The organism is uncultured Salinicola sp. (assembly GCF_937921195.1).
In the GTDB taxonomy this organism is placed as follows: domain Bacteria; phylum Pseudomonadota; class Gammaproteobacteria; order Pseudomonadales; family Halomonadaceae; genus Salinicola.
In genome coordinates, this window is record NZ_CALFQK010000106.1 from 109,600 (window position 1) to 166,777 (window position 57,178).

The 57,178-nt window shown below is 61.3% G+C and carries 53 protein-coding genes (2 of these 53 running past the window's edge); 8 read left to right on the forward strand and 45 right to left on the reverse strand.

Annotated elements, in window-relative coordinates:
* The 4 genes from Q0602_RS11490 to Q0602_RS11505 form a co-directional block, all read left to right on the forward strand.
* Positions 1-89 carry the 3' end of a hypothetical protein gene (locus Q0602_RS11490; RefSeq protein ID WP_298843180.1) on the forward strand. 1,366 nt of this gene lie to the left of the window's left edge, so the window shows 89 of its 1,455 coding nt (coding positions 1,367-1,455); its start codon lies off the left edge, out of view; the stop codon is at positions 87-89.
* Positions 90-170: 81 nt separating this feature from the next.
* Positions 171-1,346, forward strand: a complete 1,176-nt coding sequence (locus Q0602_RS11495; RefSeq protein ID WP_298843183.1) for a type II secretion system F family protein — start codon at positions 171-173, stop codon at positions 1,344-1,346.
* Positions 1,346-3,085 (forward strand): single-stranded-DNA-specific exonuclease RecJ, encoded by a 1,740-nt coding sequence (gene recJ, locus Q0602_RS11500; protein WP_298843188.1) that lies wholly within the window; start codon positions 1,346-1,348, stop codon positions 3,083-3,085. Before Q0602_RS11495 ends, recJ begins: the two co-directional genes overlap by 1 nt.
* Positions 3,063-3,911 carry an energy transducer TonB gene (locus Q0602_RS11505; RefSeq protein WP_298843190.1) on the forward strand — a complete coding sequence of 283 codons (849 nt, stop codon included), beginning with the start codon at positions 3,063-3,065 and terminating at the stop codon, positions 3,909-3,911. The genes recJ and Q0602_RS11505 overlap by 23 nt, the downstream gene beginning before the upstream one ends.
* Before the next feature lie 97 nt (positions 3,912-4,008).
* Here the strand turns inward: Q0602_RS11505 and Q0602_RS11510 are convergent, their stop codons facing one another.
* The 19 genes from Q0602_RS11510 to Q0602_RS11600 form a co-directional block, all read right to left on the reverse strand.
* Entirely contained in the window at positions 4,009-4,545 is a 537-nt protein-coding gene (locus Q0602_RS11510; protein WP_298843192.1) for a single-stranded DNA-binding protein, read from the reverse strand.
* A gap of 144 nt (positions 4,546-4,689) precedes the next feature.
* Positions 4,690-5,421, reverse strand: a complete 732-nt coding sequence (locus tag Q0602_RS11515; RefSeq protein WP_298843194.1) for a DsbA family protein — start codon at positions 5,419-5,421, stop codon at positions 4,690-4,692.
* A gap of 54 nt (positions 5,422-5,475) precedes the next feature.
* A complete protein-coding gene (locus tag Q0602_RS11520) occupies positions 5,476-6,174 on the reverse strand; it encodes a hypothetical protein (RefSeq protein ID WP_298843196.1) in 699 nt (232 codons plus the stop codon).
* A complete protein-coding gene (dnaQ, locus tag Q0602_RS11525; RefSeq protein ID WP_298843197.1) occupies positions 6,174-10,091 on the reverse strand; it encodes a DNA polymerase III subunit epsilon in 3,918 nt (1,305 codons plus the stop codon). Before dnaQ ends, Q0602_RS11520 begins: the two co-directional genes overlap by 1 nt.
* Positions 10,092-10,118: 27 nt before the next feature.
* Positions 10,119-11,498 (reverse strand): DNA cytosine methyltransferase, encoded by a 1,380-nt coding sequence (locus Q0602_RS11530; RefSeq protein WP_298843199.1) that lies wholly within the window; start codon positions 11,496-11,498, stop codon positions 10,119-10,121.
* Between the two features lie 9 nt (positions 11,499-11,507).
* Entirely contained in the window at positions 11,508-11,813 is a 306-nt protein-coding gene (locus Q0602_RS11535) for a hypothetical protein (protein ID WP_298843202.1), read from the reverse strand.
* 12 nt (positions 11,814-11,825) lie between these two features.
* The gene (locus Q0602_RS11540; RefSeq protein ID WP_298843205.1) at positions 11,826-12,188 is read right to left on the reverse strand and encodes a hypothetical protein; all 363 of its coding nucleotides are present in this window, start codon (positions 12,186-12,188) and stop codon (positions 11,826-11,828) included.
* 49 nt (positions 12,189-12,237) lie between these two features.
* Entirely contained in the window at positions 12,238-12,570 is a 333-nt protein-coding gene (locus Q0602_RS11545; protein WP_298843208.1) for a hypothetical protein, read from the reverse strand.
* Complete coding sequence (locus Q0602_RS11550; RefSeq protein ID WP_298843211.1) at positions 12,567-12,965, reverse strand: hypothetical protein; 399 nt, start codon at positions 12,963-12,965, stop codon at positions 12,567-12,569. The genes Q0602_RS11545 and Q0602_RS11550 overlap by 4 nt, the downstream gene beginning before the upstream one ends.
* Entirely contained in the window at positions 12,962-15,355 is a 2,394-nt protein-coding gene (locus Q0602_RS11555; protein WP_298843214.1) for a hypothetical protein, read from the reverse strand. The genes Q0602_RS11550 and Q0602_RS11555 overlap by 4 nt, the downstream gene beginning before the upstream one ends.
* 51 nt (positions 15,356-15,406) lie before the next feature.
* The gene (locus Q0602_RS11560) at positions 15,407-16,930 is read right to left on the reverse strand and encodes a MoxR family ATPase (protein ID WP_298843216.1); all 1,524 of its coding nucleotides are present in this window, start codon (positions 16,928-16,930) and stop codon (positions 15,407-15,409) included.
* Positions 16,931-17,020: 90 nt separating this feature from the next.
* Complete coding sequence (locus tag Q0602_RS11565) at positions 17,021-17,311, reverse strand: hypothetical protein (RefSeq protein ID WP_298843219.1); 291 nt, start codon at positions 17,309-17,311, stop codon at positions 17,021-17,023.
* The gene (locus Q0602_RS11570) at positions 17,308-17,682 is read right to left on the reverse strand and encodes a hypothetical protein (RefSeq protein WP_298843222.1); all 375 of its coding nucleotides are present in this window, start codon (positions 17,680-17,682) and stop codon (positions 17,308-17,310) included. The genes Q0602_RS11565 and Q0602_RS11570 overlap by 4 nt, the downstream gene beginning before the upstream one ends.
* Positions 17,679-19,238: a DEAD/DEAH box helicase gene (locus Q0602_RS11575; protein WP_298843225.1), complete on the reverse strand. Its 1,560-nt coding sequence runs from the start codon at positions 19,236-19,238 to the stop codon at positions 17,679-17,681. The genes Q0602_RS11570 and Q0602_RS11575 overlap by 4 nt, the downstream gene beginning before the upstream one ends.
* A gap of 90 nt (positions 19,239-19,328) precedes the next feature.
* A complete protein-coding gene (locus tag Q0602_RS11580; RefSeq protein ID WP_298843228.1) occupies positions 19,329-22,985 on the reverse strand; it encodes a strawberry notch-like NTP hydrolase domain-containing protein in 3,657 nt (1,218 codons plus the stop codon).
* 115 nt (positions 22,986-23,100) lie between these two features.
* Positions 23,101-24,918, reverse strand: a complete 1,818-nt coding sequence (locus tag Q0602_RS11585; RefSeq protein ID WP_298843231.1) for a ParB/RepB/Spo0J family partition protein — start codon at positions 24,916-24,918, stop codon at positions 23,101-23,103.
* A gap of 96 nt (positions 24,919-25,014) precedes the next feature.
* Complete coding sequence (locus Q0602_RS11590; RefSeq protein ID WP_298843234.1) at positions 25,015-25,449, reverse strand: hypothetical protein; 435 nt, start codon at positions 25,447-25,449, stop codon at positions 25,015-25,017.
* Between the two features lie 27 nt (positions 25,450-25,476).
* Positions 25,477-26,850 (reverse strand): hypothetical protein, encoded by a 1,374-nt coding sequence (locus Q0602_RS11595; RefSeq protein ID WP_298843237.1) that lies wholly within the window; start codon positions 26,848-26,850, stop codon positions 25,477-25,479.
* A gap of 104 nt (positions 26,851-26,954) precedes the next feature.
* Positions 26,955-27,635: a hypothetical protein gene (locus Q0602_RS11600; protein WP_298843239.1), complete on the reverse strand. Its 681-nt coding sequence runs from the start codon at positions 27,633-27,635 to the stop codon at positions 26,955-26,957.
* A 63-nt stretch (positions 27,636-27,698) separates the two neighbouring features.
* On the opposite strand from Q0602_RS11600, the gene Q0602_RS11605 reads away from it, so the two are divergent.
* Positions 27,699-29,471 (forward strand): hypothetical protein, encoded by a 1,773-nt coding sequence (locus Q0602_RS11605; RefSeq protein ID WP_298843241.1) that lies wholly within the window; start codon positions 27,699-27,701, stop codon positions 29,469-29,471.
* Positions 29,472-29,473: 2 nt separating this feature from the next.
* Here Q0602_RS11605 and Q0602_RS11610 read toward each other — a convergent pair whose 3' ends face one another.
* The 14 genes from Q0602_RS11610 to Q0602_RS11675 all read right to left on the reverse strand — a co-directional run bounded on the left by Q0602_RS11610 (position 29,474) and on the right by Q0602_RS11675 (position 40,570).
* Positions 29,474-30,157: a hypothetical protein gene (locus Q0602_RS11610; RefSeq protein ID WP_298843243.1), complete on the reverse strand. Its 684-nt coding sequence runs from the start codon at positions 30,155-30,157 to the stop codon at positions 29,474-29,476.
* 40 nt (positions 30,158-30,197) lie between these two features.
* Entirely contained in the window at positions 30,198-31,217 is a 1,020-nt protein-coding gene (locus tag Q0602_RS11615) for a phosphoadenosine phosphosulfate reductase family protein (protein ID WP_298843246.1), read from the reverse strand.
* A 14-nt stretch (positions 31,218-31,231) separates the two neighbouring features.
* Positions 31,232-31,384 carry a hypothetical protein gene (locus tag Q0602_RS11620; protein ID WP_298843249.1) on the reverse strand — a complete coding sequence of 51 codons (153 nt, stop codon included), beginning with the start codon at positions 31,382-31,384 and terminating at the stop codon, positions 31,232-31,234.
* A 53-nt stretch (positions 31,385-31,437) separates the two neighbouring features.
* On the reverse strand, positions 31,438-32,004 hold the full coding sequence (locus tag Q0602_RS11625; protein WP_298843252.1) for a TerD family protein: 567 nt from the start codon (positions 32,002-32,004) through the stop codon (positions 31,438-31,440).
* 19 nt (positions 32,005-32,023) lie between these two features.
* Positions 32,024-32,467: a hypothetical protein gene (locus Q0602_RS11630; protein WP_298843254.1), complete on the reverse strand. Its 444-nt coding sequence runs from the start codon at positions 32,465-32,467 to the stop codon at positions 32,024-32,026.
* Positions 32,464-32,664, reverse strand: coding sequence for a hypothetical protein (locus Q0602_RS11635; protein ID WP_298843257.1), 201 nt, complete (start codon positions 32,662-32,664; stop codon positions 32,464-32,466). Before Q0602_RS11635 ends, Q0602_RS11630 begins: the two co-directional genes overlap by 4 nt.
* Positions 32,661-34,151 carry a UvrD-helicase domain-containing protein gene (locus Q0602_RS11640; protein WP_298843260.1) on the reverse strand — a complete coding sequence of 497 codons (1,491 nt, stop codon included), beginning with the start codon at positions 34,149-34,151 and terminating at the stop codon, positions 32,661-32,663. The genes Q0602_RS11635 and Q0602_RS11640 overlap by 4 nt, the downstream gene beginning before the upstream one ends.
* Positions 34,152-34,199: 48 nt before the next feature.
* A complete protein-coding gene (locus Q0602_RS11645) occupies positions 34,200-34,616 on the reverse strand; it encodes a nucleoside-diphosphate kinase (RefSeq protein WP_298843263.1) in 417 nt (138 codons plus the stop codon).
* 11 nt (positions 34,617-34,627) lie between these two features.
* A complete protein-coding gene (locus Q0602_RS11650; protein ID WP_298843266.1) occupies positions 34,628-35,221 on the reverse strand; it encodes a zinc ribbon domain-containing protein in 594 nt (197 codons plus the stop codon).
* Positions 35,218-35,643, reverse strand: a complete 426-nt coding sequence (locus Q0602_RS11655) for a hypothetical protein (protein WP_298843269.1) — start codon at positions 35,641-35,643, stop codon at positions 35,218-35,220. Before Q0602_RS11655 ends, Q0602_RS11650 begins: the two co-directional genes overlap by 4 nt.
* 33 nt (positions 35,644-35,676) lie before the next feature.
* Positions 35,677-36,627 carry a hypothetical protein gene (locus Q0602_RS11660; RefSeq protein ID WP_298843271.1) on the reverse strand — a complete coding sequence of 317 codons (951 nt, stop codon included), beginning with the start codon at positions 36,625-36,627 and terminating at the stop codon, positions 35,677-35,679.
* Positions 36,628-36,703: 76 nt separating this feature from the next.
* Complete coding sequence (locus Q0602_RS11665) at positions 36,704-37,468, reverse strand: hypothetical protein (RefSeq protein ID WP_298843274.1); 765 nt, start codon at positions 37,466-37,468, stop codon at positions 36,704-36,706.
* Between the two features lie 73 nt (positions 37,469-37,541).
* Positions 37,542-38,381: a lytic transglycosylase domain-containing protein gene (locus Q0602_RS11670; protein ID WP_298843277.1), complete on the reverse strand. Its 840-nt coding sequence runs from the start codon at positions 38,379-38,381 to the stop codon at positions 37,542-37,544.
* Positions 38,369-40,570, reverse strand: a complete 2,202-nt coding sequence (locus Q0602_RS11675; protein ID WP_298843280.1) for an AAA family ATPase — start codon at positions 40,568-40,570, stop codon at positions 38,369-38,371. Before Q0602_RS11675 ends, Q0602_RS11670 begins: the two co-directional genes overlap by 13 nt.
* 103 nt (positions 40,571-40,673) lie before the next feature.
* Here Q0602_RS11675 and Q0602_RS11680 point away from each other — a divergent pair, with 103 nt between their 5' ends.
* From Q0602_RS11680 to Q0602_RS11690, 3 genes are all read left to right on the forward strand, one after another.
* Complete coding sequence (locus Q0602_RS11680) at positions 40,674-41,189, forward strand: hypothetical protein (RefSeq protein WP_298843283.1); 516 nt, start codon at positions 40,674-40,676, stop codon at positions 41,187-41,189.
* A 38-nt stretch (positions 41,190-41,227) separates the two neighbouring features.
* On the forward strand, positions 41,228-41,569 hold the full coding sequence (locus Q0602_RS11685; RefSeq protein ID WP_298843285.1) for a hypothetical protein: 342 nt from the start codon (positions 41,228-41,230) through the stop codon (positions 41,567-41,569).
* 61 nt (positions 41,570-41,630) lie between these two features.
* The gene (locus tag Q0602_RS11690) at positions 41,631-42,896 is read left to right on the forward strand and encodes a type IV secretion system protein (protein ID WP_298843446.1); all 1,266 of its coding nucleotides are present in this window, start codon (positions 41,631-41,633) and stop codon (positions 42,894-42,896) included.
* 63 nt (positions 42,897-42,959) lie between these two features.
* Here Q0602_RS11690 and Q0602_RS11695 read toward each other — a convergent pair whose 3' ends face one another.
* The 12 genes from Q0602_RS11695 to Q0602_RS11750 all read right to left on the reverse strand — a co-directional run.
* Positions 42,960-44,969, reverse strand: a complete 2,010-nt coding sequence (locus Q0602_RS11695) for an ATP-dependent helicase (protein ID WP_298843287.1) — start codon at positions 44,967-44,969, stop codon at positions 42,960-42,962.
* 111 nt (positions 44,970-45,080) lie between these two features.
* On the reverse strand, positions 45,081-46,181 hold the full coding sequence (locus tag Q0602_RS11700) for a ribonucleotide-diphosphate reductase subunit beta (RefSeq protein WP_298843290.1): 1,101 nt from the start codon (positions 46,179-46,181) through the stop codon (positions 45,081-45,083).
* 11 nt (positions 46,182-46,192) lie between these two features.
* The gene (locus Q0602_RS11705) at positions 46,193-46,822 is read right to left on the reverse strand and encodes a hypothetical protein (RefSeq protein ID WP_298843292.1); all 630 of its coding nucleotides are present in this window, start codon (positions 46,820-46,822) and stop codon (positions 46,193-46,195) included.
* A gap of 80 nt (positions 46,823-46,902) precedes the next feature.
* Positions 46,903-48,888: a ribonucleoside-diphosphate reductase subunit alpha gene (locus Q0602_RS11710; protein ID WP_298843295.1), complete on the reverse strand. Its 1,986-nt coding sequence runs from the start codon at positions 48,886-48,888 to the stop codon at positions 46,903-46,905.
* Between the two features lie 16 nt (positions 48,889-48,904).
* Positions 48,905-49,141 carry a hypothetical protein gene (locus Q0602_RS11715; protein WP_298843298.1) on the reverse strand — a complete coding sequence of 79 codons (237 nt, stop codon included), beginning with the start codon at positions 49,139-49,141 and terminating at the stop codon, positions 48,905-48,907.
* The gene (locus Q0602_RS11720; RefSeq protein WP_298843301.1) at positions 49,138-49,572 is read right to left on the reverse strand and encodes a hypothetical protein; all 435 of its coding nucleotides are present in this window, start codon (positions 49,570-49,572) and stop codon (positions 49,138-49,140) included. Before Q0602_RS11720 ends, Q0602_RS11715 begins: the two co-directional genes overlap by 4 nt.
* A 92-nt stretch (positions 49,573-49,664) precedes the next feature.
* Positions 49,665-50,366 (reverse strand): hypothetical protein, encoded by a 702-nt coding sequence (locus Q0602_RS11725; RefSeq protein WP_298843305.1) that lies wholly within the window; start codon positions 50,364-50,366, stop codon positions 49,665-49,667.
* Positions 50,367-50,463: 97 nt separating this feature from the next.
* Complete coding sequence (locus tag Q0602_RS11730; RefSeq protein ID WP_298843308.1) at positions 50,464-53,994, reverse strand: hypothetical protein; 3,531 nt, start codon at positions 53,992-53,994, stop codon at positions 50,464-50,466.
* A 162-nt stretch (positions 53,995-54,156) separates the two neighbouring features.
* Positions 54,157-55,176 carry a CHC2 zinc finger domain-containing protein gene (locus tag Q0602_RS11735; RefSeq protein WP_298843311.1) on the reverse strand — a complete coding sequence of 340 codons (1,020 nt, stop codon included), beginning with the start codon at positions 55,174-55,176 and terminating at the stop codon, positions 54,157-54,159.
* Positions 55,177-55,194: 18 nt separating this feature from the next.
* Positions 55,195-55,353 (reverse strand): hypothetical protein, encoded by a 159-nt coding sequence (locus Q0602_RS11740; RefSeq protein WP_298843313.1) that lies wholly within the window; start codon positions 55,351-55,353, stop codon positions 55,195-55,197.
* A 27-nt stretch (positions 55,354-55,380) separates the two neighbouring features.
* Positions 55,381-56,502, reverse strand: a complete 1,122-nt coding sequence (locus Q0602_RS11745; RefSeq protein ID WP_298843316.1) for a Rad52/Rad22 family DNA repair protein — start codon at positions 56,500-56,502, stop codon at positions 55,381-55,383.
* Positions 56,503-56,583: 81 nt separating this feature from the next.
* Positions 56,584-57,178 carry the 3' portion of a hypothetical protein gene (locus Q0602_RS11750; protein ID WP_298843319.1) on the reverse strand. 257 nt of this gene lie beyond the right edge of the window, so 595 of the gene's 852 nt are visible here — the last part of the coding sequence; the start codon falls outside the window, past its right edge — the gene reads right to left on this strand; it ends in the stop codon at positions 56,584-56,586.

Below are 57,178 nucleotides of genomic sequence, written 5' to 3' on the forward strand. Positions count from 1 at the left end.
GCTTCATCTATGAGTGCACCAGAGTCGATGGCAGCAACTGCGACTACAATCCGGCATCGGTACATGCGGACCTCGTCCTGAGGCGGTGAGCCTTTCCGTTTTCCTCTCATCCATCCTATAAGATATCCGAGTGGCCCAATGTCGGGCCGCATCAATCCTAGGGACGGTAGATGGCAGCCACATCGACTTGGAATGTTCGCGTAAGGGTCGGCAACGAGGTCAGCGAGATAACGGTCGTCGGCCAGACGGAATCCGAGGCCCGGAAGGCTGCCGGTCGCATCGGGAACGTGATCTCTCTCGAGCGGGCGAAGAAGTCGGCATTCAATATGGGCATGAGCCGCTCGGAGCGGTTCATCTTCCTCATGCGCATGTCGACCATGATCTCCTCGAAGTTCCCGGTCTCCGAGGCGCTCCGGCTGATGATCTCCAGCTTCAGCGGGAAGATCAGGGAAGCCGCCCGCAACGCCCTGCCCCAGGTGGAGAGGGGCATCCCGCTGGGTGACGCCCTCGCCCGCGACGTGAAGAACTTCCCCGGTTCCGTGGGCCTGCTGATCAAGACGGGTTCTGCCGGTGGCAACACGGGCAAGGCCTTGAAGGACGCCGCGGAATTCGAGCGCCTGATCGGTGAGGCGTCGAAAGGCGCCACGATGGCGATCCTGCGCTCGTTCGCCTACATGTTCGTCGCCCTGGCTCTCCTGTTGGTGAACCAGTACAAGGTCGTGCCCGACATGTTCAACTCGCCGATCATGAAGATGGCGAAGGACGCCGACTTCACGTTCTGGAAGGAGATCGGCATCTACTTCATCTGGCTGCAGGGCGGGATCATCGTGTTCCTCGTCATGCTGGTCCTGCTTGCGACTCTCGGTCGTCGTATGGCGCCCGACAAGGTGGATGCGTTGATCCTCAAGATTCCCATCATGCGGGATATCGTCATCAGTCAGGACAACTTCATCGGGCTCTACCGCATGAGCCTCCTGGTGGAAGCGGGCGTCCCGATGAACGAGACCCTCCTGTCATGCTACGAGTCGACCAGGCCGGGGGCACTGAAGGAGGACTTCAAGCGAGCCTACACCGGCCTGAAGAAGGGCGACAAGTGGGCGAAATACATGAAGACGCTGCATCCGACGGATCGCGCCGCGCTGACGCTCATGCCGGACAATGACGAGCTGGCCAAGAACCTGAACCTGATGGCGGAACAGTCCAAGGCGCTCTATCTGGAGCGCCTGAAGATCGTGTCGCCGGTCATGGACATCGTCTCGGCTCTCATGATGTCTATAGCGGGCTTCATCATCCTGATCGTCACGACGATCCCGCAGTTGCAGCTGGTTTCGGAGATCATGGGCTGATGTCTATCGCTGAACTCGTTCCGTCCTGGCGCAGGGACAATCCCGAACTCAACGGCGCCCACATCATGGGGACGTCGCTGCGCGACAGGAAATACAGGCTCCGGGCACAGGAGGATGGTCTCGATGTGTCCGCAATCCTAAGAGGGCGGGGTATCGAGGATACCGAGGCCTTCCTGAAGGCGTCTCTGAAGGACCTCCCCGATCCCTCTACGCTGGTCGACATGGATCTGGCCTCGGCCAGGCTTGCGGACGCGATCGAACGCAAGGAGCGCATCCTCGTCTTCGGCGACTATGACGTGGACGGTGCGTGCTCTTCCGCGATCATGACCCGTTTCATCCGGATGGTGGGGCACGATTGTGCGGCGTATATCCCGGATCGCGCGGAAGACGGTTACGGACCGTCGAAACCGGCTTTCGAGAAGTGCCGCCCCGAGGACTACGACCTGGTGATCTTCGTCGACTGCGGGACCGCATCGAGGGAGATCCTCGATCCGCTGGAGCCCGATGTGATCGTGGTCGACCATCACAAGCAGCAGGGCGATCTGCCGTTCGTCCATGCATGCGTCAATCCCCACAGGGACGACGACGAGTCCGATCTGGGCATGATGTGCGCAGCGGGACTGGCGTTCCTGTTGGCGGTCGCGACCCGTCGGACGCTCAGGGCGCGTGGCTTCTTCGCGAACGGAGAACCCGATCTCCGGGCCCTGCTCGATCTTGCCGCGCTGGCGACCGTATCGGATGTGGTTCCGCTCGTGGGTGTCTCGAGGATTCTGGTGGCCTGCGGACTCGAGGTGATGAAGGCGGGGCCTTCGACGGGCGTTGCCGCGCTCATGGCCGTTGCCGGCGTCGAGGAACCGTCGGCCGGCAGGATAGGATTCGGTCTCGGGCCGAGGATCAATGCCGCGGGCCGTGTGGGCGGCGGATCGATGTCGGAGGAGGGGGCGCTGGGCTTCGAGCTCCTCGTATGCCCGGATCCCGGCAGGGCAGGCGAGATAGCCGCCAGGCTGAATGCGCTCAATGCCGAACGGCAGTCGGTCGAGAAGACCGTCTTGGAGCAGGCCATGGACCAGGCTGCCGAGCAGGCGGCGAGAGGCGCTCGCATCGTGTGCGTCGCATCGGAGGACTGGCATCAGGGCGTCATCGGCATCGTGGCCGGCCGGCTTCGTGAGAAGTTCGGGGTGCCGGCCATAGTGGGAGCGATCGTCGACGGGAAGGTCAAGGGATCGGGGAGATCGGTCCCGGGATTCGACCTTGGATCGGTGATCATCGAGGCGAACAGGAGGGGGATCCTCGAAGGAGGCGGTGGTCATGCGATGGCCTGCGGTCTCTCCTGCAAGCTCGATGGATGGCGGGATTTCGTTTCCTTCGCGAACGACAGGGCGATCTGGTCCGAGCAGGATGTGGCGGTGGACTGCCGCAAGGGTGCTCTCGATGTCTTCATCGAGGATATTGAGGCACTCGAGAGGATGGAACCGATGGGACAGGGCAATCCTGCTCCCGTGGTCGCATTCGACAGGTTCAAGGTGAAGATGGCGAAGACGTTCGGGAAGGGGCATGTCCGCCTCCTCACCGACAGGAGCGACATGGAGGCCATATTCTGGCGTGCGGAGGACGAAGGCCTGGTCGATGGCCTCATGGGCCTTCAGGGCCGTGAGGTGGTCGTCCTGGGCGTTCCGGGCATCAACGAATGGCAGGGACGCAGGAAGGTCTCGATCAATGCCTCAGACGTCATTTTCTGATATCCGCCTCAAGGCGAGGGATATCTTCTGGAGCACGGACCTGCGCAAGGGCCTCACCGGGTCGGTGGGTTTCCATATTGCGCTGACCGGGGCTGTTATCGCGTCGATGGCCGACTGGAGCCTTCCTCCGGACCCCCTGCCGGAGCCGGACCAGAAGCTGATCACGTTCGACATCGCAGGTCCGGAGACGGATGCGGAGGAGAAGGCCAGTATACCGGAGCTTGCACCCCCGGCGGTGGTCGAGGAGTCGACCGGTCCGGTGATCGACGCTCCGGTGGAGGAGATGGCCTTCATGGAAGGAGGCTCCGGTGTTGAGGACATGATCTGGACACCGGCTCCTCCGGGCGCAGAGGGTCGCGTATCCTCGGAAGCCTCCGAAGAGGCGCCGCCGGCGCCGAAGATCGAGTTCATCGAGCTGCCGGAGGACGGTGTCGAGCCGACGCTCGTTTCCTATGACATGGGCAAGTTCAGCGGAGCCCGGGCTCTGTCCGAGGCGGCGAGGCTGCAGGGCAGCGGAAGCCTGAAGATGCTGGTGGCCATCAGTGAGGAGGGCATCCCGCAGGGCTGCTCGGTAGCCACGACCAGTGGATCAAATGTCCTCGACGATCTGGGATGCAATCTGGTGATGACCTATCGCTATGAGCCGGGCAAGGACGGCAACGGGAAGCCGATCGTGACGACGGCATACGAGCTCCTGGAATGGGATACGGATAGAGCCGGCGATCGCGAGAGCGCGGCCTTCGGTCGGAAGACGCTCGATGAGGAAGAGCGGAAGGAACTCGAGAGCGAGACGCTGCGCGATTTCACGGACAGCACCGGACGCTGAACCTTTCGGGCTCACATCTTGACTGGCGGATGCAGGGTCAAAAAAAGGGGAGGCCGAAGCCTCCCCTTTTCCTTTCCGATGCCTTCTTCAGAGGCCGCTAGAACGGGATGTCGTCATCCATGTCATCGTAGTCACGACCGCCGCCGCGATTATCGTTGCCACGGTTGTCGTTGCGGTCATTGCGACGATCGTCGTCGTAGCCGCGACCGCCGCCGCGATTTCCGCCACGGTCGTCGTTGCGCGAGCCGCCACGATCATCACCGCGGCCGCCGCCGTCACGATCCGAACCGCCCGGACGATTGCCGAGCTGGAATTCACCGCCGTAGGGACGGATGACGATTTCGGTGACATTGCGCTTGATGCCGTCCTTGTCCTCGTAGGACCGGTGCTCGAGGGTCCCCTCGACGCTGACCTGCGTGCCCTTCTGGCAGTAGTCCTCGATGACGCTGATGAGACGATCCTGGAACACGACGACGTCGTGGAACTGGGTGGCGTCCTGCATCTGACCGTCCTTGTCACGGTAACGACGGTTGGTCGCTACCCCGAGACGAGCCAGCCGGCCATTGGCCGTGTCCTTGATTTCGGGGTCCCTCGTGAGGTTCCCGATGATATGTACCTTATTGATGCTGAGCATGTTCGCTGTCCTTTCGTAGATGGCCTTCGCATCCTTGGGGCATCAGTTCCAAGGATGTGAAATTGTTTTAGGATGAAAAGAAAAGGCGGGCAACCATTCGTGATGGTTAACCCGCCGAATTGGTTGTTTTTTTTTCGCCTTCGATCAGCCCAGATCGGCCTTGAGATCCTCGGCGGTGGTGGCGCCCGGGATGACCCTGGTCGGGGTCACGAACAGCGGAGTGCCGGTGACGTTGAGTTCGTCGGCGATCCGGTTGTTCTCGGCCAGACGCTTGGTGACGGCGTCTCCGGTCATGTCCGCCTTGACCTTGTTCCAGTTGAGGCCGAGCGCGGACGCTGCGGCCTGCAGACCGGCGTCGTTGGCCTCGACGGTGTTGGCGTAGAGATAGTCGTGTGCCTGCTTGAACTTGCCCTGCTCGCCGGCCGCCATGGCGAACCGCGCGAGGGTCTCGGACTGCGGACCGAGGATCGGGCGCATGACGACGACGACCCGCGCTTCGGGATTCTGGGAGACGAGCGTCTCGACCTCGTCATGGGCGCGCTTGCAGTAGCCGCAACGGTAGTCGAGGAACTCGATGAAGGTCGAGGACCCCTGCGGGTTACCGATCACGTATCCGGGATTGTCGGCCTTGGCGAGTTCGACGCGGACATTGCCGGCCATTTCGTTCATCTGGGCCTGCTGCTGGGCCTGAGCACGCTGCTGGGCGCGCTGCGCTGCCATGAGGACGAGTTCGGGACGCTGCTCGAGGGCTGCTTCCAGCTTGCTCATGAACTCGGGATCGACCTGGGTCGGGCTCTGAGCGTATGCAGCGTAACCGGCGCCCTGGAGAGGGATGCTGGCGGCCAGTGCGATGGCCAGGATCTTCTTGACGTTCATTGTAGTCCTTTCTGTGGTTGACTGCTTTTAGGATGTGTGACCGGTTTTGCAAAGTTACTCGGACAGGAATATCTCGCGGCTTTGCCCACGTATCATGAACGGAGGGTGTAGGAGGATCGAGGACCGCCTCGGCATGCACTTCTCGTTGATGGAATTGAGCGACATGATGTCGTTCGCATCCATCTCGAAGGAGTGGGCGTCGTCCTCTTCGATGATGTATGTCTCGTAGGACGGTGGATACCACGGCCGGGTGAATTCCATTCCGGGGCAGGTCGTCATGGCGGGGATCAGGTCGAGTTCGATCTTATTCCCCGTCCTTCTCGATATGAGGTCGACGAGCATCTGGACCTGGAATCTCCAGTGCGCGTATCCACCGGCGCACATCGCATCGCCCTGGGTCGCTATCGCGGAGAGGTAGGACTTCATGATCCTGGCGGGATCGATATTGTCCTTGAGCTCATCGAAGCTGAGATCCGTCCTGATGAAGGCCGCACTGTTGCTGTCGGACCACTTGACCTGCTCCCAGTCCTCGCAGTGCTCGTGCCGACCGTGGCTGATGTAGCCTATGCGGCGCGAGGTTTGCGCGGCGATGTTTCCGCACAGGCTTACGCTGAGCAGGATGGAGTATTCGTCGTTGTAGCTCTCGACGTAGTAGGAAGCGTCACGCTGGCTGGTCTGGGTCCTCTTCTTCGCGAAGGCGAGCTGGCTGGGATTGGGGAACATGGCATTGTCGATGAGCTGCTGCACCAACATCAGGCCATCTCCGTCGACTTCACGCCGCGGATGCCGTCGACTCGGCCGAGGAACTCGTCATCGATGTGGACCACGGGCGGTGTGGTCGTCCTGTTCTTGTGCTGTATGATCCTGATTCTCCCGGTCCCTTCGGGGCTCTGCGCTATGATGCGGCGCAATTCGTCCCTGTTGAATTCCTCGTCTGCCTCGATGACGAGGATCGGTTCTGCCTGGTCCTTGTCCTCCTCTCCGAGAACACGCTCGACGGCGTCGATGCGGAGCTTGCGACTGCCGCTACTGACGTATCCGCTGATCTGAACGACCACGACCGCTCCTTTCTGGAGAAGATGGGCGTCCGGAACGGATTCGTCGCATCCGGCCTCGAGTGCCGTCTGAGCATCGGATATCCGGACGTTCATCCATCCCTTGCCCTTGTTGATCTTCACTTCGTCGACCTGCCCGGCGATGCGCATGGGCATGAATTCGAGGAGCGGATCGGCCTCGGTTGCGCCGGTGATGGCCTCGGCCTCCATCCAGCGACGATAGGAATCGATCGGATGGGCGGTCAGGGTTATGCCGAGAGCCTCGCGTTCGAGTTGCAGGCATTCCCGCTCGTCGGGAACATCGAACCTGTCGGAGTCGCCCGAATCCCCGTTGTCTCCGGTATCGAACAGTCCGATCTGCCCGGCCCGCTTTGAACGAGCCTCCGATGCCAGTCCATCGTAGGTGTCCCGCATGCGGGCAATGATGAGCGGCCTCTCCTCCCTGGCGACGTCGTCGAGAGCGCCGGAAGCCGCCAGCGAGACGGCCTGTGCCCGGTTCATCTTGTCGTCTGCCTTCTCGATCAGCTCCTCGATGTCCTTGGGAGGACCATCCGCGAAGACGGTGGTGAGCCTGTCGACGGTGGCGCGGCCGATGCCCTTGATGGCATTGAGGGACCATCTGATCGTCCTGTCGTCCACCGGCAGGAAGTTGGTTCCATCGCTATCGATGACCGGCGGCAGGAGGACGATCCCGCGCTTGCGGGCCTCCTGAGCCAGCTTGACCAGCTGCTCGGTGTCGTCGGAGGCTCCGTCGAGTGCCGCAGCGTAGTATGCGGAAGGGTAGTGGTTCGCCAACCAGGCCGTGATGTAGGACAGGAGGGCGTATGCCGCTGCGTGGCTCCTGTTGAACCCATATCCGGCGAACTTGTCGATGATATCGAAGAGCGCGTTGGCCTGCTCCTTGCGGATTCCGTTGACCTCCTCGCAGCCCTTGATGAAGTTCGCCCGCTGGGCGTCCATCTCGGCCTGGATCTTCTTACCCATGGCGCGTCGCAGGAGATCGGCCTGACCCAGAGTGTATCCGGCCAGGACCTGAGCCGCCTGCATGACCTGCTCCTGATAGACGAGGATGCCGTAGGTGTCCTTGGCGACCTCGTCGAGAAGCGGATGCGGCGTCCCGAAGGGTTCGAGACCCTTCTTGCGACGTGCGTAGAGCGGAATGAACTCCATGGGTCCGGGGCGATAGAGGGCGACGATCGCGACGATGTCCTCGAACTTGTCGACACGTATCTCGCGGCAGGCGCGTGTGATGCCCCCGCTCTCCAACTGGAAGACGCCCATCGTCCTTCCCTGGCTCAGGGCCTTGAGGGTCTTCTCGTCCTCGAGGTTGAGGGAATACGGGTCGATCTCGATTCCCATCCGCAGGAGATTTACCCTGCAACGCTCGATCACGGTCAGTGTCTTGAGGCTGAGGAAGTCGAACTTCACAAGACCGGCCTTCTCGACCGGCTTCATGTCGTATTGGGTGACGGCCTGATCGGGATCCTTGGGGTCGAGCTCGAGCGCGGCGATCTCGTCGACTGGTCTGTCGGCGATGACGATGCCGGCTGCGTGCCTGGTCTTGTTGCGGACCAAGCCGTTCAGCATCAGACCCATGCGGAGTGCGTCCGCGCTCTCGGTCGTGGTGAGAAGATTGCGCACCTCCTCGGAATTGAGGATCTCCTCGGTTATGTCGCCCTTGTCGGGGAGCGCCTTGGCGATCTTGTCCATGAGTCCGTAGGGCTGACCGAGAATGCGCCCCACGTCCTTGACGGCGCCTCGACCCTGGAACGTGTTGTAGGAACCGATGGCGACCACACGGTCATGCCCGTATTTCTCGCGCACGTATCGGATCACCTCTTCTCGACGGTCTTCGCAGAAGTCGATGTCGAAGTCTGGGAGACTGACGCGATCGGGATTGATGAAGCGCTCGAAGAGCAGCTTCATCTCGATCGGATCGAGCTTCGTGATGCCGAGTGACCATGCCACGAGGGATCCGGCACCGGATCCGCGACCCGGTCCGACGGGAATGCCCTTGGACCTTGCCCACTCGATGAAGTCGGCGACGATCAGGAAGTAGCCAGAGAATCCCTGACCGGTGATGAGACCCATCTCGTATTCGTAGCGCTTCCAGTATTCCGCATGGCGTTCTTCGGGGACTCCGGTGAGGTGTCCTTCGAGGCCCTTCCGGGCCATGGAGTCGAGGGCATCCTCCTCGCTCTCTCCGTTGTCCGTGTCGAACCGCGGCAGCATGGGCTTCGCCTCACTCGGGAGATAGTCGCATTGCTGCGCGAGCCATCCGGCGTTGTTCACGGCATCGGGCATGTCCATGAAGAGACGCTCGTACCGCTTGACCTCGGGCATGTCCTCCTTCTGGGAGAACTCCGGCTGGTAGATGCCGCCCTTCCCGATCGTCGCCAGGACCTCGACCATCTCGTCCTTTCCGGTCGGCGCGCGAGCGATGATCGAGCCGATGACCGGGAGTTCGAGTTCGTGGGCGATCGCCGTCATCAGCGCCTCGATACGATCATCGCTCGAAGTGCCGGTGCGGGTCACTTCGAGAGCGAACCTGTCATGATAGAGCTTGGAGAGGAATCTGGCCGTGTTCAGTGCCGCCTCGTATCCCTTCTCACGATGTATCTCGGCAATCGCACCGTCGGTTCCTCCACCGGTGACGACGACTCCCTCTGCGTGCTCCCTCAGCTGGACCGATGTCAGGCCCTGCCCCTTGTTGGTGACGTTGCGCAGCGTGACGAGCCGCTGGATGTTCCGCCAGCCGGTCTCGTCCGCGGCATAGAATACGAGCGGCTTGCCTGGCGTGGTCGACAGATCCAGGCAGGCACCGACGATTCCCTTGATGGATGACGCCTTGCACGCCTCGGCGAATGCCATGGCACCGGCGGTCGTCCACTTGTCGGTGAGCGCGACACTGGCGTAGCCGTGCCGTGCCGCCTCGGAGGCCAGCGTCTTCGGCGTGAGGACCGATCCGAACAGTGTGTAGCTGGTCTCGCCGCGGACGAGATGTCGCCCGCTGACCCCGGGAACCCTCAGGAGAGGCTTGGCCTCGATATCTCCCGTGGCAGCGACCCTGACGGGCTCCTGCACCACGTCGACCATCATTTCGTTCTGCTGGACCAGGCGGCGATAGACTTCGCCCAGGATGATGGAGTCGACGATTGCTCCGTGCTTGTCACGCGCGGAGGTGTCGACCCCGAGCTTCTTGGCCACGACATCGAGCGTGTTCTTGCCACCGGGGAAGCGCTTCTTGGCCAGGTCGAGACCGTCTATGATCTCGTTATCGATGGGAGCCATATTGGCATCCTCGAGCTCGGCGTTGAGGAAGCCGAGATCGAACCCCGCATTGTAGATCACCAGAGGATGATCGCCGATGAAATCGAGGAAGTCGTCTGCGATGTCCGCGAATGCCGGAGCATCTTTCAGCATCTCGTTGGTGATGCCGTGGACCGCGATGGCCCCCGCCTGGACCTGCCTGTCGCCGGGATTGACATAGGTGTGATAGGTGCGCCCGGTGGCGCTCATGCCATCGTATTCAACCACGCCGATCTCGATCAGGCGGTCTCCCTGATCGACGTTGAGACCGGTGGTCTCTGTGTCGAGCATGTATGTCTTTGCCATGTTTTTCGCTTCCCGTATGCTAGCGGATCAGGCCGCTTTCGCGTATTCGATGTCGTCGTCGTACAGATTCGCTTCGAGTATTCGCTGCATGAACAGCGGCACGACGGCGTTTCCGATCATTTTCTTCTGTCTCGTCGCCGAGAGGGGCCGGCCGTTGACGATGATGTCCCGTTTCAGCTTGCTTGTATCGAATCCTGAAAGATTCCACAACTCGTCTACGGTGAGGAACCGGTAGCCGATGTCCACGATGACATGCGGCGCGCCCTTGATCTCGACGAGGGCGAACCGGTCACGCGTGGAGATGGTGCCTATCGGCTTGCGCATGTCGAGGAGCTGTCCTCCCCCGTCGCGATAGTATCCTGCGAGAAACGCGGAGATTCGGACCTCGGCATGATGCTGTCCGGAGGTGCAGATCGTGTTCGCCGGATTCCGGAGGTCGACTCCGGTGCTGTTGCGCCGGGCGATGTCCATGAAGGAGATCGTCACGAGGCTCTGCCCGGATGCCTTCGAGCAGATGGTCGAGACAGGTGCCGTGGCCGGTCTCCCCGCCAGGCCGCTGTGATTCTGAGCAAGGAAGGCCGCTACCCGTGATCCGTCGTCGAGCCCGTGTGACACGCGCGCTTCCTCGGGTGCCATGAACGGGTCGGGCTCGTTCAGGACGAACTTTTCCACTCCCTTCCTGATTCTCTCCATCGTCGCCTCCGCCAGGGGCTTCTTCCGCGTGAAGATAGACGGTGCGTCGACGGTCCAGTCGATGTGATCGGCTGCCTGCTTCCATGGGTGGGGCCGGCCCGGTCCGTGATCCTCTTCAGGCCATGCGACGGGACGACCATCTCGTCTGGCTATGACCATCAGTCTCTCACGAGCGGTATGGGCCCCGAGATCGGCTGCGTTGATGTCGCGATCCTCGATCTCGTATCCCAGCTCCCTGATCTGGCGGGTCCAGGAATCCCAGTATTCACCACTGCGCTTGCGATCGGGAAATCCGGACGGAAGCAGGGGTCCCCATGTTCGGAATTCGGGGACGTTCTCGCATGTGAAGATGACGGGACGCACCTGTCGTATCCATTCGAGGACCTTCCAGGCATGATCACGCAACTGCTTCTCAGCAGGAAGAGCGCGTCTGGAGCGTGAGAACTGGGTGCAGCTGGGAGATGCGTGGAGATGGAATACGTCACGTCCTGCGACGACCTCCTCTGGGTCGGCATCCTCGATGCTCTGCAGGAGATGCCTTGTTCGCGGATGGTTGACCCCGTGCAGGGCGAGAGCATAGGGATCGTGGTTGAGGGCTATGTCGATAGGCCGCCCGAGCGCCTTTTCCATCCCGATGGATGCACCGCCCCCGCCCGCGAAGAGATCGATGACGAGCCCCCTCCTGCGAAGGAGGGAATACTCCTGATCGTCCATTTCGATCTCCTATGGTGTTCTGGTTATGATGGTCCTGTGTCCGTGGCGTTCGATGTCGAAGCCATGCAGCGTATAGTATTCTTCGAGCCGTCTGTTCGGTGGCTCTATCGCGCCCTCGATGATGACGTCGTGCTCGGAACATATCTCCATGAGGCGCTCGAGCACCACTCCGCCTGCACCCGCGCGGCCGCCGGTGCGTTCGATGGAAGCGAGCCATATACTGGTCATGTCGTCGTCCTCGTCGACGACGACATCCATTTCGACACCGAGCGAATCGGCATCGCGGACCAGTTCGTCGATCGCGACGAACAGCATGGTGGCCTTGGCCTATTTCTGGTTGTTGCGCTTCTCGCTGATCGACAGCGAGAGGAAATCGGTCCCGGCGTTCTCACCGGTCTTGACCTGTCTCACCCATGCGGCGACACGGAGTTCCTTGCCCTTGACCGTGATCGGCCCCGTATAGGCGGGATGCCTGTCCTCGGTCTTGTATTCGTTGGGATACAGGGCGCCATTGACGCCCTCTCCGCTGATGCGGGTGTATTCCTTCTGGTTCTTGTCCGTCGCGGGCTCACCCGTGATGTCGAGCTTTCCGCCGGACTGGATGTTCCCGCTCATGGTCGGGGCGCCCGGTGCGTCGTAGAAGAGCACACCGGTGTTCTCGTTGGGCTTGTAGCTGCTGTTCTTGCTCATGGTGAGGTTATAGGATGAAGGGAGGCGTGACCCCAAAGGGGTTTTTCCCTCATCCCATGTATGTCCTTCTCGGTCTCATGGGCAGGAACACGCGATGGCGAGGGCTGGAGCCCGACTCCGACAGCATCTCCCCTTGGAGATCGAACCCCGCCACTTCGCATGCCTTTTCGACGAAGCGCCAATCCACTGTTATCTCGTATGGTTCCTGGAGCGGTATGCCGTCGAAGGCGGGAGACTGCTTGCGCACGCCCGCCGCGTCGGCTTGCAGGAGGACGCTCTTTTCCCCTTCTGCTCCCGAGACGATGATCCTTATGTGACAGAGGTCTCCCGCCTGATTGACGAGGGCCTGTGAGAGGTCGATCTCGACCCGATCGATCCTCATCCGAGCATGATCCTCTTCTTGCGCGGAGCACGAGGAACCTCGCCCTGCAGGCTGGCCTGCGCGAACTCCTCGGCCTGCGTCCTCGTATCGAAGCCGAACATCTGTTCGTCGCGCCATCGTATGTGACGATGCTGCTCACCGAGTTCGTTGCTGATCCATTCGATGAGAGACTCCTCGATCTTGGAGGCTGTCTCCGTGTCCATCACCTCACGGCGGTCGATGATGGTCTCCCGAGCGATGGCGGATTCGATGACTTCCATGTCATGAGCGAGGACCTTGGAGGTCGGAGCGTCATGGCGGATGACCAGGCCGATCTCGTGATCATCGCCCTCCACCCTGATGATCGTCTGCCAGCCCTTGGCTGTCTTGATCGTGCTATCGTGTATGATGTTCATGCGGCTTTCCTCATTCGTGGATTCATGGCCTGCTGGACGATGATGGCGAGAGCATTCGGGAGCTCGTCGATCTCGTCGATGACCTGATGATTCGCGCACCAGGCACCGATGGCCGCTCCGAGGCTGCCGATGCCGATGCCGAAGACGATGCATCCAGTCGCGACTGCTACGTCATGAGCCTCCTTGGCTCTGCCGGCGTCGCTGGCGGCTCCGTCGCTGATGATGATCATGATCTTCCGTGGCGCCTTGTGGGCCATCAGATGACGGTGGGCCTCGAGGATCGGAATGGACACCGGGGTACCGCCCATGGAAACCTGGTCCATGCTTCCCAGCGAGGCTGCTGCTGCCTGGCTGCGCTGTCCGAAGCGTCGATACTGGTAGATCGTCGGATTGCAGTCGCTCCCGGTGAAGCCGGTGATCTCGAGATCCGTGCCGGTGCCGGTGATCGCTGAATCGAGGACGATAGCTGCCTTCTGGCAGACCTCGATGGGATGACCCGACATCGATATCGAGTTGTCGACCAGTATGCTGACCGCGGTGTTAACGTCTCGCCTGGTGGACTTGTCGTGATAGATGTTGGGGGAGCTGTTCACGATGGGGACCAGACGCTTGAGATCGAGTTTTCCCTGCTCGAGATTACGTCGGGTCCGGGTGCGGTTCCGAGCGGCGAGAAGCCGTCGGACGACACCTGCGGTCCTGGCTCCCGGACTTCCGATCGTCCGCTTGAGTTCCGCATACCGCTGCTGCGAACGCTGGACCTGTTCGCGGGCGGTCCCTCCGATGTCGCCCTCGATGTCGACCTGGGCATTGTCGTTCTCGATGGCGATCGCCGCGAGCTGCTCGAGGATGTCCTCGAGGGTGAGATCGGATTCCTCGGCTTCGGCCTCCGCCTGTTCGGAGCTGGTCCGAGGAGCGGGGGCCTCGTTTCCGCCCCGGAGACTGCTCTGGCCCTTGTCCTCTTCTCCGTCGGAATCTTCGTCGGGACTCCCGATCTCACCTGTTTCTGCCGTCTGATCCTCGGCACTCTGCCCGGATGGCGATCCTGAATCGTCCGACTGATCCGACCCGCCGCCCCCTTCGGACTTGCCATCGGAGGGGCCGGCATCACCTTCGGATCCGCTTGATCCGCTATCCGTGCCGGAGGTATCGTCAGCTTCTTCGCCGGACTCGCCTCCTTCGGCCTGGTCCACGTCCGTGTCGCCGTTCGCGTCTCCATCGGATGACTGGGAGTCCTTACCGGCATCGCCTTCATCAGCTTCGGCATCGGTATCGGTGTCACCGTCGCCGTCGCCGTCGCTGCCGGTATGATCCTCGTCGCTCTCGACGCCGCCGTTGCCTTCCGAAGATTCGTCTTCGTCCGATGTCTCCTCGGAGGTCTCTCCGTGTTGGTTTCCGGTAGAATCGCGATCATTCTCTTCACCGGCGTCTTCCTTCTGGGAAGGCTCTGCGTCATCGGCCGCTTCTCCGGAAGCATCGTCCTTGCTGCCGGACGATGGGGACTTCTCTCCATCGTCTTCCGTCTCCTGACCGTCGTTCTGATCCTGGGAGGAGGATGGATCGCCCTGCTGCTTCTGCTGGCTGTTGTCGGACTTGCCGTCTCCGCCGTCCTGGTCGTCGTCCTGCTCGTCACTCTGGTTCTGTTCGAGTTCATCGAGCAGAGCCTCCGCCAGATCCAGAGCATCCTGCTTGCTCTCCACTCTGGAAAGACGGTCGGAAGTACCACGGAGCCATGCTTCGAGATCATCGTCGAGAAGTGTCAGCGCCTTGTCGTTGGCCTGGGTTGGGTAGCCGTTGAGGATGGCGCCGACCCAGGTGAGGCCGACCGCTCCGATACGGTATGGATTACCGGTCACGCCCGGCATGACGTTGCCGCTCTCGACCGCGAGCACGAAACGCTCTGCGGTATAATGGCGGGTGGCGCCGATGTAGATGGGAAATCCGGGAAATTCGCGACGGGTGATCTTCTCGATGCGATAGTCCTCGATGGCGTTCCACCATTCCTTCAGCTGGCGCTCCCGCTTGGTCGGCTTCGTGATGTCGGAGAATATCCGGGACATGATGTCGAAATCGGTCTCGAGCTGGTGACTGATCTCGTGGGCGGTGTATCCGAGAAGGATCTGGGCCTCCTCCCGGGTGAAGAGAAGCGCCTGGGGTATGGTCGGAAGGATCATCATACCTTCGGCCGTCGCGGCCCCGGTCCCGTAGAAGGTTGTCTTGATCTTCTTTCCCGTGATCCCGGCGATGAGGGCCTCGATGCGCATCCGCAGATCGTAGCCCGTGATGGCCTTCGCCCTCTGTGCCTCGGTCATGTCCTGCGGCCGGCTGCCGAAGGTCTCTGCACGCTTGAAGAGCTTCTTGCGGCTGTCCGTGGCCGTTGTCGCTTCAGTCATCTGGGTTTTCCTTCATCCATGTTCCCTGTCATTCCGTCCCGTCTGTCGGGATCAGGGCGTCCCTGCCGCAGCCGCAGGAGCGGAGGAAGTCGGGGTGAGCTTGGGCTCGATCGAGGTCATGTATCCTTCGATGGAATTCTGGTCCTGCTCGTTGGCACGACCAAGGATGACCTTGTCGATGGCCCTCCGCAGGCAATCCATCTTCTCTTCGACCTTGCTGGCCTTCATGATCTTGATCAGGTGGACGGCCATGTCGGCGGTCTCGAGCTGCTGGCGCATGGAGCAGGTCTGTGAGAGCGAGGACTGCTTGAACCCGTTCCGGATATGGTGCGCGAGCTTCGCGATGACCTTGGCCGTCCGGTCGTCGATGCCGTCGATCTTGGCCTTGAGCACGATGATGTCGTCCTCGGGATCCTGGTAGTCCATCTCGATCCAGAGGGAGAAGCGGTCACGGGTCGCTTCGCTCATCTCGTTGTCACCGCTATACATCCCGTCCTCGCTGCCCCGGCCCTTGGTGTTGGCTGTGGCGAAGACGCGGTTGTACTTGTGGAGATTGATGCGCCGACCGTCGTGCTCCATGAGAGCGAGATAGGTCTGCTCGTAGACACTGTGACAGGCGTACTGGATGCTGGGATCGGCACGGTCGATCTCGTCGAACATGATGAATCCAGGCTCCTCGAGCGCCATGGGAAGGATTCCGTACTGGAAGTAGCTCTCCGGCCCCGTCGGGGTCGAGCGGATCTTCTCCTGCCCGAACAGTTCGCTCCTGGTGATCTGGCCATCCATCGGAATGACGGTGACGGGAAAGCCGAGCCGTGCCCCGATCTGCTCGATGAGCTTGGTCTTGCCTGCGCCGTGCGGGCCGACGATCGCCGTGCTCTTCTTGCGGGCGATCGCGTAGAGGACCGTGGCGAGGCTCTCCTCCTCCATGTTGTAGGCCTTGTCGATCACGGGGATGCCGGGGTGCGGCCTGTCCCAGATGGCGACGGGAATCTCGAAGTCGAAGAGCTTGTTGTCTTTCTCGATGGCGGTGAAGACCTCGCTCACCTTCTTCATCTCGATGCTGAATCCGATCTTCGCATGCAGACGCTGGGCACGTTCCGCGTTCCCGGTAGGCGCACTACGTGTGGGGGTTAGCACGGCCTGGGGTGCATCCGGTCCTTCCGATGCGTCGCCGGTCTTCACCATGTCCGCCGCGACCGGAGCGGTCTGCTCGTTCGCATCGTTCACCGGAGCATCCGGTTCCGCGGGCTCTTCCTGTGTCGTATCGGCAGGCGCCTCGCCTGCATCGTTGGAGGCTTCCACGGGAAGAAACCGGTTCTGCATGGCCGCATCGACGAGCTGCCGTGAGATCGAGGTGGACTTGGCGGTCTTCGTCGCGGACTGGGAAACGAGTGTGGCGGCATCCGCCATGGACACGCCTTCACGGATGAGTTGGTCGACGATCATCTTCTCGGCGTCGTCGGTGACCCTGGCCATTCCGTCGATGTCGGTAGGCGAGATGCTGCCTTCGGTCATGAGGTCGTTGCACAGGTCGGACACCGCGGCGGAGAGATCGCTTTCGCTGTAGGACATGTCTTTTTCCTTTCCTAAAATGCATTCGAGGCGGCAGCCCGTCTCCAGGCGCCGCCTCGTCTATGGTCTTCTTCTTGGCTCTGTCCTGGCTCAGCCAGGCAGTGTGATGGCCCTTCTGACCTCTTCCACGCCCACGGTGGGATCGCAGGTGTCCTCGCCGGAAATGCCCATGAGCCAGGCCGGAAGAGGGATCTCCACACCGCCGACGACGGCGCGGACCTCACCGGGATTGGCGAAGGATTCGTCGTCGTAGTAGATCGTATTGCCGGGGAAGGCCGGAGGTTCGGTCTCCGCCCACACGATCTCGTCGTCCATCCAGAAGTCCTCCGGACCTTCATGTTCCGTGACTTCGCCGTTGGACGCGATCTTGATTGCCTTCATGCTGCCTGCCTCTTGTGTTGATGCTCGCGCAGAGCGTTTATCTGGGAATGGGCTTGTTCGCCACTGTCCGGAAGTTCTGTGTCGACATACTCGATGTCGATGCCGTCGAGTATGTCCATGCCTCTGTTGTCCGCGTGACTGTAGACCCGTCTGCCCTGGAGATGCGCGTGTATCGCATTGGTGACCTCATCCAGTGAAGGACCGGACAGGAGGTTGCCGTAGAGCGGATGGACCGGCGGTATGACGTAGCTGCCGCCAGCGGGGAGGGCTATGAGACTGGTTCTCAGGCGACCGTCGATCTCGACCGCTGCCAGATACGGATGCAGCTTTCCGTCTCCTCCGAGACGTGTGGAGAAACCTATCCTGTTCATCGTCCGATCCCCGTCGACTGCATCGCGGCGACGGGTGGCATGCGCATCATCTCGATGTTGCGGTTGACCGAGCTTCCGTTGCGTTTCCAGTCCTCGGCGATCAATCCGTCGACGCCGCCCTCACTGCTCATGATGCGTGCAAGGGAGCGCTCGCTCCTCCTGATGGCATCCTCGCTCCAGGCACGGAAGGCCTCTCGACTCGGTCGCCCCTTGCGCTCTCCTTCGATCTCGAGGAGCTGGATGCGCGAGCCCTTCCGATCCTTCAGGCTCTGCATGACGATATAGCCCTTGTCGCTGGGCGCTGCGTAGATCACCGTGTTCTCGATCGTAGCGGCATACGCCTTGCCTCCCTCGACTGGACGCCAGATGGCGCGAGCTTCCTCGGATTCGGGCGACAGGTCCATCGTCTGGCGACTGGTGCTCTCGATGTTCTTGGCGATGTTGTTGATGCTCGCCTGAGCGCCGATCTCTCCATGCATGTGCGTGGAGGCGCCCATATCGATGAGCAGCGTCTTCTCGTCCTTGTCCTCGCCGAAGGAGCGGGCGCCGCGTCCGACGATCTGCTTGTATTCCTTCAGACTCGTGGTGATCTTGCCATTGAAGAGGCCGCGGGCATCGATGTCGTAGCCTTCCGAGATCATGTCGACCGACACGAGGCCTTGGATTCGTCCTGCCTCGAAGTCCTCGAGCGCCCTGTCGTTCTCGGCGGACTTCTTCCCGGAGTGGATTGTCCGGACTTCGAGTCCCTGCTCTCCGACCTCCTTGGCGAAGGCCTCCGCCTCCTTGACGGTGTCGAAGAAGGAGAGACTCTGCCTGTCCGAGAGGTTCTTGGCATAGTGCCAGGCCTGCGTCTCGGCCCAGTTGTCCGGAAGGTTCTTCTTGATGGCGCCTCCGATGCCCTCGGCATCCGATCCGTGTCCCTTGCGCTGGCTCTCGGCGACCATTTCCTTGATGGTCTTTCCGTTCTTCAGGCGTTCGGGAGGTGTGGCAGTCACCGGCAGGTCGATGAGCTTAGCCTCGATGGCCTCCTCGAAGGTGATCACGTGCCTGTCGGCCTTCCTGAAGGCTTCATACATGCCATCCATCCCGTCCGGGAAGGTCGCGGACGCAGCGACCATCCTGATCTGCGGGTTCTGCCGTCGGAGTTCGTCGAGGAGTTTCGTGTAGTCGCTGTTGTCCTCGAGTGCATGATGCCCTTCGTCGACGACGACACGGTCGTACCTCGCCATCTCCTCGATGTGCAGGTTGGCGGTCTGGACAGTCGTTGAGACGATGTCCCCGCTCTGATCGAAGTTGCCCTCGACGCCGATGGAGATATCCAGTTCGCCGTCCGCCCAGCGCTTGAGGTTCTTGGACGCCTGACGCGCGAGGTTCTTGCGGTTGTTGAGGATTATCGTCCGCTCTTTCTTTCGGACGGCGTTCTCCGCCATCTTGCTGAACATGCGGCTCTTGCCGGTTCCGGTCGGAGCGTCGAGGGTGACGTCCCGTCCCGCCCCGAGGCTGGTCTCGGCATCGTCGATTATTCTGTCCTGGAGCCGTGTCGCTGCTGTGGTCATGTTCCTGTGGCCTTCCTCGTGCGAGCATGTGCATCGCCGTCTTTCAGGATGAATTGTCCCATCAAGACGGCGATGCTTCAAGTCTCTTTGCTAGAAGGGCTGGACCATGGCCGCCATCGCAGCGGTCGTGGGATTGGAGTTCCCGGCATTGAGGGTGCCGGTGAGCTCCAGATCGCTCCCGATGGCCAGGCGCTGGATGATGTCGATCGCATTCGACCGTTCGATGGAGAACTCGGCACCCAGCGGGGTGCTGACCTCCGAGACGCCCATCTCGTTCAGCATGCGGCGAACGCTGCCGGTCTGTTCCGCGTCGGGGACGTTGAGACGGTAGTTGGTGTCGCCTGCGGGCAGGTCGATCATCCAGCCGTTGTCCATCTTGAGTTCTGCCCCGTTCTCGATGCGCTTGAGCATCGATGCGATCTGCGGCGCGCTGTAGTTCGAGCGCATTCCCAGTTCTTGGAGCGTCTTCTTGATGTCGTACTTTCCGATGAGACGACCGACGATGACCTCGCCGGTCTTCGCTTTGCAGCGGGTCAGACCGATGCCGCTCTTGGGGAGCTTGTCCCAGTTGTAGAGCAGCGATCCGGAGAGCATGTGCAGTTCGGAGGTCTCCTCGATGTCCATGTTCTCGTATTCGAGCTCCCAGTAGCGACGGGCCTCCTCGATGTCGCCGACGAGCTTCCAGGGCTCGGACCGGATGGCCTCGACCCTGCGGGTGATGGTCCCGCCGGGGCTGGTCACGTCCACGATCACGCCGCCTTCGCGTGCGACGCCGAGGACGATCCTGCCGTTGACCTTGTGACGCATGAAGACCGCCTTGATGTTCTTCTTCTTGCGCGATGCGGCCATCAGCATCATCGCCCGCGAGAATTCGGTCTTCGTGATCTTGTCGTGACGCAGGAGACGATAGTAGTTCGTCCTCGAGCCATTGCCGTTCTCGATGCGGTTCTCGTCGATGATCTCGATCGACTCGGCCCGGATCGTCTCCATGCCCTGGTTGTAGCTGCCGTTCCGCATGGCCGAAGCGATGGCCTCTTCCGTGCGGTGACGCAGTTCGTCGACGAGCTGTCGCTGTTCGCCGTCGGTGAGGATGGCGAGCCGGCTGAGGACCATGTCGAACTTGCCCATGTCCTTGGGCTCAAGTCCCAGATCACGCTGTAGATCCGTCTCCTTGATCCCGTCGATCTCCTCCCGCTGCACGGCCGCGAGCAGGCTCTTCCATCCGCGTTCGGCATAGATGGTGTGGAGCGGGATACGCTGTTCGAAGATGGCGTTGCTCGTCGCATGCTGATGGCCACGGCTCAGTGCGCCCATCTTCTGGATCTTGGCGAGCGTCTTGCTGGCGTAGATGGTGTGCGCGGGAATGTCGCTCACCAGCATCTTGACGATCGGGGGCTCGATCTGTCCGGCGCGGTGGGTGCGACCGATGCCCTGCACAGCGCTTTCGGCTCGGCGCCCGAGTTCGAGGATGTAGTGCACACGCCGGGCCTTGTTACGGACCTCCGGCGAAGAATGATAGGAGAGGCCGGTGCCCCCGGCTCCGAGCGAGAAGAGGAGGATGCTCTTGCGTCCTTCCTGGAATGCGACCACGTCATCGCTCGCTGCCTTCCCGCTGCGTTCCTCGACATACCAGCCGACGTGTTTGCCCTTGTCCATGCGGGGCAGGACCCGGGCCGATCGTCCGGTCATCTCCGCCACGTTGTCGGCGCCGAATTCCAGGTAGATGCGATCGATGGCGTTCATGCTGAGAGCGACGTCGGCTGCCAGGCGGTATGCCTCGTCACGCAGCGCGATGGCCTCGGGCACCTCGAAGGGGTCGCCGTTGCCGTCCGTGTCGATGATCCAGTCCTTCCCGGATTTGACCCGGCGATGGATCGGGAAGTGGTTGGCGATGTAGTTCCTGAGTGCATCGTCACGATACTCCTCGATCGACATCTCCTTCTTGTCGCCGATGATCCGCATCATGCGGGCCTCGCCGGTCATGGAGATCTGGACGACGGGAGCGTTGCCCTGGGCCAGCTCTTCGTGGATATCGCGGATGAGCGTCTCGACGTTGAAGTTCGTCAACAGCGTCTCGACCGTGTTACGCTGCGCACGGATGAAGTCGTTGAAATTGCTGTTGTGCTTGATCTTGCCGCCCGTGCAGGCCTTCATGGCGGCGACGACCATGTTGGAATACAGGCGATAGGTCTTGACAGTCTGGTCGAAGCGTTCACGCTGACGGGGCGTCAGGCGATGTTCGAGTTCTTCGTATTCCACGCCTTCGAAGGAGAGGTTCCGCGAGCAGTAGCGACCCGCCGACTTGAGATCGATGCAGATCTGCTCGAGTGCGGCCTCGTCGAGATTGTGCATCTCGCTGATGAAGTGCGCGGTGCTCTCGAACGGGGCTCCTTCGCCCCACAGACCGAGCCGCACTGCGTAGCCCAGGTTGTAGACGTCGGTCGCCATGGTGGCGGAGGTGTAGATCACACCGGCCTTCGGGAGATCGAGCTGGAGATCGACGCCGGCCATGCCCTGCTGGCTCTGGTTGCGCCTGCCTGCTCCTTCCTTGTGCTCGTCCTCGACGGCGTTGCGCATGTTGTGGGCTTCATCGAAGACGAGGACGCCGTCCATGGTGTCGTTCTCGTTCGCCCATTCGAGCAGCGCACGATAGCGACGCGGATCCCGGAGGAGAGCGTAGGTCGTGACCATGATGCCGTTCCGACTGGGAAGCGGTTCGCTTGCGTGCCGTTCTCCCTGGAACAGAACGTTGCGAGGGTCGCCGCCGATCATCTGCCATCCTTCACCGACATGCTTGACGTGCTTCGCCCTTTCGACGACGACGATGTGCCGGGGCTTTCCACGCAGGGTCTGGTCCATGATCGCGGCACAGAATTCGTTGGTCTTGCCGACGCCGGTCCCGTCGCCGATGATGAAGCCGCCCTTCATGCGCGGACCGCGGGGCCCCATCGGGGAACCCGGAAGGAAGGCGGTGATGGCCTGAAGGCAGTAGGTGACGCATTCGAACTGCGCATCGGAAATGAACCCGCGTTCGATCGCCTCGACCGGAAGCATCGGCTTGTAGGCCGGATCTGGATAGGGAGTGGCGGCGAGTGTCGAAGGTTCGATGATCTGGGTCGGGTGCTTTTTCAGGCGTTCGCTGAAGACGGTGGTGGGACGCCACGGATCATGGACGGTGTCGAAGATCTCGATTTCGTCACCGTTCTGCGCGGCACGATAGTCCAGCTCGATATAGCGATGTCCGCCGCCCCGCGTGTTCAGGCGATCGACGGTCCGGCAGGCATCCGCGAAGTCGTCGGTCTCGTGTTCTCCCGTCATGGCACCGCCGATAACGCTGATGGTCTGACCGCGGAAGGTGATGTCGAAGCTCTCTCCGGTCGCCTGGCCGGCGTTGACCAGGACGCACTTGGGGGCCTTGTCATCGAGAGCCGAGGTCGAGCTCTTGGTGATGTCCAGTCCGCAGGCCCGCAGGAGATCATCGTGATCGCCGGGGCGCGCCGAACTGTCGATCTGGGCTGCCGCGCGAGCGGCCAGCATCATCGCCAGGGACAGTTCGTCATCGGGAAGCCTGCACAGCATCATGATGCGCTTGAGGTTCTTCTCGAGCGACGCCGCCTCGTTGAGGGGGCCGATGTATTTCCGGAAGAGGAACACGGCACGCTCGAAGACCGTGCGGCGGTCCTCGATGGCGATGTCGTCGATGGGCTTCTGGCTCTTGATGAGAGCGATCTGGTCGTCGAGATTCATGTCTCTTCCTTCTTTTTTCCGTTCTGAAACGAACTTGCCTAATCACTGGTCGAAACCTTCCAGCAGTGGACCCGCACGGCGATGCGGGTCCACTACCGTTGTGGTCCGGCCGTTGTCAGGCGGCCTTGGAGACCTCGTCGTCATCGGAGAAGATGGCGGCGCCATCCTCGTCTCCGTCCCCTTCGCAGAGGAAGTCGCCGCTCTCGCTCAGGGCGCCGGCGATGGTCTCGTACTGCTCACCGCCGAGCCCCTTGGGAGCCCAAGAGGTGAAGGCCCGACGTTCATCACCGCCGAGGCGTCCTCCCTCCTCGCGTGCGTCGACGGCGATTTCCGCCATGGTCTCGATGGCATCGCTCTTGCCCTTGCCGAGCTTGCCGGCGAGGCGGGGCGGCAGGACATCCCCTGCCAGGCCGCGAATGGACTTGACCGAGAGCGTGGAGAGGAAGGTCCTGTCCATGGTCCAGTGATCCGCGACGGTGGTCCCGGTGACCTCGAGAAGCGTCTCGTAGAGATCCGCGCCGCGCTTGATGTCGGTGGTGATCCGTCGTGCCAGTTCGCTCTGGTAGATGATCATGAGATCACCCTCGGAGAGCGAATAGAGACCGGAGAGGAGATCCGGATAGCTTCCGAGAGGATCGATGCCGGCGTTGCTCATGATGTCGTAGGAGAGCTTGGCCTTGTCCTCGATGGCACGACGCGCGATGCTGTCGTTGTCGAGATCCGTGAGGTCACCGAACGTCTTGCCTTCCAACGGACGTGCGGCCGAGCTTCCGACGAGGCCGGCGATGGTGACCGCGAGTGCCGCCTTGGGATCCTCGAGGAGCATCTTCTGGACGATGGCAGCGCGTTCCTTGTCGAGATGCTTGGTGGTCTTGCTTCCCTCGACATAGAGGTCCTCGTCCGACTCCTCGATGACCCGGGCCTGAAGGTCATCGTCGATGTCCGGTGAGTCTCCGAAGATGCCCTCGGCGGCTTCCGCATCATCCGCAGCGATCTCGTTGATGCGCTCTTCGTAACGCAGGGCCATGCCTTCATAGGTGACGATCTCCCCGCTCGCATGACGGACGAAGATCACTACCGCCTTTTCCTTGTCGGTCACGCCGTCGACGTATTTGTAGATGTCGAACTCCTTGTCGGACATGACCTGAACGTCCGACCAGCCCTCGACCTTGGCCTTCTCCACGGCGTCCGCGAGAGCCTTGTCCTGAAGAGGCATGAAGTCCTTGCGATGCATGTAGGATTCGTCGTTCTCGTCGAAGAGGTCTCGACGCACGGCGTCGGCCGCCGCAGCGCCCTTGTCGAACAGTGCGTAGCTCAGCGGCACGAGATCATCCTGCAGACGCGAACGGATTTCGTGTGCGGTGCGATAGCGACGCGGATCGGCCATGATCTCCTCGATGATGGAATCCTGCTCCTTCGGCGAGGCGATGGTCATGGCGCTTGCCCAGTCGAGATCACGATCGTTGTTCTTGACCAGTTCGCGTGCTCGCTCATCCAGCTTGGCGTAGGAGAGACGCCGCTCGACGATACGCTCACTGACACCGTAGGTATTGGCGATCTCGACGGGGTCCTTGCCCATCTCCACCATGCGGCTGAACGCCTCGTACTGGTGCATGGGGTGCATGGGGATGTTGATGTTCTCGCTGGTGGCGACTTCGAGCGCCTCGGCATCGTCCATCACACGGACGTGGACGAGGATCGGCTTGTCCTTGTCCCATTTCCCATCGGAGATGAGCTCTCCGATGGAGCGAAGCCGGTTGCGACCCGCGACGACCTCGGTCTTGTCACCGACCTCCCGGGCGATGAGGGGCATGATCTGTCCGGTGTGCGCGAGGCTGGCACGCATTTCCGACCGCTTCTCGAAGCTGGCGGGCGGACGTGGATTGCCGTCCCATTCGATGAGGTCGCTGAATTTGCGTTCGGTCGTGCTCATGTTCTTCTCCTTGGTGATGGTTGGCTGGTTTATGGAAACGAGAGAGGGCGGGGAAGCCATGCCTCCCCGCCCTCTGATGTCGTGATGGTGTTCTTGTCAGCGCGGGACGTCGGGCCCTATCATGACCCTGATCCCGGCCTTGCGCAGGATGGGCGCCAGTCTCTTGGAGCGGGCGGTGTCCGGCAGGACGGCCAGAGTGACATTCCCGCGCCCATCGACCTTGACCGCTCCGATGATCGCGCGCTCGGCATGTCGGTGGATCCTTTCTCCGGTGACTCCGACAGGCGAGAGGATGCGTGCAAGGGGGACGTTGTGGATCGTCTCCTCCTTGGGGTCGGTCATTCTCGCGTTTCTGATGAAATTCATGTCGTAGGGCGCCTTCTTCGGCTCCCAGCGGACCGTGTGGAGGATGTCCTCGTCGCATTGTCGCTGCGAGTCGGGGAGGACCTCATCCTTGGACTGATGTCTCAGCCCTATCAGGTATCCGAGGGCGATGCCGAGGAGCAGCGCCGTCACCGATGCAAGTATCATGACGGCCTTTTCCTTTCCCTGAGAGTATCACCTCTCTCCGATACGGATCCGGTTGCACTCCTCACCGCGCCGCTCGAGCATCGTGCAGAGACGTGTTGCCTCCGGAAGCTCCAGAACCCCGAATGCGAGAACCAGGCTCTGTCCGTCTCGACTGCGGATGACGGAAGGCTTGTATCGTCCGAGCTCCGGATTGCGCCGGATGAGCCCATCGGCTGCGGTCCGCAATGCGTAGCGCGTAGGGTACTCGCTGAGACGGATGGCCCATTCCCGTCGTCCTTCGGGCTGGAGATCGTCGACCTCTTCGGTCCTCTGTTCGATAATCCGCTTGGGCTCTTCGACCACCTCGATGACGGTGGGAGAGACCTGCACCGGGGGAATGGCGCGAGACCGGGGTGCTTCCTGCTGGGCCTGGGCGCCCGAACTCGTCAGAGCGACCGCTGCGGCGGCTGCGAGACCGACCTTCATGTCTTCGTTTTCCGTCCTGTTCCTGATTTCGTATTCGATGTCCTCGGGGAGACGGATGGGCGTGCGGTCGGTCGTGGTCGCACCGCGGTCCTCGTCCATGAAGGGAACGCCGTCGAGGAGGCGTATGTCGTGACCGGCCTGGTCGTTGTAGATCGAGATGGCCAGCTCCCAGGATATCTCCTCGTCGTCGGTCCGCTTCCGCGGGCTCTGGAGCATGTCCCTGATGTTCTTCTTGAAGGCGATGTCGATCTTGTTCGTGATCTGGCGGATGCGCTCCCGGGTGACTCCGTGGGTGTTTGCGACCGAGTCGGCGCTCTCTTCGCCCAGATTCCGTTGGATGAATATGTGGATGTCCCGCATGATCTGGAAGACGGGAGCGGAATCCAAGAAGCCACCCGTGACATAGGTGTTGATGCGCGGGATGGCGATTCGTGAGAGAGCGGAGTCGATGTTCCGCCGGAACATCGCAGAGTCGACGTTGTCCTCGATCTGCAGATAGCCCTCGGGATCGAGATTCATCACATTGCCGATCTCGTCCATTTCGCCCTCGGAATTGTCCTGGCAGGGCTTGTTCAGGTGGATCATCCTGACGTCGATGTTCTCGCAGACCTTGCGACGTTCGGGGAAGTGGTGGAGCTCGAGGCTGCGCATCTCAGCGCGTAGTTTCCAGTGAACGTGGGTCGAGAAGCTCGAGAGGCTGTGATCCCAGTCGTTGAGAGCGGTGTGGATGGCGATGAAGCCGTGCTGCTCGCCTTCGTCCATGATGTCCAGCATGCCCTTGTTGCGCAGCATCTTCCGCACCGTAGGCTTGAGGACCTCGAAAATGCGATAGACCAGGAGGTCCTCCTCCCTCTGTCGCCGGGCCGGCCGGAGATCGCTCGCCCTCAGTGCGAGCGCTTCACTTGCCAGTCCGTCGAGTGCCTTGAGCTGTGTCATTTGGTGCGAACCCCCGCATGGTTTTTATCGTCGGGGATCCTCATAGTTGCAGATTGGAAACCTTGGCAAGAAGAATTTTCAGGATGGTGGAACCTTTTCCACAATTAACGATTCTCAGATCTCTCCTTCCGGACCTTCATCATTCTCATCCCGGTCTTCACCGCGCCCGTGTACGCGGTCGCCAGAGCGACTAGCGCGACCATCGGGGTGAAGATGGTGGAAAGTATGTCGGAATCTCCGTCGATTACTCGCTGCAGGGGAGCGAAGAGAGCGAAGAGCGTGAGCGCCGAGAGAGTCGTCACGAAAGCGTATCGCTGGATCTCGACCTGGTCCTTCTCGGCCTCCGTAAGCGCATAGGGGGAGGGCCCCTCGCCGGTAACGAAGCGCCCGTTGTGCTCCCGTGACAGGTCGGCCACGTCCTCCTCCGAAACGACGATGCACCTAGGCCCTTCGGGTCCGATGGCTCGGAGCATCTTGTATTCCGAAGCGACCCCGCTCTGGAAGAGAAGCGTGCTTATCGCGAAGGTGGTGACGACGATGGCGGATACTATCGGCTCGATGTTCATCAGACCGCCGGCAACGATGCCGATGGCGATCCCGAGGAGCAGGATGAGCAGAGGGCGCCCCTTGAAGTGATACGGCGCCACGGGTTCGATGCGCGTCTGCGTCGTGAGATCGATGGCGTGTCTGCGCTGGACGAAGACCTGCTTCACGGTGACCGGTTCACGATATATGCCGTCAGCGCCCCTGGTCAGTGCGAGGGGACGACCGTCTTCGGTGATCAACCACAATTTTTCACACGTCATGCCATTTTCCCTACTGCCCTCTTCATCCTATAAGATGCTGCGATGGACATTGATCTAAACAAACCCGAAGTGGAGGTCGAGGGCCCGGCCGCGGATCCCGTTCGTCTTTCCTCCAACGCGTTGCGCGGTCGCATAAGGCAGCTGGTGTCCGGCTTCATGATGAAGCCGGAGCCGCTTCCGCCGACCGATGCGGACATCATCAATGAATACCTAAATGCCCGCGTAGCAGAGTTCGGGCGGGTGAATCTGAGAATCGTCGAGCTGGAGGAGGAGCTTGCGGAGGCGCCGGCCAAGGCCAAGCGTCGCCTTTCCGGATCACTCGACGAGGCGCGTGCCCGCAGGATGGAGATCATCTCGCAGACTGTCTCTTCCGATGACTTCGCGACGTTCCGATCGGAGCGCAAGGCTGCGTTCAACGAGGCCCGTTCGCGGCATGAGGAGGAGGCGATGGTGATCCAGGAACTCCGGCCGTTCCTCGGTATGCCCCACCTGCCGGACATAGAAGCGAACGCCCTGACCGCGGAAGTCATTCTGTCGGTCCTCACGGGCATCAGCAAGAATGCCCCCATGAAGGGACAGATGGTTCTCATGCTGGATGAGAACATCTATTCGAAGCCTCAGTTCTTCCCGCGCTCGGCTATCAGGGCGGGAATCGCACCCAGCCTGAAAGCGGAACGTGGCGCCGGTACGGTGCGGTCGCCGTTCTCGGCTCATGAGAGATACGGCGTCGAAGCCGTGGCCCAGGGCGCCTTCGAGAGGAGGAGCAGGGTCTACTTCAAGCTCGAGGAGAACCGCCCTCTCTCCCATGCGAACTGGCCGGAGATCGACCGTTATCTTCCGTTCGCGGCGCGATCCATATCGGTGCCTCTGATGCCGCTCGTCTATCCGCTCGCCTCGGGCTTCGACTTCGGGAAGGTCTTCGGTGAATCGGCCTGGCGGACGATCGAGGAGGAGATCCTGGAACGTCACGCCTCCACATGTATGGTCTGCGGGGGAATAGAGAAGGTGAAGGTTCACCCCAGATGGCGCTTCCGCGAACCGGTGAAGGGGATCTTCAGCCCGGGCGTTCAGCAGCTCGACGGCTTCATGACGATGTGCTTCAATTGCGAGGACACGTTGCGTCCCTCGCTCGAGAGCCTTCTGGCGAAGACTGACAATGGATACGTCCTTCAGGTCGACAAGGAGCGAGCGGCCTGGATGAGGATCGTGAACAGGTGGAACGATGTCACCTGCCGCAACTACCCGAGGGATGCGTATCTCCTGGCGATCGAGTCGCACAGGAGGAGATCGCTGACGAACTGGATCATCGATCTGTCTCTTCAGCGATCGGTGTTCTTCACCCTGGAAGAAGGTTTCTCCCTCGAGAGGAACGGATGGATATGGCCTGTGCGGGGCGCGCCGTTCAAGGTCGTGGGAGCGCCGTTCTACGACAGGGAGAGGATTCGCAATTTTTTCCAGAAGCCGAGCATTTTCGATGTTCCGTGGAATTCCACGCTGGACGATGTCAGCAGGATCCTGAAGGACTTCGACATGGCCGTGGTCGACGAAGGCGGCCAGGGTTACGAGGTCGACTTCCCGCGCAATCCCGTCCCGGACTACTCCCCCGACATGGAGCAGAAGCTCGAGAAGCTCGCGTCCGTAGAGGTCGAGAGCATCGAGGTGGACGCGTCGGATCGTCCGACCGAGGATTCGGATGGGAAGGATATCGGCGAGCCGTCCTCCGATTCGCCGTCCGATGACGGTGAGTACGATTACGACGAGGATGATGAGGGCACTGCGTCACCCGATTATCATGAGCGCTACGCAGCCAGCTAGGGTCATTGGGAGAGGATCTCTCCGAGTTTCTCGATGCTGGTCCCGTAGGCCTTGAGATAACGGCCTGTCCTTTCCTCGTCGGCATCGCTGTTCTTCGCGAGCCAGGCGAGGTTGTTCCGGATCGCGAGCTGATACCGTCCGGGTTGGAAAGCCTCGCCGTTCGCCGGACGGATCTCGAGGGTGATCGTGGGATCGATGTGCTCGAGGAGGTCTACTCCGCTGCACAGGGAGCAGGCGACGGCGAGCGCCTCCATGCCGTATGTCTCTGGATCCATGGCGTCGAGAGCCCGGCGCATGAGACCTGTCATGGTGCCTTCCTTGTAGCGGTGGACAGTCTCGGGTGGCCTGGCGATGACGGGATTCTCCCTGCAACGGAAGATCTCCGCAGCCAGGAGGACATCGTGGAGGTCGCTCCGCGTCTCGACACGGCCGACGATATCGCAGATCGTGCTCATCGTGGGTCGTTTTGCCTCCGAGGTCATGACACACATGATCGCACGTTGCAGGGCGATCGCCGCACTGATGTCCTCGAGATCGCGAACATCGTCGTCGGATATGTCAGCGACGATGATGTGCTCGTCGGGCTTCATACCCGAATCACTCCTCAGAAGACGCTTGCCGAAGAGGATGGCGTCGAGTGTCTTCGGGTCGTTCCAGTCCTCCGACTGGATGTCGAGTTGCGTCATCTGGAGCATTCTTGCTGTAGTCATTTCTTTTTTTCCGCTCCTAGTTGGGTCCACAAGCCTCGCCGTATGCTCCGGCTGGCAGTTCCCAGTTGTCCGTGTGTATGGGGCCGTTGTATTCGTGATCCAGTGCCAGGCGGACCAGTGCGGGGTCGTAGTTCGCGACCGGCACCTCGCGAACGAGATCCTCCCAACTGCGGTCACTCCGAATCGTATGGTCGAAGTCCTTCTCGTATCCGACGACCTTATCGAAACGGGCCGGGTCCATGTCACGCACTGCGGCCGCCTGCTTGGCGGACGAGAAAATGCAGATCATGCAGCTGGCCCGGGAGAATCCCAGGCGATAGCAGGGGTGAGGGACGATGCCGTGCCTTTGGATAATTCCCCAGACGTCCTCTTCGCTCCAGTCGATGATGGGACGCCAGTGGGTTACGTGCCGTCTGGCGATGGGGCCGGGCGCATGACAGCGGTGCGGCTCGCTCTTGGCGTAGCGTGATCGTGCCGTCGATTCCTGCCGGCGCTCTCCTGTGACGACGAGGATCCTCCGCCCCTTGAATCTGTCCTGTCCTGCCAGCGCGGCGGAGAAGACGTCTATCTTCGCTACCGCGGAGCACCACCGCACTCGAAGATCGGCGGATACGGCCGGCCACCGACGACGCGTGGCGATCTTGCCTCTGAGGCCGCCACTCGTTCCGGTCCCGCCTGGGGTCTCGTAGATGACAGGCTTGGTCCGGTCCTGATCCTTGACCATCTCCGCCTCGATGCCGCCTTCTCGCCAGCTATGGTAGATGGGCAACCCGAGATGTCCGGCGAAGGCGTTGCAGTAGGCCTTGGTGCAGGGCCAGTCGAAGAAGTTGTCACCGCCGCCGTCGACATCGTGATGCCATAGCTCCGGGCGGATGCCGATCTCGATCAGGCTGAGGACGCATGCGATGCTGTCCTTCCCCCCGCTGAAGGCGACGATGACATCGTCGTATTCCGTCGGATCTATCTCGGCTGCTTCGAGGTCGGATAGATCCTGTCCGGCCCCGTCTGCGATGAAAGCGAAGGCCGGCTGGTGCATCTATTTTCCCTTCTTCAGTCCTGAATCTCTTCCTGCGTCCTTCCGAGGAAGTGGATCACGAGATAGGCCGAGGCGAGCATCCAGATTGCGAAGCAGGCAATGACTGCTACGATTCCGTGTGCGTATAGTCTCGAGCTGATCTCTATCATGCCGATGATGAGAGGCATGGCGAGGCTCATGGAGGCGATTACGAGGCCTATCGAATTGATGGTCCGAGGTGTCATGTCGGTCGGAAACCGTATTTGCTGATGACACCTGCCAGGCCCGATCCGCTGCCGCGCTCGAGCGCACGGAACGACCAGCCGGAGGGCTCTCTTGCGATCTCGCAGAATTCGATCGCGGTGAAGCTCGAGGCGTCTTCCGACAGATCGTAGGATGCGAGCTCCTGTCCGTCGTCGGACATGATCCTGACATAGGCTCCGTTGACCTGACCGAAGTTCTGGTTGCGAGCGGATGCGTGATGGATGGAGACGACGACCAGCATCTTCTCGATATGAGAGGGGATGCGCGAGAGGTTGATGTCGATCTTCTCGTCATCGCCGGACTTGTCACCGATCGTCTCATCCCCGTAATGGATGAGCGCGCCGCCGTGGACTGTCCGATGGCCCTTCTTGTAGCAGCACAGGTCCTGCATCTCGTGGCACTGTCCGTCGCTCGAGAGGAGCAGCACCGATGTGTCGAGATCATGGGATGGCCCGTCCGACCTTTTGTGGTCCCATCCTACGCCGACGATGATCTTGTCCCTGCCACCGAGATCGAGGAGGCTCTTCTGCTTGCTGTCTTTCATGATATTCCTCCTGTCGGATTCAGGCGCTGAGCATTGCCTTGAGGCCTTCGCGGTACCATCCGCCGTCGACCTTCAGGCGCCAGTCGCCCTTGTTGTAGAATTCAGCGATGGCAACGGCGCCCTCGCCCCTGCTGGGCAGGGGCAGATGACCACGGGGGTCGTCGATCGTCGCGAGGATGTTCGGCATCACGGAATTCGAGGTGTAGGCTCCCAGAGTGTATCTCACGCCGGAGTCCATGAGGTTCGTCCTGATCGTGACCTTCTGGCCGTTCTCGTATCGGTCGATGCTGTATGGCTCCTGCGGGCCGGCATGAACGAGATCGCTCCGATCCTGTCCACGCGCGATGAGGAGGATCTCGTGGTCTCCGGGCGAATCGATCAGCAGGACCACCTCGGCAGCCGGCAATGGGAGCCTCTCGCCCTGTTGGAATTCCCGGCCAATGTCTGTCTCGCCTTCGTTCATTGTCCGCGCTCTTCCATTTCCCGCATGATCTGGTCGATGTTGTCACTGCTCATCGGTGGGTCATCGGATACGGGGGGCGGAGTGAAGGCGCTCGCAGGCCTGTCGCCGTTCTCTCCGTCTCCGCTGAACGCCCAGATCGCACCTCCGATGAGAAGCAGCGCGACCACGACCGCGATGATGATGTTCCTGATATTCATGCAGCCTTCTCCAGTATGGGCCGCTCGAACGCAGAGAAGAGCGGGCCGGATAGCTTCAACGTAGTCATCGCCCTGGTGACGGCGACATAGAGCAGATGGAATTCTTGGTCGTATTCGACCTGGGTGATCTTGTGCTCGACACGCCGTGCTTCCAGCTCGGCGGGCGTGGGAAAGTCGTCGAGCAGGATGACGTGCTCGGCCTCCAGCCCCTTGGCCTTGTGAGCCGTCGAGAGAACGATGGCCGCGCCGCCACGGTGCGGGCTGTGCAGCTGCCGCAGTCTCTGGATTATACCGATCAGGGCATCACCGTATTCCTTGACGATCTTGACCAGCCGCCTGACCTCGGGATCATCGTCGTCCTCGGAATCGGCGACCATGTCATCCCAGTGATAGTAGCTCTGGATCATGGGATCCCTGATTTCCCTGCGATCGCCTTTCGACAGGGCCAAGGCGGAGAGGAGCTGGGTGGCTATCGTCTCGAAGCCTCCGATCACGTGGAAGGGGACCTTGATGGACACGAGGCCTTCGAAGATCCTCGAGTTCGTGCGCGCGAGAATCAGGGATTCACGTGGCGCGCTGCCCGTGTATTCCTCGATCTCCGTGACATGGCCGGGTTTTCCTTTCAGCTTCCAGTCCGGCGGATCCATGGTGTAGCTCAGAATATGGTTGGCAACGGCATCCACGGGAGCCCCGAAACGCCAGCTCTGCGAAAGCGGAAGGCGGGGTGCATCCACCTCCGACATCGCGTCGATTGAGCCTCTGAAGGCATAGATGGACTGTTTTCGGTCGCCCACCATGATGACAGGGCGACCCGACTTCTGGACGAGACTGAGAAGGATGGGATTGAGGTCCTGGGCCTCGTCGACGAGGATGTAGTCGTATTCGGACCCCATGCCGCCGGTCATCTCGAGGTTCTTGAGATAGCAGTCATGCGTGAAGGGGAGACTGCCCTCCTCGTATTTCACGAACGCCAGGACGGCCTTGGCGATGATCGGCATCACTCGCTCGCGTGTCGACTTGGGCGCGAATTCGAGTTCGCAGTGCTGCTCGGTCAGTGTGCTACCGGCGCTGTTCGTGAAATTGTGGATGCCCGCGACGATGCACTTCATCATCCTGTCTTCGGACATGAAGGGGTTCTCGAGCGAGAAGTCGGCTTCACGGACATGGTTCTTCCGGATCCTGCCGACGAGACGGGACTTGTAGCGCGCTACGTTCTGGGCGCGGTAGGCGTAACCATGCGCTGTCATGGCGTCGATGTTATCGGGGAATCTGGTCTGCGCTTCCTTGGCGATCGCGGCGTTGTAGGAGATGTAGAGGCCGCGTTTCCTCCATTTGCGTGCATATTGCGTCAGAAGGGTCGTCTTGCCCGTTCCCGCACCGGCTTCCACGACGAGGGGGCTGACGGGCTCGTGATCGAGTATCGCCTTCATCTCGTCCGTAAGGACTAGCCCGGGAGCGGCTGGTATCTCGCGTGCGAGGTCTATCATGATTGCTCCCGTTCTAGGATGGTTTGACGCTTTTTCCCAACGGCAAGATCAGGAATCGAAGCTGCTCGCGAAGTATTCCAGCTCTTCAGAGGCGCTCTCGTCTCCGTCGGAACCGTGGATCGAGTTGCGGCGGAAATCCTCGGCGTATTTCCCGCGGAGGGTGTCGGGACCGGCTTCTGCGATGTTGGTGGGACCCATGAGCGCCCGGAAGTCCGCAGGAACGGTATCGGTGGGACCGCTCAACTGCATCAGAACGACCGGACCGGAGATCGTGAAATCTACGAGATCCGCGAAATGGCTGCGATCGGCATGCTCACGATACAGCCATTCCGCCTGCTCGCGCGTCAGCGTGAGTTCCTGGCGGCGATCGACGGAGAAGCCGGCGGCCTCGATGTCGGCGATCATCTGGGCGGTGACGCCTCGTGCGACCGCACAGGGCTTTATCATCCCGAAGGTGTTCTTCATGTCTTGTCTCCTTATCGATAGATGCCGGTGAGGACGTCCGTCGCCCCGACAGGGTTCTTGGCCTCGGGATCGGCGGCGATGACGGCTGTGACGATCTCGTCCCAGTGCGTGGCTATCTTCTCCCACCCTGGAACGCCTGACAACTCCGTCATGCGGGGTGCCCATTCGGGAATCCTGTCGATGAGCAGAATTACGCGCCGGAGGTCGTCGTAGTCGTGAGGATGCGATGGACGCGTTTCGACATCGCTCATATGGTGAGCCACGTATTCCGAGGAGAGACCTCGCTCTCCGTTGTGGAGCCAGTCCCCGAGACGCTCCTCCACGGTTCCTCCCGCGCGCCTCCGGGCCCGATCCTCGCTGAGTGAGAGCCCCATGCCCATGTAGAGCTTGCCCGAGCCGCACTCGGGACAGGTGATGGATTTCATGGAGGATACCCAACGCTCGACTGGCACATCGACCTCCATCTCGGCGGTGAAGGGGTGATGGCATTCCTGGCATCGCATCCCGGTGATCTGGAACGAGCGGACGCCGTCGGGATATTCCCGATAGATCTTGCTGGGATCCATACCGGGCAGTCGTTTTGTCATCTCAGGCGGTCTGTTCATACGATCATCCCATGCTTCATGAGTAGTTCTATGCCCTCGTCTGCAGAGCGAAATACTGCGTAGGGCACGCTCTTTTCCTTGCACCAGGCCTCGAAGTCCTTCTGGCCGTCATGCTGACTACCCGTCTTCGACTTGGCCTCCAGAGCCAGTGATCCATCGGCAGCAAGGAACAGATAGTCGGCCGTCCCGACGATCATGCCCATGGCCTTCGCTGCCGCATAGATAGTCTGTGCTACCTTGTTGCGATTCCAGCCGATCTCGTTCGGAACGTGCGTCCAGACGCACCTTGTCCTGCCATCGAGTTCGAGCGCCCGGAGACGATTCGCGAACTCGATGCAGACATCCTGTTCGGGGTGACCCTTCGCGGATCTGCTCTTGAACGGCCGCCAGGACATGAGGCGCACGACATTAAGGCTCGGCATGCCGGCACCTCCTCATGATGAATTTCTGCTGTGTTAGGTCTGGAGGCCCATTTCCGGCCCCTGGAAACCGGGTCCGCCGAAATGCTTGCCGGGCGCGGGAAGAAGCAGCTGCTTCGCCTGTGCCGGTGCGTTCTGTTCGGCGCTCCGTCGCCCTGCACCGCTCATCTTCATGATGATGCTGGCCATGTTCATTGCGCCCATCTTCATTCCTGCGGCGCTGAACATCGACGATTTACCGGGCTGCATCGCATCGCGGGCTGCAGAGAATCCAGGCCTCGAGGTTCCCCGGACTTCTTGGAATATCTGACTCTTGTTCTTGAGGTCGACGTTTCCGGCGATCTCGCTCATGACCTTGCGCATGTGCTTGGTCTTGGCCCCCTCGCGCCATGATGCGTTGTAGTCATCGGCCACTCGCGTCGCGCCCTTCACGAAGACGCCGAGCAGCTTGGCTCCGTCCATGTCTCTTTCTTCGGCGAGGATCTGGTCGGTGCCCTTGCGCCGCAGCTCACGCTGTCGGTGCTCGCTGTCACCCATCGCAATGCGCATGTTCGAGAGTTCCCGCTCGCGACCTCGCGCATCGTTCTCATGGAGGTATTTCTTGACCTGCGTAGTGACGCGCTGCTGTTCGCCCGCCAGGCCTTCGACCGCCTTGTTGGGGTCCTTCTCGAGAATGAGGGACTCAGCACGCGAGATCAGGCCCTTGTCAGCGGGCTTGCCGCTGAATTCCTGCCATTTCTTCTTCGCGTTGGTGGGATCGTCCGCATAGAGGTAGGCGAAGAGCTTCTCGGCCGTGGCTTCCGACTGGAACGCGACTTCACGCTCGGTCGGATCGGTCTTGTTCTTGTAGCCCCAGAGACCGCCTTCGATCATGTCGTGCATGAGGCCCTCGACGCGTTCACGCGTCTCGGAGTTCATCTTGCCGAAGGTATCGTTCTTGGGAGCCTCGCCCTCCGCGGGGCCCTCTTCGTTCTGGTTGTCCGACATGCCTTATGCGCTCCTGAAAAATGTTTCAGCGCATTGTAGGATGAAGACGCAGTATTTTGCAAGCAGCAGGGCGACCTTAGGCCGCCCTGCTAGGAGTGGTGGTGCCGCCGAACATCATGTCGATGATCTCGGCTCTCTGCTGGTCGTACCAGTCGAGGTAGGGCACGATCTTGGCGGGCACCTCGATACCGGCGTGAGCCTGTCCGAGTGCGCTGTCATCAGCGGGAAACCCCGGCAGGATGCGCATCTCGACCTTCTGTTCCTCGACGGCGTTCTTGAGGTAGAACATGGCCTCTTCGGGTTTCACGTACAGCCTCCGGCCGACTTCGAAATACCAGATGATGCCACGCCTGTCCGCTCCTGCAGACAGCAGGACGCGAGCCACCTCGTTCATGACGGTATAGCTAGCGCTCTTCTTCCTGAACATGCCGGGCTTGAAGGACCTGTTGTGGCGCCTGAGTGCGGCGTGCGGCTCGGTCCCGATGCGCATGGTCTCCCTGCAGAGCTCCAGGATCTCGTCGCGAGGCGCGATCTGGTCCTTGATGTCCTCGGGCATGCACATGGCATAGAGGAATTCCTCGTGCTGAAGATACTTGTCCTGCGAGCGAAGGAAGCGCTTCAAGGCGGGACCGGCGGCCCAGAACATGACCAGCGCCATATCGATCGCTTGGTTCATGGTCCGACGGTCCGCGCGGCTCATGGTCATTCCCGTGGGCCTCGCCGCACGGAATGCGATGAAACCCAATACAAGTGCGGCGATTGACGCCGCGTTCGGCGAATGCACAAGTCCGATCAGGAATCCGGTCAGAGCGCCCAGCAGGGTCGCGATGATTCTCGTCATTTCGGTTCTCCGGCGCTTTCGCGCCTTTTCCTTTCATCTAGCGTATCACGCAGATGAAATAACCCGAATACCCTTATGTGATGTTCCGGACGAGATGCGCTGCGAGCATTTCGATGTCCGGGCCGCAACCCGATCGCGTGTCACCGAGGATGCGGCCATAGTTCCTGCTCACCGCGCAGGCGTAGTTGGCGCCGCGCCAGCCGGTCCTGCTGTGGTAGGCAGATACGGCCCTGGACCAGTTGCCGAACTCGCGACGGAGCTCCAGGAGATGGTATGCCGCATAGTCGGCATTGGTCTGCGGGTCGATGAGACTCTTCCAGTCCGCGAACCGGTGGGCATGCCACTTGAGATTGACCTGGGCACAGCCGATGTCGATCGAGGATCTCGAGCCGTAGCGATTGACGATGGAGACGATCTCCTGCGGATCCTTGGCGTAGTGCGCACGGCCCTGGATGTTCATCGCCCATGGATAGGGCTGCCCTTCGCGTCCGCTCTCCGTGATAGCGATGGCCCGCAACATGTAGGGCGGGATGCCGTATTTGCGTTCCGCATTGGCAATGGCCGTGTTGCAGTCGCTGTTGGAGACGAGAGGCGCCGATGTGTCGATGCTGGCTTCGATCTCCTTCTGGACCGCCGCATCCGGTTGCTCGGATGAGCGAGCAATGCCTGCCACGATGTCTCTCACCTCGGAGGGGTCCGTCACGTAGATCTCGCCCTGTTTCGGATCATTGCCTGGCTGGGTCGAGGTGCGCCAGTCGGATCCCAGCGGCTTGAAGTTCTCCTCCGCGGGCAGATGAAGGACCTGAGCCTGGGCCTGTTCTATGCCGGGCACTCCCTTGAACTGGGCGTGCGCGGCTACGGCCATCGTGACGAAGGCGCCGGCGGCGATCGATACTGCAGTCAGTGTGCGCATTTTTTCACCAGTCTCTCGGCCAGGGTCGTGACCCGGTTGGCAGCGTCCTCGCGGTTCAGGGAGGTCCTGAGGGCTCTCCTCTGCCCCACGAACACGCAGATCTTCTTAGCTCTCGTCATGCCCGTGTATATCAACGGACGCTTGTTGAGGGTGTAATGGGTCCCGGTCATGGGAATGATCACGACCTGGAATTCCGACCCCTGGCTCTTGTGTATGGTCAATGCGTAGGCAAGTGTCAAATTACCGAGAGCTGATCCTGAAAATCCGACGATCTTGTCTCCGAAGTCGACGTGGGTATCGGTGACCTTGCCTTCGGAATCGGTCTCGATCTCGATGATCTTCCCCGTGTCGCCGTTGAAGATGTTGAGGTCGTAGTCGTTCTCGAGCTGGATCACCCGGTCACCGACCATTCCCATCATCTTGTCGGAAAGATGGACGGAGGGCCCTTTCGGGTCGGGGCCGTGGATCGTCTCCTGGACGATGCGATTGAGGTTCAGGGTTCCGACGTCACCCTGCTTTCCGGGACTGAGGATCTGGATGCTCCCGGGATCCATGTCCTTGCTCGCGAGATAGCGCGGCATCTTGTCGACATACATCTCGCGGATCCGCTCGGCGACCTGTCGTGGATCGTCTATGTCGATGAAGACGAGCTCCCCGGCGCCCGGTCGACTCATCTCGGGCATCCTGCCGTTGCGGATGGCATCGGCTCCGAGTGCGACCTGGGATCCTTCGCTCTGCCTATAGATGTCGGTCAGCCTGGTCGTCGGAACGACGCCGCTCTGCATGAGATCGCGCAGGACGCAACCGGGACCCACCGAAGGTATCTGCTCCACGTCACCTACCATGAGGACGTTGGAGTCTCCCCATGCCTCGGTCAGGTCCCTCGTGATGAGGATGTCGGGCATGGAGCTTTCGTCTATCGCGAGATGCCCTGCATCCAGAGGATTGGACCTGTTCCGCAGGAAGGAATTGGATTCGGGCTCGAACTCGAGGAGGCGATGGATCGTCTTACCCTCCACGCCCGTGACCTCGCTGGCCCGCTTGGCGGCCTTCCCTGTGGGGGCCGCGATCTGGAGAGGACTGCTGATCCTCTTTGCGCGGCACAGCGATCGCCATGCCATGATGACGACCCTGAGAGTGTGCGTCTTGCCGGTTCCGGGTCCACCGGTGAGGATGGAGATCGGTTCGCATATTCCGGCGATGGCGGCGGAACGCTGCTTCTCGTTCAGCGTGCCCGAGCTTTCGGCGATGGCCGCGTCGACGGCCGCCGTGGCCTCCTCCCGGGTGAAGATCGAGGGCTGCTTGAGCTTGAGGGCGACGTTGCGCGCGACCCTCTCTTCTGCATCGTCCAGCCTGACGAGCGCCCAGGTCCTGTTGCCCCTGATCGAGTTCTGCTTGATGGCCTTGTCGGCCATATGGTCGATCTGGTCCTCGATGAGGTCCTGGTCGACGTAGATCATGTCCTCGACCGTCGAGAGCAGGGTCTGATGATACATGGCCGTATGGCCGTCCATGGACGCGATGCGCAGGGCCTCGATGATCGCGGCCTTGATCCTTTCGGGAGAATCCTTCGATATCCCAGCTGATCGCGCGATCTTGTCGGCGGTGGAGAAGGCGATCCCCTTGATGTCGGTGATGAGCTGGTAGGGTCGTTCGGACAGCATCGCCTGCGTCCCGACCCCGTATTTTTCCATGATCTTGTTCTGGACTGCACCCCCGATGCCGTATCCGGAGAGCATCGTGCCGATCTCGGCCTCCCTCATCCTGTGCTCCAGGGCGGGTGCGGCGGTTTCTATGGTCTTCCTTCCGGCGATCGCGATGGCGTCCTCGTGCCGCTCCACGATCCGTGCCAGGGTGTCGAGACCGAACTGCGCGACGAGTTTCTCGGCCCGCACCTTGCCGATACCGGGGATCTTCGCCTTGGCGAGCCATGTGGCCATGCCCTTCTCGGTCTGGGGCAGCGTCTTGCGCGCGCTGTTGACCATGAGGACGTCTCCCCGGTCGCCACGCCGCCACTTGCCCTCGACGACGATCTCGTCGCCCTCCTCCATGTCGGCAGGCATGACCTTGCCGCCGAGGACCACACGTTCACCCCTCTGATCGTGCGCGGAGATCATGCGATAGCCGTCGTCGGCCGGCCCGAAGAGGAAGGACAGCACAGTGACGCGCATCTCTGTTTGCTGTTGCATCTGCATGCCTCCTTCTAGGACTGAATGTTCCCTTTCCCAAATTCGATTTTCCATCCTATAAACCCGAGATGAGCCAGAATGCGATCCACCATAGGGGACGATCATGAAGACTGACGAGGGAACTAACGGGCGTTCCGGAGAGAGAAGCGAGCGCTTCCCCAACCGGATGTTCAAATACAATCGAGCCAACCTCTCCTACCAGGAGATGTTCGAGCGTCGTCGCGAGGAGGGCGACCTGTTCGCGGTCTTCCAGAACGACATGGGCGAGATCAGGGTGGAATACGCCCGGGTGGAGGATTACGACGAGTTCGCGTTCGAGCAGATCGAGCGCTCGTCGGCCTCGCAGCGCCGCGGCCTGACCGCCGAGGACGTCTATCTTCTGATCGGCTGCACCATGATGAGCCGCATCCACGGATACGAATTCGACAACTTCGTGCATCTGCTCGATCATGAGCTCAAGCAGCGCTTCGACATGCGCAAGGTCATCGAATGGACCAATATGAACAAGGCGTTCTTCAGCTCTCCGGCGGAGGACGCCGTCCTGGCGGACGCAGAGGACCAGGCGAGCCTGCATGAGGAATACGCGAGGGTCGGCGGCGCCGGCACCGGTGCCCTGTGACGAGGCCGCTTCCCCTGGCCATCCTGGCCCTGGTGTTCATGTGGCTGGCGACCAACGTCGAGACGGTGTGGATCTGGGTCCTTAATGTGGTTGTCCTCGCAGCCCTCGTCGCGCTGATCATAGGAATGCGGTTCCGTGACATGTATACCGGACCCAAGACTTTGTCCGACGACGTGATGTCGGTGAGCCGCAGAGTGATGCGGGACGAGGGCGGTGAGGCCGACCGGATCGCCTACCTCAAGGAACTCGAGGAAGAGGGCGAGGAGCGGCACCGCACGATCGAGGATGCGCTGGACTACGAGCCTGATAGCACCGGAACAAGAGACATCGACCGGTCCGAGCGTGACCGGTCAAGGACGGGGTCTAAGAATCATGAATAGCATCTGCGCTTTGCCGGGATCCGGCTCCAGTTGGCGTATCTCGAAGGTCATCAAGTCGTTGATGGTCATGATGGCGCTTGTCTCCTCCCTTCTTATGTCTTCGGCCGCGATGGCGCAGGACGACGGTGGGGGCGGAGGGTTCGGTCTGCCCGGGCTCGATGACATCGAGTATTTCTTCGTCGGGGAGAACACGGAGAGCTTCGATGCCCGCAGGCAGGGCGCGAGAGCATTGCTCGATAGCTATGATTGCGTCGCCTGCGAGATCTTCGATGAATTCTCGTCGGCCGTGTTCAACGGCATGTCCAGAGTGGATGCGGAAGGTCCGAGCCTGATCCCCGTAGTAGTGGGATTCGCGCAGGTCTTCGCGTTGTTCTATCTCGGAAGCGCGTTCGTATCGGGTGATGCCAGCGATCTCACCGGTCGCTGGCAGGTGTTCTGGAGGCTGTGCCTTGCGGTCGCGGCGGCATCAGCGGTTCTCGCTGCGCCCGTCACGATCATGTGGGACTATGTCTACAGCCTGTTGTTCTCGATAGGAACGGGGGTCGTGAACATAGTAGGTGGAGCGGGCACTGGCTGTACATCGGGCAGTTCGATATCCGTGTCCGGTGTGCCGGACGGTGCGAGGTATGCTCTGGAGAACATGTCCACGACCGTGTGCGGTGCCTATGAGATGACGCTCGACGGAATCGCCAACGGAATGGCCATCATGACGCAGAAGAGCGGCGTGGTGAATACGCTCGCCTACATCTTCACCGGCATGTTCGTGGTGCTGATCTACGGCTTCCTGGCGATCACCTTCCCGCTTCGCTTCATCGACGTCGTCATCCGACTGGCGATCGTGAGCATCGTCACTCCGATCCTGATCGTGTGTCTGGTGTTCAAGCCCACGCGCGGATACTTCTCGATCGCGGTATCGAACGTGCTCAATGCGACGGCTCAGTTCGCCATCCTCTCGATCATCTTCCGGATCGGCAGCCAGGTCTTCACCACGATGACCGACAAGGTGATTGCGGCTGCTGCCGAGACGGATCTCGAATTCACCGAGGTGATCGTCCAAGGGCTCGTCCTGATCGGCGTCGCCGTTGTCTTCAACGGGATCGTCAAGTCCGTGCCTGCGATCGCAGCTGAGTTCTCGCGCTCCTCGGGCGGCGGAATGGATGCTGGCGGAAATGCCGCGGTCGGAATGGTCGGCCGGGCTGCGACGATCGTCGTCAGCGGCGCTGGTGCGGGCGTCGGTGTGGCAGCGATGCGTGGCAGGGCCATGGCAGGCGCCGCTCGCGGTGCCGCTGCCGGAAGTCAGACGGGAAGGGGCGTCACGCAGTCCTGACCCGACTTCCGATCGTGACAAGGAAAAGGGCGCCCGGATATTCCGAGCGCCCTTTTTTTCTGTTCAGCCTATTTCGAAGGTCTGCGAGGATTCCGGCGGAATGTCCGATATGAATCTGCTGGCGGACGCCGGCTTCTGGAAGCGCTCACCGGTGGAGGTGATGCATAGACGCTCTCTCGCGCGGGTTATGAGGACGTATGCGCACCTGCGCTCCTCATCCAGGGCATTCCCTTTCTCCTGAAGGGCCTGCCAGCTGGGAAGGACGTTCTCCTCCCATCCGACACCCAGCACCAATGGCCACTCCAGACCTTTTGCGGCGTGGATGGTGCCCACCCATACTGCATCCTCCTTCTTCGCCCGTCCGTCCTCGGTCAGTCCGAGATGCTCGACGAGTTCGAGAGGCTGCTTGTCGGCGCCGATGGTGAAGAGATCGGTGATGTTGTCGATTCGCGTCTTCGCCGTCTCGTAAAGGCTGGTTTCCCCGGCTTCCTTCGCCTCTTCTGCCTGGCGACGCAGATCATCCATGTATCCGGAATCGTTCAGCACCTTTTCGAGAACCTCGGCCGCAGTCCCTCCGCGCCAGAACATCTTGTTCGCGTCGCGAATGGCTTCGACGAAGCCCCCCAGCTGCTCGGGAACGTCGCCGTGCAGGGTCTTGCCGACCGTGTGATTGCGGGCGATGTCGAGGAGCGTCATGTGAGCGCGCATCTCACGTGCGTGCTCCGAGGCCTCCACGATACGTTTGACGGCCATGTCTCCCATCCCGCGCTTGGGGACGTTCACGACGCGTTCGAAGGCGCTGGAGTCGTCGGGATTGGCTGCCAGACGGAGATAGGCCATGGCATCCCTGATCTCAGCCTTGTCCTGGAAGCGCCTGCCCCCCGAGAGGACGTAGGGTATGCCGGCAAAGGTCATCTTCTGCTCGATGATGTTCAGCACATGGCTGGCACGCGAGAGGATGGCGATGTCGCTCGGCTTCATGCCGTTGTCGAGATTCTGACGGACGGTGTCGAGAAGCCACTTCGCCTCGTCGTCGGCATTGAGGAAGTCGTAGATCTCGACCTTGTTTCCCTTGTCCGCACTGGTGAAGAGTGTCTTGCCGAGACGCTTTTCGTTTTTGTCGATGACGGCATTCGCCACATCGAGGATGTGACCGGTGGAGCGGAAATTCTGCTCAAGCCTGATGACGCGGACGTCCTCGAACTGGTCGGGGAACTCGAGGATGTTCTCGATGCGGGCGCCGCGCCAGGAGTAGAGCACCTGGTCATCGTCTCCGACCACGGCGAGATTCGGGTTGTTGTAGGCGATCTGCTGAAGCCAGGCGAACTGTAGACCGTTCGTGTCCTGGTATTCGTCGACGAGAATGTGCCTCCACTTGCTCGCGAAGATCTCGGGGTCCACGATGCCGTTGTAGAACGCCTCCGTCACGATCGAGATGAGATCCGTGAAATCGAGGACACCGTCCTCGGTCTTGGTCTTCTCGTATTGTGCGTAGATGTTGTAGATGGCCGGATCGGCATTGTTGATGATCTGACCCTTCTCGGCCGGATTGCCGCGGACGTTCTCGATGAAATCGATCGTGGCGTCGATCAGATCCTTGTCGACGTTCTTGCCGTAGATCGCCTTTCCGAGCCTGCGCACGAGACGCTTCTGGTCATCGGAATCCATGATGACGTAGTCCTGCTTCACACCGAAGAGGTCGTAGTGCTCGCGGAGCATCCGGGCGCAGATGGAGTGGAAGGTGCCGACCTGCATGCCTGCGAGATCGTCCACACCGAGCTTGCGCTTGAGACGGGTCTGCAACTCACGGGCCGCCTTGTTCGTGAACGTCACGGCGAGGATCTCCTCGGGCGTGGCGTCGCCGGATGCGATGATATGGGCAATCCTGCTGGTAAGGGCGGTGGTCTTCCCGGTCCCGGCGCCAGCGAGGATGACGACAGGGGATCCGCGATGCTCGACGGATTCGCGCTGGGGCGGCGTCAGTCCCTCCACGATGGCGTTGAGGCGCTCGTTCTCGATCGGATACTGCTCTTCGTCCTCGGGCCAGCCGAATGGATCGTCGTATCCTGCCATCTCGTTTTCCTTCAAAGAATTCTGTTTGTCATGGAGAACCCTGTCGGGCTCAAAAGAAGAAGGCGGAGCCGCACGAAGCGACCCCGCCTTCTCTTTCCCGCAAGCGCGTGATCAGACGAGGGTTTCGGCGAGCCCCGCGTCGATCCGCCGCTGGTGGATCCGGTCGCCGGGCATCTCTCCGAGCGGCCCTTCCTCGGCGCGGTCGAGGGCGTCCCATGCCTTCTCCCAGCTGCCGGTGTGAGCGCCCTTCGAGTATTCCGTCGGACGGGTCTCGAAGAAGTTGGCATGCTCCTGACCGGTCAGCTCGTCGATCCAGGGAAGCGGATGTTCCTCGATGTTGTAGATCGTGTCGAGACCGAGCTGCGCCAAGCGCATGTCTGCGATGAAGCGGACATACTGCTTGTATTCCTCGGGCGTGCCGATCGGAGCCTCGCCGAATTCGAAGGCCTTGTCGATGAAGGCGTCTTCCATGCGCACGTAGTTGCGTGCCGCATCATGGAAGTCCTCCTGCAGCGAGCGGATGTTGATCCCCGTCTCGTTGCACAGGACGTGCAGGAGCTTGATGCCGGCGTTGACGTGGATGGTCTCGTCGCGGATCGACCAGGACACGATCTGCCCCATGTTGCGCATCCGGCCCTTCTTGGGATAGCTGAGCAGCATCGCGAACGAGGCGAACAGCTGCAGGCCTTCCACGAACGCCGCGAAGCAGCCGAGCGTCATGATGAGGTCCTTGAGCGTGTCGGCGTTGTACTGCTTGAGGAAGTCGTGCTTCTCGCGCATCTCCTCGATCTCGAGGAATTCGTGGTAGGTCGAATCGGGCAGCTTGAGGCTCTCGAGGATGTAGCTGTAGGCCTCGATGTGGATGGTCTCGAAGCTCGAGAACACCGCGAGCATGCGACCGACCTCGCCGTTGCGGAACACCTTGGTCAGGATGTTCATGTAGTTGTCGAGCACGTCGACGTCGGCCTGGGTGAACAGGCGGAAGATGTTCATCAGCAGATCGCGCTGCTTGTCGGTGAGGCGCTCCGAGATCGGCGACCAGTCCTTGAGATCCTCGCCCATGGGGAGCTCGCGCGCCATCCAGTGGACGCTCTGCTGGCGATCGCGCATGACCTCGGCCCACTCGTGGTGGAAGGGCTTGTAGGTCTCGCTCTTACGGAAGAGCGGGGTATCGATCTCGGAGACGGGAGTGTCTAGGCTGTAGGTGGTCATGGCTGTTCCTTTCAGTCGATGGAGAGCACGGCCTTCGTCCATGCTTCGATTTCATTGCCGCTCATCTCGGCGGCGAAGGTTGAAGGATCGATGAATCGGATCTCTCCGATCTCGCTGTTCGGCTCGATCTGACCCCTCATTTCGTCATCCATATCGATTTCGGCGACGATGCCGAGGTGGACGCGATCCACGTCCTTGTCCCGGCGCACGATGAGGCCTTTCCAGTGCAGGTCGTCGCCCTCGATCTCGAGGCCGATCTCTTCCCTGATCTCACGGATGCAGGAAAGACGCAGGGTCTGGTCCAGATCGAGGACGCTGTCTTCGTGGACGACGTCCTGCAGATCGATATGGCCTCCGACACCGATCGACGCTTTGCCGTGGAGCCTTCCCTCGTTGCCCTTGTCGGGGCGCACGTAGGTGAGGACGCGACCCTGATACTTCAGGACCACATAGGGGATCAACTGGAGAAGGGAGGCCGAATACGGATGCCCCTCGGCCTTTGGATCGAGTGTCTCGAGATACGGACGATAACCCAGCCAGATATGGCCCCGAGACAGATAGTCGATGGGATCGGTCTCGCGGTAGCCCTCAAAATCAGGATCGGGAATTTCGATGGCGAGAATATGTGCCTGCTTGCTCATTTTGTTTCCTTGATGTAATGAACAGTAAATGACGGGGAAATGAATTGTTGGTTTTTCATTTCCCCGAATTCACAACATTACTATTGACAGGCCTCGCACTCGAAGTACTGCGACTCGTCCTCTTCCTGCGCGGCCATGATGACCGGATTCTGCAGGGTGTTGTCGTCCGCGACGGAACGACGCACGGAGGTGTTCTGGGCGCGCTGTGCAGCCTGCGAACGCAGGTAGTAGAGCGTCTTCACGCCTTCCTTCCATGCCCGGTAGTGCAGAGCGAGCAGACGGGAGATCGAGATGTTCGGCGGAACGAAGAGGTTCGTCGAACTCGCCTGGTCGATGAAGATCGACCGTTCTCGCGCCAGATCGATCAGGTAGCCCTGATTGATCTCGAAGGCGGTCTTGAACACGGCCTTCTCGTGCTCGTCCAGACAGTCGAGGTGCTGGACCGATCCGGTCGGGCTGCCGCTTTCCTCCTCGTTGGCGAGGATCGAGCTCCAGACCTCCTTCGTGTTCTGACCCTTGGATTCCAGGAGCTTCTCCAGCTGCTGGTTGCGGATCGTCTTCGAGCCGTCCAGGGTCTTCGCCGTGAAGATGTTGGCCGGGATGGGTTCGATGCACGGGCTGGCCCCACCGCAGATGGTCGAGATCGACGCGGTGGGCGCGATCGCCATCTTGTTGGTGAAACGCTCCATCATGCCGGCGTCTTCCGCATCCGGGCACGGACCACGCTCTTCGGCGAGTTCGCGGGAGACACGGTCGAGTTCCGTGCGGACGGTCTTGAGCATGCGGTTCTGGTGGCTGACGGCCATCGCCCCCTCGATCGGCAGCATCTTGCTCTGCAGATAGCTGTGGAATCCCATGACGCCGATGCCGACCGAACGCTCGCGGAAGGCGGCGTAGATGGCGCGCCAGAAGCTCTCGGGAGCCCGCTGGATGAAATCCTCGAGCACGTTGTCGATGAAGCGCCCGACGTCGTCGAAGAACTGCTGACGGTGTTCGTCCTTGCTCCACTCGTCGTAGTAGAGGAGGTTGAGCGAGGTGAGGCAGCAGACGGCCGTCCGCCAGTTGCCCAGGTGGTCCGGACCCGTCGGGAGAGTGATCTCCGAGCACAGGTTGGACATGGACACCTTGAGTCCGAGCTTCTTCTGGATCTCGGGACGCAGGCGGTTCACCGTGTCGATGTAGACGATGTAGGGCTCACCGGTCTTGAGACGCTGGTCGATGATCTTCTCGTAGAGCTCGCGGGCGCGGACCTCCTTGAGGACCTTGCCGGTCTTGCGACTGACGAGCTGGTGCATCTTGTCGTCACGGACCTTCATCATGAAGTCGTCGGTGATGCAGATGCCGACGTGCAGGTTGAGCGCACGGCGGTTGATGTCGCCCGACGGGTCGCGGATCATGAGGAAGTCCTCGATCTCGACGTGGTCGATGTGCATGTAGATCGCGGCCGAACCGCGACGGACGTCGCCCTGGCTCACGGCCAGAGTGATCGAATCGGTGACCTTCGCGAACGAGACGGCACCCGAGGTCTTGCCACCGCGGGTCGGTTCGCCGATGCCGCGCAGGCGGTCGAAGCTCGTCCCGACACCGCCGCCCTTGGAGGACAGGTTCGCGCATTCGGTCCATGCCTGGATGATCGAGGGCATGGTGTCGTCGATGTCCTGCAGGAAGCAGCTGATCGGCAGGCCGCGATCGAGGCCGGCGTTGCTCATCACGGGGGTCGCGGGCATCAGCCAGTGACGCGAGATGTAGCCATACATGCGCCGCGCGTGCTCGACGTCGTCGGAGAACCACGAGGCGACACGACGGAAGACGTCCTGCTTGCACTCGTCGATGCCCTTGGCCATGTAGCGGTTCTCGAGAGCATCGGCCCCGGCTTCTGTGAGAAGTTCGTCCCTGTTCTCTTCGAGTTCGATCTGGTCCATGATGTCACGGACACGCATTCCGGTGGGATGCGCGCGCGGAAGGATCGCGTTCTGGTAGCCCTCCGGATCCGCTCGCCTGATCATGTCGACACGTGCTGCGCGGTCCTGCAGCAGTGTTCCGAGCTGTGGTGCGCTCTTGGTCATTGTGTTTCCTTCCGTTTCATTCTTCCATGAGGATTAGGGGCACGGTGGCGTGATCCCGCTCTTCCTCTTCGTCCTTGTCGCTCCAGAGCCAGAGGCTCCTGTACGTCTTCCCCCCGATCGGGGTGGTCTCTGCATGCTTGCCTTCCCGCCCGAGGACGACGACATACCTTCCGAGACGATCGCCCTCTTCCCACGACTCGAAGTCGCGGTAGACGGCGCCGTCTCGGAGGTAGGCGAAGACGATCATGGTCAATCGAGGACTCCGGCCTTCCACAGGGAGCCGACGCGCCGCGCCAGTTCCTCGTCGTAGAAGACGCCGATCAGGACCTCGTGGTCCTTTTCCTCGTCGCCTTCCCGCACGGTGTCCGTCCCCGTCACGCGCACGACATTGCGCTTCTGGCTGTCCTCACCGATCTCGACACGGATGTCGCGGTCGGTGACCTCACGGCCGGTAGCGTTGAAGAGGGCGATCGAGCCGGCCGGCGTCTCGCCGTCATCGTCGGTCTCGAAGACCGCGATGGCGGGAATGCTGGCCTTGACGCCCATCCCATTGAGATCGCCGCGTTCGGACGCTTCCGCGATCTCCTTCTGGACGCGCTGCTCGAGCGTCTCGCCCTCGGCGAGCTCGAAGTCACTGATGGGCCGACGCTCGCCGACCCGCATTTCCATGCGTAGCTTATTCATTTTTGGATGGCTCCTTGGGTTTTACAATGCATTCTAGGTCATTTTTCGGGATAAGCCAAAGGCATCTTGACCAAGGATGCCCGACTTTTCGGCTAGCTCCGCTTCACGACGGTCGCGACGCGTTCCGTGACCTTGACGCCCGGGATCTTGGCGCCTTCGTCGACGAGCTTCTGGATCTTCTTGGCGTCGGGTACCAGGACGCTGCGAGGAAGCGAGGCCTCGTCGGTGATCTCCCATTCCTTGATCACGCTCCTGGTGGACATGCCGCCATGTTCGGACTTGCGACTCTCCAGCTTGACCTCGACCTTGCCCGCATCGATCTCGATGCCGTCCTCCTTGGCCTTCGCTGCAAGGTCGTCCGATTCCTGCTGGGCCCTGGCCTGCTCCTCCTGATACTTGATCGTATCGTATTCGGAAAGGCGCGAGGTCAGGTCCTTGATGGCTGCGTCCATCTTCTTCGCCCGGTCCACACCCTTGTCGTCCGGGAGCTTGAAGGCGTCGTCCACGGCCTTCCCGCCGGCGAGGTATGGGGCCTTCATCTTCTTGCGCTTCTCGTCCCGGTCCGAATCGACCTGACGGATGGCGGCCACGAGCGCGATGACGCGGTCGTAGACCTGATCGTCGGTGATCTTGTCGGGGACGCGGCCGTAGGTGTCGAGCAGGCTAGCGCTCCTCTCCGAGAGATCCTTCACGTCCTTGCCGACGAGCAGTTCGATGTCCTCGGCGGGCGTGAGCATCTGGATGCGCTGGTCTTCGGGCGGATTGTTTCCGCCGATGCCGGTATTGGCTGTCATTTTTCCTTCTCCTTCAAGAGTTCGCATTCGTGTCCTTCACACGTCAAAGGGGCCCGGGATTTCTCCCGAGCCCCTCTTCTGTGGATTGTTCAGCGGATCAGTAGCTGACCGACCTGCTCGCATCCGCCTCGATCTGCGCGGCGAAGCGCTTCTGGTTGTCCGAGAACATCTCCTGGGTCTCGGCACCGATCTGGTTGCGGGCGATCGAGCGGGCCTCGAGTTCACGAGCCGTCGGACCGACATACTGACCGAGCGGCTTGAGTTCACCGCGCTGGTGATCGTCAGCCAGCCTGTTCATCGAGTCCTCACCGACGATCGGTCGGGCTGCGGAGCCCCATCCCATCGTCTTGTTGTGGTGACCGCCACGAGCCATGTCGGAGCGCGCGAAGCGTGCCGACTGGAAGGTGCCCGCGTTACCCCGCATGACGCCGTCGACCAGCTTCACCTCGGTGTCCTGATCGACGATCTCGGCATAGCCCTGTGCGGAGGGCACGGTGGCCAGGCTGATGCTCTCGATCTCCGTCCGACCCGCACCGCGAGCCATCTTCAGGTTGCCGCGGTAGGCATCGGTCGAGGCGAGCTCGGCGTCGTTCGGGATCATCACCGCGAGCGGCTTGTCCTGAGCGATCATCTTGTCCGCCACGTTCAGCGCCTGGTCCTTCGAGGAGACCTGGACGACCACACCGACATCGGAGAAGTGCGCGAGATTCTCGTGCATCGACGAACGCAGTTCCGCATAGCGGGTGCCGCGGACGCCGTCCGACGTCTCGTAGGTGTGCCCTGCGAGAGCGGTCGGCATCACGACCTGGGCCTGTTCGTTCTCGAGCAGGGTCCGCAGGGTCATGCGCATCTCCGGCGAGGACGCCATCGGATTGCCCGAAGTCGCGATCACGACCTTGGCCTCCGGGATCTTGGCGGCCTCCTCGAGCACCGCCGTGCTGACGCCTTCCTCGAAGGTCGTGCCGATGGCATAACCCTTCGCGGTGGCCGCACGGATGGCATCCGAAAGCTGCTTGCGGTCGACCAGATCCTGGGGATCGATCGCCTTGCCGTCGGGGCCGTCGAAGGTCCTCTGCGAGTTGCCGAAGAACGCCATCACCGGCTTACCGTGATCGGGGCCGTGGACGTATCCGGCGCGGTTGCCCGGGATCATGCGGCTCTCGCCGGGACCCACGTAGCGGGCATCCAGGTTCTCGGCCGCATTGCCGTTCAGGAGCGCGCGGGTGACCGCCTTCTCCCATGCCTTGCGATCACCGAGGTTCTTCACCGTGTCGCTCGGCATGCCGTTCTCGTAGAGCGCCTTCTTGATCGCCGGATCCTTGGCCGTGTAGACCTCTTCCAGCGTCAGGTCGAGCTTGCGGAGACCGGCCGCCTTCTCGGGGCTCATGCCCGGCAGGCCGGCGAGCGTCATCTGGCCGATCGGATCGGACAGCGCATAGGCGACGTTGCGACGCCCGTGCTCCGCGCGAGCGATGTCCTCGGGCGGAACCGAGAGACCGGACAGCGAACCACGGAAACGCTCGGCGTTGTTGAGATCGGAGATCTCGGTGAACGACTGGGCGTTCTTGCGCGTGACCTCGCGAGCCTCGGCGAGGGGGACGACTTCGCCCTCCTTGTCGATGACCGTGAAGCGCTTGCCCATCTCGAGAGCGAGGCGGGTGATGTGCGCGGCGTGGTAGTCGCTCTGCATGTCATCGAACACGATGCCGGTGTGCGCGAAGTCGACGATGGCCTCCTGGGAGATCTTCTTCTCCTGGGCGGCGCTGTTGATCACGCTCTCGGTGGCATTGCCCTTGACGAGGATGATGGCCCCGCGGACGCGCGGATCGTTCCAGTCGACTTCATACTGCGACTGATCACCTTCACGTGCGCTGCGCGGACGGTCGAAGATCTTCAGCTCGGTCTCGGCCTCACGGGAGATCACCTTTTCGGTGTCGATGCCTGCGGCGACGTCATGCGCGAACGACAGCTTCCGGGTGGCTTCGGCGTAGAGCACGTTCCGATCGCGAGCGTGTTCCTCGAGCCACTTGTAGGACGCCATCTTGTTGTCGTCCGTGGTGAGGATGGCAGCGTGCTTGGGAACGCGGCTGTATCCGTCGGCCATCGGGTCCTTGCCCTTGGCATAACGGCGCACGGCGGCATCGTAGTTGCGCGCACCGTCGAAGGCGACGGCCGTCACACCGCCACGGGGACGCGCCAGGCCGGCCGCGAAGTAGCGGTTGGCGTCGGCTTCCTTGTCCACGTCCTGCGCCTTGGTGCGCAGTTCCTGGAGCTGCTTTCCGTTCAGCTGATTGCCGTTCTGATCGGTGGCGAGCGAGAGCTTGCGCATCGAGCCGGCGAGGTGGATCGCCTGCGCTTCGTGCGGAGCCATGTTGTTGCCGGCGATGTGCCCGACCGAGTAGGCCGAACCCACGAAGGCATTGGCCGCGATCGAACGGGTCACTGAATCGGTGGCCTGCTCGTTGGTGAGCCCGACCATGATGACGGCGTTCGCCGGAGCTTCGGCGAGACCCTCGATGCTCAGACCGTTCTCGTCGGCCTTCGGACGACCCTGCACCACCGGGCGACCGTGGAGTTCGGACGCATTGGCGATGTCGTTGTTGGTCGTGGTCAGGACGAGGATCTGGGTGTTCGCGAAGTCGTCCTGAGCGAACCCTTCGAGGGTATGCATGGCGGATTCGTTCGCGGTGTTGCCCGTGCCCACGATCAGGCCGACGCGATTGATCGGACGCGGATCGAAGGGCGACGAGACCAGACCGTTGTCCCTCCAGGAGTTGAAGGCCTCGAACACCTGCTCGCGCTCGGGCAGCTGCTGCTGCTCGCCGGCCCAGCGCAGGATGTTCTCCATCGCCTTCGCTTCTTCCGTGGTGTCCATGCGGACCGAGAAGTTGCGGTTCGGCTCGACGGGAACCGGGTTGCGCTCGAGGGGCATGGTCTTGACGACGCTGGTCAGGAACTCACGCTCGTCGTTCTGCGTGCGGTCTTCCTTGAAGCCATAGTCGCTGATGCTCTCGACCTGGTCGAGTGCGTCGATCTCGCCGTGACGGATCATGGCGTAGAGCTGACGCACGCTCTGGTTCAGGTTCTCCTGGCTCTGGATGCCCTCGTCGCTCGAGAGATACTCGCGGAACTCGGGGCGCATCTGATCGGGACGCGGCGGAGCGAAGCCGACGGCGGCTGCCGACGCGCGGTCGATCATGGCGTTGGCGGTGGCCACGGGGTCGAGACCGCGAACTTCGGCCTGGTCCTGGATGCGATAGACGTCGTCGGTGGCCGACTGCAGCTGGTCAGCCTGTTCGTCGGTCAGCGAGAAGCCGGAGGAAGCGAGCGCGCGATCGGCGTCGTTCTGGCGACGCTTCATCGCATTGCCGATGGCCCGGGGGCTCTCGACCGCACGGCGGTGCTCGATCTTGAGCATGCGGAACATGCGCTCGGCATCTTCCCGGTTGGGGCCGGTGAGGACGTCCTGGATGTGGGTGGACAGCGCCGTGGCCGACGACTGGCCGCTCCAGTAGACACCGCGGTTCGGGTTGTTGAGTGCGCTGTCGCGGGTGATGCTCACACCCGGATTGCGCGACTGTTCGTCCTGGCTCAGGCCGTTCCAGTCCTGGTAAGAATATGCCGTCATTTTCCGTTCCTCCGATGTCTCGTAATCTGACATTCAAGGCGGGAGAAGGGAGTTCCTCCCGCGCCATCCTGCAAATTGTCCCATTGCCGAAGGAATGGTGCAAGCACCTTTTTTCCTTTTCACCCTCCGGGACGGAGAAAAACGCTTTTACGGAAGTCTTTTTCAGGAATTCTGGAATCGCCGCTCGGACTGGCGATCATAATGTATGGGGTCGAAGGCCTGCGCGATCTCCCCGATGGGGATGGTCAGCTTCATGCCTTCCTTCGCGAGGGATCTGAGCTCTTCCACGGTCCAGCCCCGATCGAGGTGGTCGGCGGCGTCGTCCTTGTGCTGGAGGTCGTAGACCGTTCCGTCCTCCCTGCGCGTTGGCCAATGCAGGAAATAGAGATCCGCTCGCCCCATGAGACGGTCCGCGATCTTGGATGCAGCAGCATATCCAGGTCCGTCATGATCGCACAGGAGGATGACCTTCCGGCCGTGGAGGACGGAGAAGTCGGTGAGGCTGATCGCGTTCCCTCCCCCCTGACAGGCGGTGGGGACCCAGCCCGGGAAGAGACGGGCTGCGGCATCCGCCGCTTTTTCGCCTTCGTTCCAGACGACCGGGTCCTCCTCGCGCTCGACGATCTGGTCGAGATTGTAGAGTGGACGTGGCGAAGGCATGGCGCGCATGCGCAGCTCCTCCTTGCCCTTCTTCTTGTCCAGCGCCCAGCACCAGGGGATGACCTCCTTGTCCCCTTCCTCCAGATCGTAGCGGGCGACCCATCCGGCGACACGCCCTTCCGGAAGACGATAGGTCCAGACCTTCGAGGGCATTCCGTGTTCGAAATGGTAGAAATCGTCAGGACGGGGATTCTCCTGCCCTTCCGGAGCAGGTGAGATCACCTCGATCTCGTCCTCCTTCTTCTCTACGACCCTCTTCTTCTTGTTGGGATTGGAGGGTGCGCTCGGATCGACGCCGAGATGGGACTCCAGAGCGGTCCGCACGTCCTCGGGACGGCACCCCGCGAAGCAGTGGTAGAGAAGCATGCCCTCACGCCCGTCGGCGAGCGATAGGGATGGGGACCTGTCCTCATGGGCGGGACAGCAGACCATCCAGCCTCGCCCGGTCTTCTTCGCCTTCGACCTTCCTGTTCCGGAAAGCTTGTCGGCGACATCGGCCGCGCTCCAGTCGTTGAGGGACATGCTCGCTCTTTCTCTGTTCTATCGTGCGACCGCTCGTGCCGCGTCGACATCTTCCTGTCGGCAGCCGGCGAGACACACGGCCTTGCCCTCGGAGTCCACCGAGAGGGAGGGATTGCGATCATCGTGGACCGGGCACTTTTCCATCCTCGCACCGGAGGCATTGCTTGCATCGTTCATGTGGATCTCCTGTCTTTTTTTCGGATTCTATCCGGTGATCTTGTCGATGTCGATCTCGTGCTGGAGAGCCGCCTCCTTCAGACGGGTGAGGATGTTCCCCTCCAGATTGGTGATCGAATCGCGGTGCCGGCGGATGAGATCCTCCCTGTCAGCCTTGTTCTTCGCGTCCTTGAGGCGCTTCACGATGGTGGCACCGTATGCCACCTGGTCCGCACGGGTGACGGGTTCGGAGTCGAGATCGAAGTCATCGTTCACCTCGGCCCGGGGACGGGAGCGACCGGACTTCGCCGGCTTGTCATCGGCAGGGCTATCCTGTTCCTGCTGACGCCCACGCGGGCCGTCGTCACGGCTTTCCTTGTCTGAACTCCGATCGTCGTTGCGTTCGCGGGCGGGCTGTTCGCGCTGCTGAGACCGTCCACCACCACCGGAATTTCCACGGGACTGGCGACCTTCACCCTGCTGGCGACCGTCATCGTATTCGCCACGACTGTCGTTCCGGGTCGCGCGTGAGCCTCCCGAACGTGCGTTCCCGCCCCGACCGGACTCCTTGTCCTGACGCATCTTCTTGGCCTTCGACAAGCCCGTCCTGTTGCCCTTGTGAGCGTATTCGATGTCGCTCTGATTGCCGTCCTGATCGAGGAACATGCCGAAGGCCTTGCCGAGCATGGAGGTGCAACGCTTGAGTCCGTCGGTCTCGGCGCCCTTCACGGCCATGCCGATCGCTTCCTTGGCATACTTTCCCGGTTCGACCTCGCCGTAGCCGATGCCGGTCTGGACGAAGACCGTGTCACTGCCCTCGGGCGTGCGCTTCTTGATGGTAAGGGTGACCTGCGTGGTCACCGAATAGACGACCATCTCGACATCCTTGGCCTTCTTGTTTCCGGAAGGCCCCTCCCATTTCGTCCTGGTGGCTACCTCCTTCTCGATCTCGGGCTTGCTGGCGACCAGACCCCAGCCGAGCGGACCGAATATCTCGTTCAGACGGTCGACGCTGATGTCACCCTTGAGATACGTGACGGTGTTGCTCCCGCCAGCGGATCGCGAGCTCAGTAGCTCCTTGGGGACTTCCTGATCGACCGCGGCCGCGATGGCTGCGTCGTTATGGATGCTGACATTGTAGCGCGGCTGTTCGGTGGTCTCTTCGGTCATCTTTCAATCCCCCTTCGGGTTACGTTTTTAGTGTAAGGAACATAGCGAGAACAGAGTCCTTCGGGAAGCGAAAAATCGACCCTAGAAGAGACTCGCTGCGTCAGTGGATTTCTTGGCGATCTTGAGGGCGAGCTTGCCGCCGGACTTCTCCTCGACCCCGACGATCCGGGTGCCGGTATCGATCGTGGATCCCTTGGGGATCATGGTCATGACCATGTTGTCGATCTGCTCGATGCGCTTCTCGAGGGGCTTCTGCCGCGCCTTGAGACCGTCGATCTCGGCCTTCTTCGTCTCGCGTTCGTCGATGAGCGCGTCGACGGTGTCACCGCTTACCTCTGCCTTGACCGATACCTTGCCTTCCCGGATGGCTCCCTTGTCGACATCGTAGTCGACGACCGGCTCGTCGTCCTCGACCGCCATGCGGATCATGTCGGCGACGCCCTCGACGATCTTGGTGCGCATGTCTTCATCGAGCGTCGCGCGGTAGAGCTCGCTGCGGTATCCATCGACTAGAATGCCGACATAGACGTCCTCATGACCGTATGCGATCGCGGTGGCGAGATAGCGCATGAGCTGTTTGTCGGGAATTCTGTCAGGAGCTTCCCATCCGAACATCGCGGACTGGATGCGCTGCATGACGACGAGGACGGCCGGCTTTCCCTTGGTCTTGGTGCTG

Excerpts from the sequence above, each read along its gene's own strand:
- Q0602_RS11615 (WP_298843246.1), bottom strand. The coding sequence starts at position 31,217 with ATGCACCAGCCGGCCTTCGCTTTCATCGCAGACGGGGCCGGACAGGAT.
- Q0602_RS11605 (WP_298843241.1), top strand. The coding sequence starts at position 27,699 with ATGGACATTGATCTAAACAAACCCGAAGTGGAGGTCGAGGGCCCGGCC.
- Q0602_RS11495 (WP_298843183.1), top strand. The coding sequence starts at position 171 with ATGGCAGCCACATCGACTTGGAATGTTCGCGTAAGGGTCGGCAACGAG.
- Q0602_RS11620 (WP_298843249.1), bottom strand. The coding sequence starts at position 31,384 with ATGCCTCTCATCATCGGCATGATAGAGATCAGCTCGAGACTATACGCA.
- Q0602_RS11560 (WP_298843216.1), bottom strand. The coding sequence starts at position 16,930 with ATGTCCTACAGCGAAAGCGATCTCTCCGCCGCGGTGTCCGACCTGTGC.
- Q0602_RS11520 (WP_298843196.1), bottom strand. The coding sequence starts at position 6,174 with ATGTTGGTGCAGCAGCTCATCGACAATGCCATGTTCCCCAATCCCAGC.
- Q0602_RS11505 (WP_298843190.1), top strand. The coding sequence starts at position 3,063 with ATGCCTCAGACGTCATTTTCTGATATCCGCCTCAAGGCGAGGGATATC.
- Q0602_RS11680 (WP_298843283.1), top strand. The coding sequence starts at position 40,674 with ATGAAGACTGACGAGGGAACTAACGGGCGTTCCGGAGAGAGAAGCGAG.
- Q0602_RS11565 (WP_298843219.1), bottom strand. The coding sequence starts at position 17,311 with ATGAAGGCAATCAAGATCGCGTCCAACGGCGAAGTCACGGAACATGAA.
- Q0602_RS11545 (WP_298843208.1), bottom strand. The coding sequence starts at position 12,570 with ATGAGGATCGATCGGGTCGAGATCGACCTCTCACAGGCCCTCGTCAAT.
- Q0602_RS11685 (WP_298843285.1), top strand. The coding sequence starts at position 41,228 with ATGTGGCTGGCGACCAACGTCGAGACGGTGTGGATCTGGGTCCTTAAT.
- Q0602_RS11510 (WP_298843192.1), bottom strand. The coding sequence starts at position 4,545 with ATGCTCAGCATCAATAAGGTACATATCATCGGGAACCTCACGAGGGAC.
- Q0602_RS11720 (WP_298843301.1), bottom strand. The coding sequence starts at position 49,572 with ATGAATAAGCTACGCATGGAAATGCGGGTCGGCGAGCGTCGGCCCATC.
- Q0602_RS11595 (WP_298843237.1), bottom strand. The coding sequence starts at position 26,850 with ATGACACAGCTCAAGGCACTCGACGGACTGGCAAGTGAAGCGCTCGCA.
- recJ (WP_298843188.1), top strand. The coding sequence starts at position 1,346 with ATGTCTATCGCTGAACTCGTTCCGTCCTGGCGCAGGGACAATCCCGAA.
- Q0602_RS11740 (WP_298843313.1), bottom strand. The coding sequence starts at position 55,353 with ATGAACGATGCAAGCAATGCCTCCGGTGCGAGGATGGAAAAGTGCCCG.
- Q0602_RS11745 (WP_298843316.1), bottom strand. The coding sequence starts at position 56,502 with ATGACCGAAGAGACCACCGAACAGCCGCGCTACAATGTCAGCATCCAT.
- Q0602_RS11590 (WP_298843234.1), bottom strand. The coding sequence starts at position 25,449 with ATGATACTTGCATCGGTGACGGCGCTGCTCCTCGGCATCGCCCTCGGA.
- Q0602_RS11580 (WP_298843228.1), bottom strand. The coding sequence starts at position 22,985 with ATGAATCTCGACGACCAGATCGCTCTCATCAAGAGCCAGAAGCCCATC.
- Q0602_RS11665 (WP_298843274.1), bottom strand. The coding sequence starts at position 37,468 with ATGACGAGAATCATCGCGACCCTGCTGGGCGCTCTGACCGGATTCCTG.
- dnaQ (WP_298843197.1), bottom strand. The coding sequence starts at position 10,091 with ATGGCAAAGACATACATGCTCGACACAGAGACCACCGGTCTCAACGTC.
- Q0602_RS11705 (WP_298843292.1), bottom strand. The coding sequence starts at position 46,822 with ATGAGCAAGCAGGCACATATTCTCGCCATCGAAATTCCCGATCCTGAT.
- Q0602_RS11690 (WP_298843446.1), top strand. The coding sequence starts at position 41,631 with ATGGTCATGATGGCGCTTGTCTCCTCCCTTCTTATGTCTTCGGCCGCG.
- Q0602_RS11735 (WP_298843311.1), bottom strand. The coding sequence starts at position 55,176 with ATGTCCCTCAACGACTGGAGCGCGGCCGATGTCGCCGACAAGCTTTCC.
- Q0602_RS11710 (WP_298843295.1), bottom strand. The coding sequence starts at position 48,888 with ATGACCAAGAGCGCACCACAGCTCGGAACACTGCTGCAGGACCGCGCA.
- Q0602_RS11530 (WP_298843199.1), bottom strand. The coding sequence starts at position 11,498 with ATGGACGATCAGGAGTATTCCCTCCTTCGCAGGAGGGGGCTCGTCATC.
- Q0602_RS11515 (WP_298843194.1), bottom strand. The coding sequence starts at position 5,421 with ATGAACGTCAAGAAGATCCTGGCCATCGCACTGGCCGCCAGCATCCCT.
- Q0602_RS11675 (WP_298843280.1), bottom strand. The coding sequence starts at position 40,570 with ATGCAACAGCAAACAGAGATGCGCGTCACTGTGCTGTCCTTCCTCTTC.
- Q0602_RS11585 (WP_298843231.1), bottom strand. The coding sequence starts at position 24,918 with ATGAGCACGACCGAACGCAAATTCAGCGACCTCATCGAATGGGACGGC.
- Q0602_RS11695 (WP_298843287.1), bottom strand. The coding sequence starts at position 44,969 with ATGGCAGGATACGACGATCCATTCGGCTGGCCCGAGGACGAAGAGCAG.
- Q0602_RS11540 (WP_298843205.1), bottom strand. The coding sequence starts at position 12,188 with ATGAGCAAGAACAGCAGCTACAAGCCCAACGAGAACACCGGTGTGCTC.
- Q0602_RS11725 (WP_298843305.1), bottom strand. The coding sequence starts at position 50,366 with ATGACAGCCAATACCGGCATCGGCGGAAACAATCCGCCCGAAGACCAG.
- Q0602_RS11700 (WP_298843290.1), bottom strand. The coding sequence starts at position 46,181 with ATGACCACCTACAGCCTAGACACTCCCGTCTCCGAGATCGATACCCCG.
- Q0602_RS11650 (WP_298843266.1), bottom strand. The coding sequence starts at position 35,221 with ATGAACAGACCGCCTGAGATGACAAAACGACTGCCCGGTATGGATCCC.
- Q0602_RS11630 (WP_298843254.1), bottom strand. The coding sequence starts at position 32,467 with ATGAACGAAGGCGAGACAGACATTGGCCGGGAATTCCAACAGGGCGAG.
- Q0602_RS11730 (WP_298843308.1), bottom strand. The coding sequence starts at position 53,994 with ATGACGGCATATTCTTACCAGGACTGGAACGGCCTGAGCCAGGACGAA.
- Q0602_RS11610 (WP_298843243.1), bottom strand. The coding sequence starts at position 30,157 with ATGACGCAACTCGACATCCAGTCGGAGGACTGGAACGACCCGAAGACA.
- Q0602_RS11670 (WP_298843277.1), bottom strand. The coding sequence starts at position 38,381 with ATGCGCACACTGACTGCAGTATCGATCGCCGCCGGCGCCTTCGTCACG.
- Q0602_RS11645 (WP_298843263.1), bottom strand. The coding sequence starts at position 34,616 with ATGAAGAACACCTTCGGGATGATAAAGCCCTGTGCGGTCGCACGAGGC.
- Q0602_RS11550 (WP_298843211.1), bottom strand. The coding sequence starts at position 12,965 with ATGAACATCATACACGATAGCACGATCAAGACAGCCAAGGGCTGGCAG.
- Q0602_RS11570 (WP_298843222.1), bottom strand. The coding sequence starts at position 17,682 with ATGAACAGGATAGGTTTCTCCACACGTCTCGGAGGAGACGGAAAGCTG.
- Q0602_RS11625 (WP_298843252.1), bottom strand. The coding sequence starts at position 32,004 with ATGAAAGACAGCAAGCAGAAGAGCCTCCTCGATCTCGGTGGCAGGGAC.
- Q0602_RS11575 (WP_298843225.1), bottom strand. The coding sequence starts at position 19,238 with ATGACCACAGCAGCGACACGGCTCCAGGACAGAATAATCGACGATGCC.
- Q0602_RS11640 (WP_298843260.1), bottom strand. The coding sequence starts at position 34,151 with ATGATAGACCTCGCACGCGAGATACCAGCCGCTCCCGGGCTAGTCCTT.
- Q0602_RS11535 (WP_298843202.1), bottom strand. The coding sequence starts at position 11,813 with ATGCTGTTCGTCGCGATCGACGAACTGGTCCGCGATGCCGATTCGCTC.
- Q0602_RS11660 (WP_298843271.1), bottom strand. The coding sequence starts at position 36,627 with ATGTCGGACAACCAGAACGAAGAGGGCCCCGCGGAGGGCGAGGCTCCC.
- Q0602_RS11655 (WP_298843269.1), bottom strand. The coding sequence starts at position 35,643 with ATGCCGAGCCTTAATGTCGTGCGCCTCATGTCCTGGCGGCCGTTCAAG.
- Q0602_RS11635 (WP_298843257.1), bottom strand. The coding sequence starts at position 32,664 with ATGAATATCAGGAACATCATCATCGCGGTCGTGGTCGCGCTGCTTCTC.
- Q0602_RS11555 (WP_298843214.1), bottom strand. The coding sequence starts at position 15,355 with ATGACTGAAGCGACAACGGCCACGGACAGCCGCAAGAAGCTCTTCAAG.